Below are 57266 nucleotides of genomic sequence, written 5' to 3'. Positions count from 1 at the left end.
ACAAGCACAGACGCATCCGATCAAATCCGCACACCGCACAGCTAAGCACACATTGTGCACATCGCGTACAGCACGCAACTCGCCCGAACAGTGCGGCTGTGCAGCTTGGCCATCAGCCCCGCATGTGTTTGCGTACCACCTCAAAAACCCGCGATGTGTCCTGACTCTTCGGCCCATTGGCCACCAGTTCATCCAGCAACTCTGCGGTTTTAAACAACAGCGGCAAATGCAAACCCTGCTTCTTCGCAGCGTCCGCCACCATGCGCACATCTTTTGCATGCAGGTGCGCTTCAATTGAAACCGGATCCGTAAAGCCCTTCACCATGTGCGGTCCGGCCCAATCCAGTACCCGGCTTGCAGGCAGGCCAGCTTGCAACAATTCAAGCACAACGCTCAATTCCGCACCTTGTTCCAGCGCGTAATTCATGGCTTCGGCAATGCCCACCAATTGAATGCAAAGCGCCATTTGATTGGCGGCCTTGATGGCCTGCCCGGCACCTGAGGGCCCAACATGACGAATGGTTTTTCCCAAGTGCTTCAGCATGGGCTCGATCTGATTGAATGCTGCCAAATCACCGCCCGCCATCATGCTCAGGGTTGCGGCGCGTGCGCCTGCTGCACCACCGGAAACGGGGCAGTCGATGTAGTCGATTTGCCTTGCCTTGAGCTTGCCAGTAATGTCCGCCACAGCGGCGGCGTCAATGGTGCTGAAATCCACAATGATTGAACCAGGCTGTGCCTGTTGCGCAATGCCGCCCTCACGAAACAGCAACGATTGAACATCGGCCGTGTTGGTCACATTCAGGGCAATCAGGCGGGTGCGGGCGCACAAAGCTTCAATGCTGGGCTGTGCAATGAGGGGAATATCAGCCAATGCTTCGAAGGTGGAGGCGTTTCGTGCCCAGGCCAGCACGGTGTAGCCAGCATTGCAAAGGTGGCCCACCATGGCGGACCCCATATTACCAAGGCCGATAAAGCCAATTGTTTTGGGTGTTGAGGGTGTTGAGTTCATCCCCGGATTATAGTCAGCTTCAGTGGGTCTGCATGCTCGGGTTTTCAGCAATGTGCAGGTCGCTTAAGCGGCAGTATTGCAACTCGCCTGTGTGCAGTTGAACCAGTACCGGGTGGCTTGTTGAAATCCAGCGGCCGAACTCGGCAATGTTGTAGGCAATCACTTTGGCTGGCGCTGAATTCAGCAACACCTCGGCGCCGACCTTGAACAATTTCGCGGTTTGGCGAAGCGTGCGCTTGCGCATCAGGGTTTGTCCATCGGGATAACGCGGACCCAATGAACCGGCGGCGTTGGAATAGGCGATTGTGAGGGGCATGTTTGCCTCCAGGCTGGTGTGTACAGTTTATTTATACGACACCAACCTGAAAAGCAGTTTACCGAACATGGGGGGATAACCCGTTCAGTTTTTAGTGTGAGGGTAACAAAAGCTGGTTTTGAATCAGCATGAACAGTTCGCTGTTGGGGTCTGCAATGCTGTCGCAAATGCTGAAATGGTCGGCATTTACTTGCAAGGGTGGGTTCAGTCCCCAGTGCGATGCCAAATAAGCACTTTGCTCTTTGAATGCATCGGATTCCTTCGTGCCAAAGGCCAGGTGCACTGGAATGGTGGGCTTGGGCATCAGTGCCGGGCTTACCATGCGCGTGCGTTTCTGGTTCAGCTTCAGGTCTTTCTGAATGAAAGGTGTGTGCACCAGTGGGCTAAGGTCGTATATGCCTGAAATGGCAATGACAGACTTCACCACATCTTGTGGCAGGTCAGAGGCCCACAGTGGCCAAAACGCCAGCGCGCTCATGACACCCAAATGGCCACCTGCAGAATGCCCGCACACCACAATTTGATTGGCATCGAAACCGAAACGGTCTGCCTGACGGTAAAGCCATTCAATACCACGCAGGGTTTGTCGGACGCTGTCTTCGATGGTGACGCGTGGAATAAGACCGTAATTGAGCAGGGCTACCGAGTAGCCACGTGCCACATAGGGTTTGGCCAGAAAAGTGAAATCGTATTTGTCCAGCGAACGCCAGTAGCCGCCGTGAATAAAGATCAACAGAGGCTTGCCGGGCTTGCCCGGAATAACGTCCACAGTTTCTGCTTCCGATTCGCCGAAATACTGATTCCAGAACCCATCCAGGTCAAAACGCGCGTAACGGGACTGTTCAGCCCAGCGAGCAAAGGTTTTGGGGTGGTCGGGCAGGTAAGAGCGAACGTTGTACTGGCTCTCGAGCCAGGCCACGTCGGGCTGGTTCTCGCCACTTTGGGCTTTTGTGTCGGCCATATGGCAGTGCAAAAATGATTATTTGGTTGTTGGACAGAATAAATTCGTGACACAACATACCGTAAAGGGACCAAAAAGTCCAATTTTCATGCCAATTTCGCAGTTGATTAAACACAATGGCAATAATTTTGTGCTTACAATGAAAAGTTCAGCGTTTCAGTCGAAAGCTTGCCCAACACGCAAGCGCAGCAAAGGCCACCACGGCGGCTGCCATCGGCAGTGCCGTGTCGTCGTGTACCACTGAAACAGCCCAGCTGGCCAACCCCCCCAAGCCGAATTGTGCGCAACCATACAGTGCTGATGCTGCCCCAGCGTTTTTCGGGTGCCTGCCCAACAACTGCGCAGTGGTGTTGGGCGCAACAAAACCCAGTGAACCCACACACACCAGAAAGCCTGCCACCATCAAGCCCAGGTTCCAGCTGGCTGTTCCTGCATTCCAGGCGCTGATCAGCACCATCAAGGCACCCAGAAAACCCAGTGCGGAACCGGCCTTGATCAAGGGAGTGGTGCCCGTGCGTTTCACCAGGCGCGTGGAGGCATAGCCAAACCCAATCAGGGTCAGGATGTTCGAGCCAAACAGCACGGCGTAGGTTTTCTCACTCAAGCCAAAAAACTCGATGTACACAAAGGGTGTGCCGGTGATGTAGGCAAACATAGCCGCAAAGTGCGCACCACCCGCCACAATCAACAAACGTGCGTCCGGGTATTTCCAGACTGTCCAATAACCCCGGAATGCTTCACTCAACGAGGATTGGGTTCGGACTTTGCTCAAGGTTTCAGGCAACAAGGCATACGCCGCCAAAGTGCAGGCTGCGCCAAACAGGGCAAGCGCAAGAAATTCATAGCGCCAGGAACCCAGTTCAAGAATGTAGGCCCCCAACAGTGGCGCGATCATCGGTGCCAGCGAGGTGACCATGGCAATCATGGCCATGACCCGGGCTGAATCGGTTTCACCAAACAAATCACGAATGACAGCCCGTGAAATGACCGCTGCCGCACCGCCACCAAAGGCCTGAATCAGGCGAAACACAAGCAATTGCTCGATGGTTTGGGCCAGCATGCAGGCCACGCTGGCCAGCACAAACACTGTGGTACCCGCAAAAATCATTCGTCTACGGCCAAACCTGTCCGACAGGGGGCCATAAAACAGCATGCCCATGGCAAACCCGGCCAGAAACACAGTCACTGTTTGTTGAACACGCCCGGCAGGTGCCTGCAATTCTTCGCCAATGGCGGCAAGGCTTGGCAAATAGAGGTCGATCGCCAAGGGGGCGAAGGCGGCCAGTGCAGCCAGCAGAAAAAACATGGGGCGATTAATCACAAAGGGGTTTCCGGTGCGAAGTGATTGGGCATTGTACGCGTTGTGCGGTGCTTCATTGAGCAAACTAATTTGACAGGGCGTACGTACCTAATTAAGGTCATGAGAGTGCGATAAGTAGTAGTGCACAAGCAGTTCGAATTCAGTTGCTTTCTTGGGGTGCAGCATGGAATTTACGTCGCTTGATCTTGCCCGAATCCAGTTCGCGGCCAACATTACCTTCCATATTTTATTTCCCACAATCACCATCGGCCTTGGCTGGGTGATGTTTTATCTGCGCTTGCAGCATGTGCGCACGGGCAAAACCGAGTGGGAGCAGGCCCATTATTTCTGGACCAAGATATTTGCGCTGACTTTCGCCATGGGCGTGGTGTCGGGCATCACCATGAGTTTTCAGTTTGGCACCAACTGGCCGGGGTTCATGGAAAAAACGGGAAACATTTCCGGGCCGCTGTTGGGTTATGAGGTGCTCACTGCCTTTTTTCTGGAAGCCACTTTTCTGGGTGTGATGCTGTTTGGCAAGCAACGGGTGTCGCCCAAAGTGCACTTGCTGGCCACGTTTTTGGTGGCCTTTGGCACCACTTTGTCGGCTTTCTGGATTTTGGTGCTCAACAGCTGGATGCAAACCCCCCAAGGTTTCGAGATTATCGACGGCCAAATGCACGCCACCAATTGGCTGGAAATTATCTGGAATCCCTCCTTCCCCTACCGTTTCACCCACATGTTGTTGGCCAGCGGCTTGACCGTGTTCTTCGTCATTGCGGGCGGTAGCGCACTTCAAATTTTGCGCAAACGGGAAAAGCCTTTCACGCGCCACATGTTGAAACTGGGTGTTTATGGCGCAGCGGTGCTTATACCGATCCAGATTTTTGTGGGTGATTTGCATGGTTTGAACACCTTGAAGCACCAACCCGCCAAAGTGGCGGCGATGGAAGGTGTCTGGGAAACCGAGAGGGGCGCGCCATTGTTGCTGTTTGCCATTCCCGACAGCGAAGCGCGCACCAATCACTTTGAAATTGGCATTCCGAAAATGGCCAGTTTCATTTTGACGCACGACTTCAACGGCGAGATCAAGGGGCTGAATGATTTCCTGAATACACACCCACCAGTCGGGCCAGTGTTTTATTCCTTCCGGGTCATGGTGGGCATGGGCGTCTTGATGTTGTTGGTGTCCTGGGCCTCGGTGTGGGCATTTCGGAAGACCGGTCCTGTGCTTGAGAACAAAACCCATCGACTTATTCTGACCGCTTTGATGTTCATGATGTTCTCGGGCTGGGTGGCCACTGTGGCGGGTTGGTGGGTGACCGAAATTGGTCGCCAACCTTATGTGGTGTACGGCGTGCTGGGCACTGCTGATGTGGTGGCCCAACACCCACCTCAGTTGCTGGCGTTCACGGTGCTGCTGTACATGGCCATGTACATTGGTTTGATCATTTCCTATGTGTGGGTGCTGCGGTATATGTTGCTGGGTGGGATTGGGTCATCCAAGAAGGTCAACTGGGGTGGCGCGTCAACGGCCACAACACCGGCTGACAAACTTCGCCGTGAACAATAAAAGGGGAACAGTGCGATGACATTCAACGAGTTTTTACCGCTGTTGTTCATGGGCGTGATGGGTTTGTCTCTTCTGATTTATGTAGTGCTAGACGGCTACGACCTGGGGGTTGGCCTGTTGCTGCCCCATGCCACAGACGATGAAAAAGACACCATGATCAATTCAATTGGTCCGTTTTGGGATGCGAATGAAACCTGGTTGGTCCTGGGTGTGGGTGTGTTGCTGGTGGCTTTTCCCAAGGCGCATGGTGTGGTGCTGACAGCCCTGTATTTGCCCGTCACATTCATGCTGCTGGGCCTGGTACTGCGAGGCGTGGCCTTTGATTTCCGCGTGAAAGTGGATATTGCCTACAAGCCCTTGTGGAATCGTATTTTCTTCATTGGTTCACTGGTTACATCGGTTTCGCAAGGCTGGATGCTGGGCAGTTACATCACCGGTTTCTCGAACCACTGGTCGCAATTGGTGTTCAATTTGGGCGTGGCCATTACCTTGCCTTTTGCATACACGCTGCTGGCCAGCGGGTGGTTGATCATGAAAACCGAAGGTGACTTGATTGAAAAATCTCGCCGCTGGGGGCGAATCAGTTTCTGGCCCATGCTGATTTCCATCGCCTTTATTTCCGCCATGACGCCTTTGGTGGTGCCTGAAATTTTTGACAAGTGGTTCAGCTTTCCCAACATTGTGGCGCTGGCACCCATTCCAATCGCATCGGTGTTGTGCCTGTGGGGCATTCACCATGTGCTCAGCAGTCAGCGCTTGATGGACGCTGGCTACGGCTGGATGGTGTTTGCACTCACCGCAGGCGTGATGACCTTGGCCTTCATGGGCCTGGCCTATAGTCAGTACCCCTATGTGGTGTTGAATCAATTGACCGTGTGGGAAGCGGCTTCCTCGCCTGAAGCATTGAAGATTATTCTGGTGGGTGTGGTGATCACTTTGCCAACCATCCTCGGGTACACTGCGTTTTCATACAAGGTGTTCTGGGGCAAGGCCAAAGAACTGTCTTATCAGTAACAACGCACCGAAGGAATTTGTTGAAATGAGCATCAGGCAACTGAGCAATGAGGTCGCAGTGTGCGGCCAAATCAGTCCCGAAGATTTGGAAGCAATTGCTGAACTGGGCTTTAAAACCATAGTGAACAACCGGCCCGACCATGAAGTGGGTGCGCAACTGGCCCATTCAGTGATTGAAGCCAAAGCAAAAAGCCTGGGCTTGGCGATTCATTATTTGCCCATGGAAGTGGGGCAACCACCCTCAGAGGTACTGCTTGAGGACTTCAAACGCATTCTGGATGAAGCGGAAAAACCGGTGCTGGCCTATTGCCGAAGTGGTAATCGTTCGGGCCAAATTTACATGGGCGCTTGCGCCCTGAAATAATTTGGATGCTGGCCTAGTGGTCTTTGCGCGTGTCAGCTTGATTCGTGGGCATGGCCATGGCCAGCTCGCGGATCATGCGCACGGTGTCGATGTCTGCCGCGCGGTAAGCCTGTTTGCGAAATTCATCCACGTCGTGTGACGATATTTCAGGGCCACCCGGCGTGGCCGGTGCATCGCTGACCTGGTACTGAAACCGCAACCACAGTTCGCCAGATTCCGGTTCCTCAATTGAAATGGTCAGCTTGCTGTCGCCGCAAAACTGATTCGCTACAATGCGGGTTTCGGTGCGGTCTTCTTCGATCAACTCGATGGTGTCTTCAATTTGAAAAGGGCCGTAGTTCAGTACGCGTGCAAGCGTGGTGACATTGCCTTCTTGGCTGGTTTGCATCACCTGTGCGTCTTCAAGGCCAAGCACGAAGCGGGTGGGTTTCCAGGCCCGTGCCACCAAGCCGAACCAGAGTTGTTGCCGTGTTAACCAGTCAATGCCAGGCAAGCTCGGGTCGTTGATCTGCACCAAATGTTCAAATTTCATGAAGGGGGTCCTGTGATACACAGACAAGGTACTACAAAACGCTACTCTGATTCCACAAGCTTTCACGGGGTGGTTTATTTGGTGGAAGTGCCCTCCACGGAGGAAGGTGATATTCAGGCCCAAACCCGGGACTTGTTGATGAGCCTTGAGAGAACCATGGTTGGTGCTGGCACGGACAAAAGCCATTTGTTGCTTGTACAGGTTTACTTGACCAATATGGCCCGCGATTACGATGGGTTCAACCAAGTGTGGGACGCCTGGCTGCCCGAGGGCACAGCACCTTCACGCGCATGCGTTGAAGTCAAAGGGCTGGCCAAGCCAGGCTGGAAGGTTGAACTGGTGGTGACCGCTGCAGTGAACCCGGCCTCACTGGCTTAACAAACGCAGGCGCTGCTGAAGTATGCGCAGGTTTGTTTTAAGGTGCTCAAGCGAATCGGTGGTGGGTAGCTGGTTTTGTGCCAGCTGGTTTTCCAGTTGCTGAATAAAGTCGGCAAATGAAAGTTCACCCACCAGTTTGCAATGTCCCTTCAAGGTGTGCAAAGCACGTTTGGCATCAGGCAAATTATTGGCTTGAAGCTGTTTTTCTGTGTCGTCGGCCAGTTGTGGAATTTCAGCCGCAATCATGTCGATGGTTGTTTTGAGCAGTTCTTTGTCGTGGTCAAAGTTTTGCATCGGAATGGGCGACACATGGAATTTCAGGCGTTCAAGCACTGCCTCGATGTCACTGCGTTTGAATGGTTTTGAAATGTACTCGCGCATGCCAGCCGACTGATAAGAGGCTTGAACATCCACCTGCGACTCCGCAGTGAGTCCGACGATCGGCATGGTGGAGTGCTTCGGGTTTGCAAGAATTTTTTGACATGCTTCGATTCCACCCATGTTCGGCATGTGAAAGTCCATCAATATCAGGTCGAAGCGCTCCTCATTAACCGCTTTTATAGCCTCAAGACCATCGGGAACAATCCGGAACGAAATACCCAGTTGTGTCAGAACATGGGCGACAAAGGTCTGGTTCACCACATTGTCTTCAGCCACCAGCACCCGAATGCTTTTTGTTGCAACACCGAATGGGTGATTAAACGAACTGCAATCTTCGTTACTCATGCGGAGATTCTCTGGTTTTGTTCTATCATTTGCTGTCTCCTTGGCGCTGTGGGCCGCAGCCCTATATTGCCAGAGCGCCCAGCAAATATTAAAGCCTATTGTGGAATGAGCAATGGATAAAAAGTTGCACACACCTGCCATTGCAGTTTCAACGCAGCACGTGGGCGTTTTTGATTCGGGCGTGGGTGGTTTGTCTGTTTTGAAAGCCCTGCTGAATTACTTGCCATTTGAGCGCTTTGAGTATGTTGCAGACGAACGCTACCTACCCTATGGTGACAAGCCTCAACATGAAATCACAGATCGTGTTTTAACCCTGTCCAACTGGTTGAGAAACCAGGAGTGCAAAGCCATGGTCATGGCCTGTAACACTGCCACGGCTGCAGGTGCCAACCAGGCGCGGGCAATCCATGCAAATTGGCCAATAGTGGGCATTGAGCCAGCAGTCAAACCGGCCAGCATGCTGACCAAAACCGGGGTGGTGGGAATATTGGCAACCACAAATACCGTGGCCAGTGAACGGTTCAAGGCCTTGGTTGAAAGGTTTGATCCCATGGCCAAAGTGATTGCCCACCCGTGCCCGGGGCTCGTCGAATTGATCGAACAGTCGCTCATACCCGAATCCGCTATTGAGAATTTGCTAAAGCCAGTGGTGGCTGAGTTGCTGCACAAACAAGCCGACGTGATTGTGCTGGGTTGCACCCATTACCCCTTTGTTTCCCATCTCATTTCGAAACTGGCTGGCCCTGGTGTTGCCGTGATAGAGACTGGCTTGCCCGTGGCCAAACAATTGAAAACCCGCCTTGAGGGTGAAAACCTATTGAATCCGGGCACAGAGAATTTGCCTTTGCTTGAACGGGTGAGTTTTTTCACCACGGGCCAGCCTGAAGCGTTCAAAACAAAGTTGGTGAATTTGTTGGGCGTCGATTGGCGTGATGCCAAGGTTCAGCAATTGAAGGTTTAGCTGCTGGCCCGGTTTTCCACGGTGTTGGCCAGCAGTTGTGCCACATGCACAAACTGCGCCGATGCAATTTCCTCGGCACGCGCTGTAAGGGCAATGCCCGCGGCTGTTGCGATGTGTTCAGGCACCACGTTGGCCCAGGTGTTGCGCAACATTTTGCGGCGTTGCGAAAAAGCAGTGCTGACCACCCGACTAAAAATATCACCTGGAATTTCGGCTCGTTGCTGGGCTGGTTTGGGCACCATGCGAACAATCGCGGACATCACTCGGGGCGGTGGGTCGAAGCACTCGGGCGGCACGTCAAACAGATGGTCCATGTCGTAGTAGGCCTGCAACATCACTGACAACCTGCCATAGTCGCTGGTTTTCGGGGCGGCCACCATGCGGTCAATCACTTCCTTTTGCAACATGAAATGCTGATCAATAACCTGGTCAGCTACCTCAAGCAAAGCAAACAAAATGGGCGATGAAATGTTGTAGGGCAGATTGCCCACAACTCGAAAAGGTGCAGGGAGTTGCCCGAAATCAAATTTCAACACGTCCACTTCGTGAACGGTCAGCTTGTCTTTCCAGGCGCCCATGCGAAGTTTCTCTGCCAAATCCCTGTCAATTTCAATCACCTGCAGATGATTGACTGCTTTGAGTAACCAGAATGTCAGTGCACCCAAGCCCGGGCCAATTTCGACCAGTGTGTCGTCGGCACGTGGTCGCATTTCGCCAATCAGGTTGGACAGCACACTTTGATCGGTTAAGAAGTGTTGGCCAAATCTTTTTTTTGCTTGGTGTTTCATTGCGCTTTCCTGCGGCAAAGGTCCATGTGGTGCGCGCATTCTATCGCTTCATTCAGGCTGCCGGCGTCCATGTTGCGGGTGCCAGCCAAATCAAGTGCGGTGCCGTGGTCAACCGAGGTTCGCACAATCGGCAAACCCAGTGAAATATTCACGCCCTGACCGAAACTTGCATGTTTCAACACGGGCAAACCTTGGTCGTGGAACATGGCCAAAACCGCGTCGCTGTTTTGCAGGTATTTTGGTTGAAACAAGGTGTCCGCAGGAAAGGGACCCTGTACATCGTGTCCCTTGGCTTGCAAGGCTTGGATGGTTGGCGTGATGGTCTCAATTTCTTCATGTCCCAGGTCGCCTGATTCGCCAGCATGCGGATTCAGCCCGGTCACCAGAATTCTGGGTTTTGGCACATTCCAGTACAGGCTCAAATCGTGCAGCATGATTTCAAGGGTGCGGGTAAGGCTGTCCCGGGTAATTGCAGCGGGTACTTTGGCCAGTGGAATGTGGGTAGTGGCCAGTGCCACCTTCATTTGTCCACCCATCAACATCATCACCACCTCTGTTTGGTCGCAGCGCTCGGCAAGGTATTCGGTGTGGCCCATAAAACCGGGCCAATGTGGGCTGATTGCGGATTTCTGAATGGGGGCGGTCACCATGGCTGCCGCATTTCCGTTCTGGCAGGCATCGCACGCCAGGTTGAGCAGGCCCAGCACATAAGGCGCATTGGCTGAACTGGGTTGACCCGTGGTGCAGGGTGCTGACAGGGGGTGGTCGAGTAAATAATAGCCCGGCGCCCCGGTATCGCTGTTGGCAATATCCCGTAGCGAGTCAATGCGCTGCCATTTGGGTTCAATTCCCGCGTTGCTGGCTCTAGTAGTAAGCAAGTTTGCGTCGCCAAGGATAACCAGTGCCCGGTTTAGTCGCTTGGCCTGGTTTGTCTCGGCCAGCAAGGCACACAACTCTGGCCCGATTCCCGCGGGTTCACCGCTGGTAACAAGGATCGGGAGGTTTGTGGCTTTGCTCATGCCCTAAGAATTAAAGGCGAATTTCGATGAAGGTGGAGTCGCGCAACTGTCGAAGCCATTCCTGATAGCTTTCCTCTGATTTGCTGGCACGAATGGCCTGGCGTGCGGCCTGCCGTTGACGCTCTTCAGACGCGGCCTGTTGGCGACGCTCGACCACCTGAATAATGTGAAAACCGAAACGGCTTTGAAACACAGGGCTTACACCACCAATGCTGAGCTGGTTCATCTCGCGTTCAAATTCAGGCACCGTGTCGCCAGGGTAAAGCCATCCCAAGTCGCCGCCTTTGGCGGCGGATCCATCCTGAGAATAGCGTTTGGCCAAGTTGTCAAACGTGGCTGCGCCGCCTTGCAGTTGCTCCAGTGCGAAATTCAGTCTGCGTTTGGCCTCGGCCTCGGTGATGTCAGGACCTGGTCGAATCAGGATGTGTCGGGCCCGGGTTTGAGTCACTGGGGTGTTGTCCAGGGCGGCGCCACTTTCACGCCGCTCAAGCACCTTCAACACATGAAAACCATTGGGACTACGAATGGTTTGCACTGCGTTAGGCTGTCCTTTGGACAGGAAATCGGTGAACAAGGTGGGCACTGCGTCAAAGCCCGTCCAACCCATTTGCCCTGTGCCATCAATGGCCAACTCCGGGTTGGTTTGTACAATGTCTTGTACGGTTTTTCCGTCTTTCAGCGCTTTTTCAAGGGTTTCTACCTTGGCCCTGGCCTGGTTCAGCGTTGCGCCACTGGCGTCGCTGGGTGCTTTGACCATGAGCTGTACCCAGTTCACTTCGGGTTGGTTGGCGGCAGCGCCACCTTTGGTACGGGCAGCCAGGTAATTCTGAATCTCGGCGTCGGACACCTGAATTCGGGCTTCCACTTCACGCTCGCGCAGGCGGCCCAAGGTGATTTCGCTGCGCACCTCTTCCCTGAAGCGGGCAGGCGACACACCTTCTTCTTGGAGGCGAGCAAGGAAATCTTCGAGGGATAAACCGTTCTGATCTGCCACGCGGGCCATTGCCGCCTCAATTTGGGCCTCTTCAATCCGAATGCCCACTTCTTCCGCTTTTTGAAGTTGAGCCCGATCCATCACCATGCGGTCGAGTACCTGTTTTCGCAATTCGATGCGGTCTGGCAAGGGTGCCCCACGGCGGCTCATTTGGCGCTCAATCAGGGCAACCTGCCGGTTCAACTCGCTGCGGGTGATGATGTCGGTGTTAACGACCGCCACAATGCTGTCAATGGCTGCTGCGTTCGAACCATTGCTGGCTCCAAGCTCTGAACTCAATTTGCCGGCAGGCAGGTTTGATGTTGGTGCTTGAATGCCCTGCGCCTGTACATGGCCCACGGCCATCAGAGCGGAAATTGAGAATAACCAGTGTTGAATTTGCTTCATATGCATAACTTTTTGGGTGCTTAATCGGTTGCTCATTGGGCAATTTGTGAGGATGCGAAAGGTGTGTACCCAGGTACCTTTCGGGACAACAGATCCGCTGGGTTGGAGCCCAAGCGACCCAGTCCATTGAGTTCCAGTTGAACAAAGAGCGAGGTGGTTTCAAGCAAGGGAGCTGTGGCAAAACGCTGCGCGATTACGCGCACTGCCCAGCAACCTTCTCCGTATTCTAGGCCGGCGACACCTTCAATCAGGCGATTGTCCAACATGGAGTAGTTTAAACGACCCACGCCACTCCAGCGGTCGGAGATGGGCCATTGGCCAGAAATGTCGAACTGGTCAATTTGGGCGCGCGTGTAGCGGTAACCAAAATTCAATTGTTTGCCCAGCGAGGGCGCATAGCTGACGGTGATGTTGCCGCGTTCATGACGCCCGCTTTCTGCATTCAGCTGTGTGGTGGCATCGAGGAACACGGACTGACTGATGCGGCCCCGCGCATTGGCAAAGAAGTCAGAATCGCTGGTGGTCGGCGCCTCAAAGCCTTGCAAAATAACCCGAGGTGTACTCAGGTTCAAGCGTTGGCCACCAGTGACGCTGAACAGCTCCTCACTAGTGCCCTCATCATAAAAGCGACTGGTCACGGCCAGGGTTAACTGGTTTGCATCGCCGACGCGGTCAAGCCCAGAGTACCGGTTCTCTGCAAAAATCCGGGTCAGGCTTTGGTCGATCACCGAGGTGTCGAAAATAGGTTGGTCGGATTGGTCTTTGAACGGGGTGTACAGGTAGAAAATTCTGGGTTCAAGTGTTTGGTTTACATTTCGACCGAAAAAGCTTGTTTTGCGGTCGAAGTACACCGTACTGTCCAGCGACACTGTAGGAATCACGCTGCCGGGGGCTGCGGGTGATCCTGGCGTTTGGCCCTGCAGATCATAGGTGTTCGCCTGCACGGACAGGGCTGGAGTAAACGAAAACTCGGATCGCTGAATTGGCATGAAAACCCGGGCGCGCGTTACGCCGCGAGAACCTTCAACCCGGGCGGGCGCTGAGGAAGGCCGCGCGAAGTCGGTGTATTGCCCACTAACGGATACAAACGCATTGGCCTCGCCAATGCGGGTTGGGCTAAGCTCAAGCGTGGCTTCTGGCAAGCGATCGTAGGGTTCAGCGATCACGTCGTTGAACAATTGCAATGTTTGGTGAGCCACGGTGCGCACATTGGCGCTCCAGTTTTTCTGGCGATAGGACAGATAACCTTCTTGAACCAAAACACGCTGCGAGGCCACAGCCTGTGTGCGGGAGAAGTCGACAAAATAATTGTCATCCGACACCTGATTGAAGTTGACCCCCGCATAGAAAGGCCCCTTCTCGTACCTGTGTAGCAGGGACAAAGCTGTTCGGTCTGTGCCGGTTTTTTCGTCGTCAGGCAGGTAGTCGTATTTTAGTTCGCCTTCGTTGTTTTGCGTCAGGTAGCGTGTTTGGGTGCCCAACTGATAACCTCGGCCCGAAATGATTTTCGGGTACAGGGTCATGTCTTTGTCTGGCGCAATATTCAGGTAATACGGCACAGTCACTTCCAGCCCGCTGTTGGACACAGTGCCAAACGAGGGCGGCAGGAAGCCGCTTTTGCGCCTGTCGGTGGTGGGGAACGAGAAGTAAGGGGCACCCAGTATGGGCACATCCTGAAACACTACTTTCGCACCGCGGGCCCGGCCCACCTCAGCCGCCTGGTCAATTTCAAGGGAGTCGGCGGTGATGTACCAATCACCCTGATCAGCCGCGCCTGGGTTTGGCACCTCGCATACCGTGTAATTCGGGTTTTCAAGCGTGAGTGTTGAAATGCCGTCGTACTGCATTTTGTCGGCCCGGCCTTTGCCGTTGATTTCCTTCAACTCAAAGGTGGGGCTTGTCATTTCGCTTTCGCCGGTGCCCAGTTTTACTGAGCCCTCCGGGGCTTTCAGCACCATGCCTTCTTGCTCAATCACCAGGTTGCCCTTGGCCGTGGCGCGGTCGGTAATCGGCGAATAATTGATTGAGTCGCTGAACAGTTTCAGTTTGTTGCGCCGAACTTCGACATTGCCTTCCAGAAAGGTTTCCTCGGCACTGTTGCCGTAAAGGCGGTCGGCGGATATGTAGGTGGCCTCGTCCTCAGGTATGGGGTTGCGCACTCCCAGCAGGCCACCATCAATTTTCAGGCGGGTGGGGGACTCGGCCTTGGGTGGAGTAGCACCGGTGGTTTGGGCGAACGCAGGCGCACCAAGACAGAACAAAGCAAAGGCTATGGCTGTAGGGCGGGTGGGCACAGAGTGCACTTGCAGTAATTTTTTGCTTTTCTTCAAGCTGGGTATGTACTCAAATAGGTGACGGATCGATCAAGCGCCATAGGATCCTACTATTATAGGCAACTAACTACAAATTAAAGAGATTGGACGGTTTGATGAGTGCCTTGCGTCAAGAAATGTTGAAAAAATGGCTGACTGGCCTGAATGGTTTTGAGTTTGACCTGCAAACCTTGCAGGCGGCGTCCAGCGACGCCAGTTTTCGCCGCTACTTTCGGGTAAGCGAGGCGAATAACGCGCGAACCCTGATTGTGATGGATGCACCTCCCGAGAAAGAAGATGTGCGCCCCTTCGTGCATGTGGCGGCTTTGCTGCGAGACGGCGGCTCGAGGGCACCCGAGGTATTGGCACAAAACCCGGAAGAAGGATTTTTGTTGCTGGAGGATTTTGGCAACACCACGATGTTGCAGGGTCTGAATGCCCAACCCGACCAGAAAGATGCCTTTTACATGCAGGCACTGCATGACCTGGTAAACCTGCAAGCCAATACCAGCACCTCAGGAATTCCTGCATACGGTGCCGACAAATTGTTGCAGGAAATGAATTTGTTCGATGAGTGGTATGTGGGCAAGCACTATGGTGCTGAACTGACCAATCAGGAACGCAACTGGCTGGACAGTATTAAAGGCATGCTGATTCAAAGTGCATTGGCCGAGCCGCAAGTGTTTGTGCACCGTGACTATCACAGCCGAAACTTGATGCTGACGAGCCAAGCGGGAACAGAACCCGAATTCGGTATTCTTGATTTTCAGGATGCCGTGAAAGGCCCGCTGAGTTACGACCTGGTCAGTATTTTGCGCGACGCCTACATTGAATGGCCCGAAGCGCAGACCCTGGACTGGACTGTGCGCTACTGGGAGGCCGCCCGCAAGGCCGGTTTGCCCATTTGCGAGGATCCCGGCGAATTTTATCGCCAGTTCGATTTCATGGGTTTGCAGCGCCATTTGAAAATTCTGGGTATTTTCGCGCGGCTGAATTACCGCGATGGCAAGGCCCAGTATTTGAACGACCTGCCCATGGTGTTGCGCTACGTGCGCCTAGTGGCGGGCCGCTACATTGCATTCAAGCCCCTGCTGCTGTTGCTGGATCGACTCGAAAACAAGGCGGCACAAGTGGGGTACACGTTTTAAATGAAGGCGATGATATTGGCGGCAGGGCGTGGCGAACGCATGCGCCCATTGACCGACCATTGCCCCAAACCCCTGCTGCCTGCTGGCGGCAAGCCCCTGTTGCAGTGGCACATTGAGGCTTTGGCCAAGGCGGGTATCACCGAGATTGTGATCAATTATGCGCATTTGGGCCAACAAATTGAAGATCACTTTGGCGATGGCTCGGCTTTTGGGGTACAGCTAAGTTATTCAGCCGAAGCCACGGCACTGGAAACTGCGGGCGGTATTCGCAAGGCTTTGCATACCTTGGGAGAGGAGCCATTTTTGGTGATTAACGGCGATGTCGCCTGCGATTGGCCTGTTGCCAGGGCTTTGCAAATTGCGGCTGAGTGGCAGCATGGGCAGCTTGCGTACTTGGTGATGGTGTCCAACCCGCCGCACAACCCGCAAGGTGATTTTGCATTGCTGGGTAGCGAAGTCATACAACCCGAGCCGGGCAATACCACATTCACTTTTTCCGGCATTGGTGTGTATCACCCAAGTTTGTTCCTCCCAGTCAAGGTGGGCGAGGTTGCAAAACTTGCGCCCCTGTTGCGCCAAGCCATGGCAGCAGGCAAAGTACAAGGTGAGTTGTTTAACGGTTTCTGGATGGACATTGGTACGCCGGAAAGGCTTGAAGAACTCAACCAACGATTGAATTCAGAAAGGAAGCACTAGCATGAGCAGGTACCCCACCCACAATCCCCTCATTTACGCCAAGCGCCGAGAGCAGTTGGCGCGCCGTTTGAAGAAAATGGGTGGTGGCGTAGCACTGGTGCAATCGGGCATGGAAGTGATGCGCAATCGCGATGCCGATTACGCCTTCCGCTCTGACAGTTATTTTTATTACCTCACCGGCTTTCCTGAACCCGAAGCCTGTTTGGCCTTGGTGGTGCCGCCCAGTGGCGATTCCCGCGCCGTGCTGTTTTGCAGGGACAAAAACGAAGAGCGAGAAATTTGGGAAGGGTTCCGCTTCGGCCCAAAGGCTGCGCAGTCGGCTTTCGGCATGCACGAGGCTTACAGCATTGAAGACCTTGAAGAGCATTTGATCGACACATTGGCCAATCAGCCTGCCGTGTTTTTGCGCCTCGGTGAAGACGAAAGCCTTGAAGCCGCGGTGGCAGATGTGTTGAAAACCCTACGAGGAAAAGCCCGCATGGGTATTTCTGCGCCGCATGCAGTGCTTGATCTAAGCCATTCACTGGATGAAATGCGTTTGATCAAAGACAAAACCGAAATCGACATCATGCGCCGCGCTGCCACCATTTCCGCGCAGGCGCACATTGCCGCCATGCAAGTTTGCCAGCCAGGCAAGTTTGAATTTGAAGTTGAAGCGGAGTTGCTGTATCAGTTCCGCAAAAATGGTTCGGAAGCACCTGCCTATGGCTCAATCGTGGCCTCTGGCGCAAACGCCTGTGTGCTGCATTACCGGTCCAATGACGCCAAAATGCGCGATGGTGATTTGTTGTTGATTGATGCGGGTTGCGAGCTGGACTGCTACGCATCCGATATCACCCGTACATTCCCGGTGAATGGGCAGTTCAGCAAGGCTCAGCAAGCTGTGTATGAGGTGGTGTTGAATGCGCAATACGCTGCCATCGACGCCACCAAGCCCGGTGCCCGTTTCAACGATCCGCACGATGCCGCCGTGAAAGTGTTGGCCCAGGGTTTGATTGATTTGAAGCTGCTGAAAATGGGTTTGAACGAAGCCCTTGAAAGCGGTGCTTACAAACGGTTTTACATGCACCGCACCAGTCACTGGCTGGGCATGGATGTGCACGATTGTGGCAGTTACCGCGACCCTGCGGCCAAGCCTGAAGATGGCGTGGCTCCGCACACCAGCCGCAAGCTGGAAGCTGGGATGGTGCTGACCATTGAGCCTGGCTTGTACATCCGCCCCGGCAAAGGGGTGCCCAAGCAATTTGAGAACATTGGCATTCGAATTGAAGACGATGCTTTGGTGACCCAAAAGGGCTGCGACATCTACACCGCCGATGCCCCCAAAACTGTTGCTGAAATTCATGCCACCATGAAAGCTCACAAAAAAACCAGCAGCAAGGCAGCTTGACACACTCATGACTTCGCACACCGATTTTGATGTCGCCATTGTTGGGGCCGGGCCAGTGGGCCTGGCTTTTGCCGGGTGGCTTGCCAACACCTGGGGCGAGCGCGCCAATCGAATTGCCATTTTCGATGCCAAACCCTTGGAGGCCTCAGCACGGGACCCGCGAATTCTGGCCTTGTCTGATGCCACACGTTTGCGCCTGGCCAGTTTGGGTTTCCCGGCCGATGCAACACCGATTCACCACATTCACGTGTCCGAGCAATCCCGATTCGGCCAGGTGCGCATGAAAGCCGATGAACTGGGCTTGCGTGCTTTGGGGTGGACGGTTCGCTATGGCGACCTCGTGAATTGTTTGTCCACATCGCTTGAAAGGCGTGGTGTGAAAATTTTTCGCCCAGCCAATGTGAAGTATGCGCATCGCAGTGCTGTTGATTCACTTGAAGTGCTTGAGCTTGAAGATGGCACCGAGTACACCGTGAACCTGCGCGTAGACGCCGAGGGTGGTTTGTATGGTGAGGCGGGCGAGCGCGACCAGGTGGTGGATTACGACCAGTGGGCCTTGGTGAGCGAGGTAACCTTGCAAGTAGAACCCGGTTTGCTGGAAGGTGGTAACACCCTCGCGTTTGAGCGTTTTACCTCAGAAGGGCCATTGGCCCTGTTGCCCATTTCCACCGACCAGCAAAAGTACTCCTTGGTGTGGTGCGCGCCACTGGCGCAGGTTCAAAAACGATTGGCTTGTAGCGATGCCGAGTTTGCCGCCGAGCTTCGACAGCAGTTTGGCCGGCGTGTTTCCATTCAAAACATTGGTCCCAGAAAAAGCTTTCCGCTGGGCATGAACTGGCGCGACAAGCTGGTGCAAGGGCGGCGTGTGGCCATTGGCAATGCGGCTCAAATTTTGCACCCTGTTGCCGGGCAGGGTCTGAATCTGGGTTTGCGCGATGCGGTGCAGCTTTGTCGCAGTGTTGACCCCCTGACTGTTGCACAAGAACATCGCTTGGCTGCCGCACTTGATGAATTTGAGAAGTCGAGGGTGGCTGATCGGCAGGTGGTGGTTAAAATGACAGACTGGATGGTGAAAGGGTTTTCCAATCACAATCCCTTGCTGGGCGCAGGCCGTCAAATGGCCTTGAACGTGATGGAATTCACGCCGCCTCTTCGCAAGCAGTTTGCTGAATTAATGCTGTTCGGCCTGGCTGTTTAATCTGGAGCGTTTTTACCCATGTGGTCTGCCGAAATGTTGCGTGCCCGCTTTGCCCTGGCCGATTTGCCGTGGCAGCCCGAGCCGCTGGAAGAACGTTTTTTCAAGGACCGCGACCCCGCCGATGCGGCTGTACTGATTCCTTTGGTTCGGCGGCAAGATGATCTTTATGTGTTGCTCACCTTGCGCACCGCGCATTTGAATGACCATGCCGGACAAATCAGTTTTCCGGGTGGTCGCTGCGAGGCTGAAGACGGCAATCCGATTGAAACGGCTTTGCGTGAAACAGTTGAGGAAACGGGACTGGCTCGAGAATACATCGAAGTGTTGGGTACCATGCCGGTGTACCAGACAGCCACCAATTTCATGGTGACGCCCGTGGTTGCCCTGGTTGAGCCGGGTTTTACGCTTGCACCGGATGAATTCGAGGTGGAAGAGGTGTTCGAAGTGCCTCTTTCATTTTTGATGAATGTGGAAAATCACCAGCAGCGCAGCTTGCACACCCCCATGGGCGAACGTACTTTTTATGCCATGCCTTACAACTCACCCGAAAATGGAAAAAATTATTTCATCTGGGGTGCCACAGCGGCCATGCTTCGCAACCTCTACCATTTCCTGAACGCGAGGGCTTAGTACCTTGTCCTACCTCGCCCTGCTCATTGCTGTGGTGTGCGAAACCTTCCTGCCCGATGGTTTGTTCGCCCGTGCGCGCGATTGGGTGGATCGTTTTAATCAGGAACTTGAAATCAACCTGGAAACCTTGGGTGCACCTGGCTATGCGCATTTGCAATGGTTGGTGCCCATGCTGATTTGGGTATTGGGCGTGTACTTTTTGTACCAGGTGCTTTGGACCATTTCTCCGGTTGCCGCTGGTTTTCTCAGCGTATTCTTGCTGCTGTACGGTTTGCGTTTTCGACACTTTGCCGAGGTGTTTACCAATGCCCAACTGTTTCTGAACCAGGGCGATTTTTTCCGCGCCCGTGAATTGCTGTTGACCTGGATGAAAGAATACGACGGCACCGAGCCTGTTATTCATCGGCCGGGTGAACTGGTTTTTCACGCCATTTACCACGGTACCGAGCGTGCCTTGCGGCAGTACTTCAGTCTGTTTTTCTGGTTTCTGGTGTTGCCAGGCCCTATGGGTTTGGTCGTGTACATGATGGCGCACTGGAGTGTGATTCGGGAACGTGACGTGTGGCAGGCTCAAGCCTTCGCGCATGAGCGCCCGACCATGCAAGAGGCTTGGGAAAGCGACAAACTGAAGGCGGCCATCAGTCCGCGCTTTGTTCTGTTTGCCATGGAATGGTTGCCTGCCCGCTTGTTGGCCTTGACCGTGGGTTTGGTGGCGCAGCTTGACGATGCTGCTTTGGCTTGGCGAACCACAAAGAATCACAGCCGATTCTCAAACAGGGCACCACTCACTGCGGTGTTTTTTACCGCAGTGGGTCTCGTGGGCGGTGCGGCTTTCGATCCTGCTTCCAAGGCTGCTTCGGAAGGGCAACTGCTGAGTGAAGAAAACCAGGTGCAGGCCTTGCAGCAGTTTCGTCAGCTTGTTTTCAAATGTGCCGTGGTGTGGTTAATGGCAACCCTGCTGTTTGCCATTCTTGGTTGGCTGCCCAGCAGTATGCTCTAGGGCGTCAGTAGTTCTGGCTGGCTTCTTCCAGCTCGGCTTTTAGCATTTGGTACAGATCATACCGCGCAGGGCTCAAAGTGCCGTCCTCCAGTCCGTTTTTCACGGCACAATCGGGTTCGCGTTTGTGCTGGCAATTGGCGAAGCGGCATTTGTTGCCTTCATCGCGAATGTCAGTGAATGCGTTCAACAAATCGGTTTCACTCAGATGGTGCAAGCCGAAAGCCTGAAAACCCGGCGAATCAATCAACTCCAAACCCTGTGCGCCAAAATGCATTTGGGTGTGCGTGGTGGTGTGCTTGCCTGCATTCAAAGCCATTGAAATTTCGTTGGTGGCTGCCAGTGCATCGGGTATCAACAGGTTAATCAGGGTTGACTTGCCCATGCCCGATTGCCCGAGGATCAGCGTGCGTTTTCCCTCCAGCAATGGGCGCAACAGTGTTTCAGTTTCGGCGGGTCGTTCGGTCACGCTGATGTAGTGTGTGGGCACTTCACCCAGGGTGATTTCAAACAACTCCTGTTCAACAGCCTCCAGCGTCTCGGAATCACCTTCAAGAATGTCCACCTTGTTGAACAGAATGGTGAGCGGCACGTCTGCGTGTTGGCAGGCGGTCAGCGTGCGGCCCAATAACTCGGGCGAGTAGGGTGGGCTAATGGCCAGCATCAACAGCACGCCGTCGAGGTTGGCAGCAAACATTTTGCTTTTTAAAGCGTCTGAACGGTACACCAGGTTTTTGCGGGGCTGAATGTCCTCTACCCAGGCTTGCATGTCGCCACTGGGCAAAATAATGATTTCATCACCCACAGCCACTTCCCGGCGTTTGCCTTTGCCATATACCTGCCAAATGGTGCCAGCATCGTCACGGGCCAGAAAATGGCGCCCATAGCTGGCGACTACCAGCGCATTCAGCAAATCCGGGTTGTTTGAATTTTTTCCGTGATTGCCGGTTTGTTTGCCCTTGTAGGTGGGGCGCACCTTGTTGAGCGATGAATTAGCCAATGTGTTTCAGCGCATCATCAAGTTTGGCCGCGCAGGCCCAGTCATTGTTGCTAATGCCGTTGGCACTGTGGGTGTTCCAGCGCACTTTGACCCGGTTGTAGCTGAAAGTAACTTCCGGGTGGTGGTCTTCGTCGTCGGCCAAATGGGTAATGGCATGCACAGCCAGTTTCACGCCTTCAAAGTTGGCAAAAGCATATTGCCGCCACAATGTCAGGGCTCGCTCGCCTTTGGCGTCAAATTCAACAGACCAGTTCTCAAAGTCATTGAGCTGGGCCTCAATGTCCTCGGCGCTCCAGGCCTGTCCCTCGCCCAAATGCTGGCAGCGCACATGCAGCCAGTCTTCCAGTGGACGAACGGTTTTGGGCGCGCTCATTGGGCACCCTGCAAACTGTTCAGCCGATTGATTCGAATGGAGGCAGGCGGGTGGCTGTCGTAAAACGCGGAGTGCAGTGGATCGGGTGTCAAGGTTGAGGCATTGTCTTGATACAGCTTCACCAAAGCACTCACCAAGTGCTGGGGGGCACTTTGCTGGGCTGCATATGCATCGGCCTCAAATTCATGTTTGCGGCTAAGCCATGACATCACCGGGCGAATTGGGAAGGTGAAGTAGGGCAGCACCATCATGAACAACACCAAGGCCATGGCTTGCGCGCCGTTGACCAAATCTGGATTCACGCCCAACTCGGAGTAAAACCATGGCGTGTTGGCCAGCAGGCCAAGCACATAGAACATGATCAGGCTGCCGATGCCGGAAAAGGCCAAGTGCTTCACAATGTGTTTTTTCTTGAAGTGGCCCAGTTCGTGCGCCAGCACAGCTTCAATTTGATCGTCGTTCAAGCGCGAAAGCAGTGTGTCGAAAAATACGATTCGCTTGGCCTTGCCCATGCCGCTGAAATACGCGTTGCCATGGCTGGAGCGTTTGCTGCCGTCCATCACAAACAAGCCGCTGGAATCGAAACCGCAGCGTTGCAGCAAATTCAGGATTCGCTGGCGGGTAGCGCCGTCTTCCAGTGGAGTGAATTTGTTGAAAATGGGCGCAATTACTGTGGGGAACAACCACATCAACAACAGGCTGAAACCAAACCACAAAGCCCAGGCGTAAATCCACCATTGCTGGCCAGCTTCACGCATCAGGTAAAGCACCGCGAATACCAGTGGACCACCAATCAAAGCGCCAACCAGCAGGCCTTTCAACCAGTCGCCCATGAAGAGGCCTTTATTCATGCGGTTAAAACCAAAGCGTTCTTCGAGCACAAATTGTTTGTAGTACGACAGGGGCAAGTCGAGCACGCTGCCAATCAGGCCCACCACGGCGATCAGCAACAGCCCAGCCAAAATGCCCTCGGCAGTGGTACTTGTGAAGCTTTGAATCCATTCCAGACCGCCCAGCAAGGTAAAGCCCATCAATATCGTGGCCTCAATCAGCACATTGACCATGCCCAGGCGGGTTTTTGCAATCGAGTAATCTGCCGCTTTTTGGTGGTCTTGCAGACTGATTTGCTCCCTGAACTCTGCGGGCACCTGCGCGCGGTTTATGGCAATGTGCCGAACCTGGCGGCTGGCCAGGTAAAGGCGTAGTGCCACACTCAAAACCACTGCCAGAACAAAGACTTCAGTAAAAACCATTTCTTGCTACCACCCTTGATTAATTTGCGCTTCAATGCCTGTGAGACAATACAGCCTTGTCAAGATTCAACTTAAACGCTCATCCAAATTATGTCACAAGCCACGCCAAGTTCCACCCCTGTTGAAACCAAGATTCCCCGCGACGACAATCGACTGGTGTGGGTCGACATGGAAATGACAGGGCTAGACCCGTTCAACGACAAAATCATTGAAGTGGCGGTGGTTGTAACCGACAGTGAACTGAATGTGCTGGAAGAGGGGCCAGTGTTGGCCATTCACCAAAGCGATGAAATTTTGGCCGGTATGGACGCCTGGAACACCAGTACCCATGGAAAGAGCGGGCTGACTGCGCGCGTGAAAGAGTCTGCCATTGATGAAGCCCAGGCCGAGGAATTGTTGATTGAGTTTTTGGCCAAATACATTGGCCCAGGCAAAAGCCCCATGTGTGGCAACAGCATTTGCCAGGACCGCCGCTTCATGGCCAAGTACATGCCCAAGCTGGAAGCCTATTTTCATTACCGCAATCTGGATGTGAGCACGCTGAAAGAACTGTGCAAACGCTGGAACCCTACTACAGCCCGAAAATTTGTGAAGAAAACCAAGCACACCGCCTTGGCCGATATTCACGAGTCAATTGATGAGCTTCGCTTCTACCGTGAGCATTTTATTGTGGCACCAGAGGCGAAGGTGAGCCCGGAGGCTCCTGCAACACCGGCAGCTTAAACTCCATCGAATTGCGCTGGCGCATCACATGGGCCAGCAGCAAAGCAAGGCAAATTCCGGCGAGCAACAGCCCGGCGGTACTGGCCATCCAGAAGCCCTCCGATTTCAGCGGGTTTTCTTGCCAAACCCCTAGCCACATGCCGCCGCCAATGCCCACACACCATAGGCTGATCAGGTAAATCAGCATGGGGCGGGCCGACACACGGTAGGCCCGAAGCGAAAACGAACACAAAGTTTGTACCGCATCAATAAAGTGGTAGGCAATCACCCAAGGCATGAGGCTTAAAGCCACTTCAATGGTCTTGGTGTCTTTGGTGTAAAACGAGATCAATTCCCGGTCGAATATATACAAACCCAGGCACACGCAGGCGGCCACCAGTATGGCGGTTTCAATGCCTCGCTTCACAATAACGCTTGCATACCGGTTAAACCCTGCGCCAATTTGCTGCGAGGCCAACACGGTTGTGGCATTGCCCAGGGACAAACACACCATGTAGGCCATGGCCGCCATGTTGGACACAATTTGATGCCCGCCCAACTGATACACATCAAAACGAGACACCAATAGTGCAATCACCGTGAATGAGCTGACCTCTATCAAATAGGAGCCACCAATTGGCAGGCCGAGTCGAAGAATTTGCCCAAGACGCTGCCAGTCAGGTTTCAGGCTTCGAATGGATTTGAATTCGCTGTAATGTTTGTCGAACATCCAAATACAGGCTGAAATGGCGAGCACCAGCCACATGGTTGCCGCTGTGGCCCAGCCAAAACCGGCTGCGCCCAAGGCAGGCAAACCCCAGCCGCCATTCATGAACCAAATGTTCAAGGGGATTTTCAGCAGCAGCATCAACACTTGTAGCGCCACCACAATTTGTGGCCGTGAAATGGACTGGTTTAGCGCATAAAACACTCGAAAAATCAAAGCCGCCGGCAAGCCCCATGCAATGCCAAGCAGGTAGCCGCGTGTGTCGCTGGCAATGTGTGCCGGGGTGTTGGTCAACTGAAAGATTGGGTCGGGGTTCAGTAACACGGCCATGCCAATGCAGCTCATGGTCAGCGCCAGCCAAACGCCTTGTACAGCGTCTTCTCCAACTTTGCGGTAGTCGCCTGCGCCAAAGTGAGCCGAGCAAATTGGCGTCAGGCCAATAATGACACCCATCAAGCCCACATAAAGGCTGATGTAGATTGAAGACCCGACGGCCATGGCTGCCAGCACATCGGGGCCTGCTTGCCCAGCCATCAATGTGTCGACCAGTCCGTTGCCCATCACCGCCAGTTGCCCCAGCAAAATGGGCAAGGCCTGATTCAACAAGGCACGGCGTGGCCTGTTCTGGGCGAATAAAACAACACTACTGGCCATGCCACACCTTTAACGACTGCTGCTGTCTGCCTGCTGTTCTTCTGGCTGGGTCCGCGCGTACAGGAAGAAGAATTCATGCCGGTCCGAGTTTCGGTTGCCGGTCCAGATCAATTCCCATCGCTCGGATGCCCTGGACTCAAAATCGACTTTGATCTTCAGGCTTTGCCTTGTGTCATCTTGCAGCAGCAGGTACTCGCATTCCGTGGCTTCCTTGAATTGACCTTTGCGAATGAAGTCGACATCCGCATGGTATTGAAGTGTGGCCCGCTGCGCATAGCCCAGGTTGTAGTCGGCAACGCATTCGCGCCCCGCAGCGGTTTGGTGGTCCCGGATGGTCAGGGTGATGTCATCGCCAAGCGCCTTGAAGCTTTTTGCATAGTCGATTCTGGGGATCCACAATGTCATCATGAGCAACCACAGCAAGACCACGCCGCCGGTGGTCAGCACCATGGGGCGCCACAGCGCACGGCTGCCAGACGCAGTGCGCCAAATGATGAGTCGAACCCAGGCAAAGCTGGCCAGAAAGGCCAGCACCAGTTCAAGGCCGATTACATCGGGCACATAGCCTGGGGATAACTTTTCGAAGTTGGCTGCAATTTTTGCCGGGAAACCAAACGTGGCCGCAGTCCAGCCCAGCCACACCAACACGGCTGCGAAAGTGAACCACAACACTGCGAACCAGTCGATCAGACTGATCAAGCCGCGTTTCATGGTTGAAAGCCCGATTGCTGCGAGTACCGACAGTGGTGCCAGCAAGGGGAAATAATTGGCTTCATCCGCCGGGTTTGTAATCAGCAACACCACGACACCCGCAGCAGCACCAGCCAGGGGAATGCGAATGGAGGGTTCGCTCAGGGCCTTTCGGTACCGCCAAATGGTCCAGCAGGCCATGGGTAAAATTGGCCACAAAAACCAGGTGAGGGTTTTCAGGGTGACCACCAGTTTGGCCAGGTCAAATGACTGAGTGGGGTCGAGTATCAGGAAACGGCGCACATTCCACTCATTCCAGGCGTTCCACCACAATTCACCATTTTTCTGGCTCATCAGCCAAAAAAACCAGATGGCAAAGGGCACTGCGAACACGGCTACAGCCCTGGTCATGCGGCGCAGCAAGCCAAATCGCAGAAAGCTGTGGGTTGTGGAACTGAGCAGTAGCAGGAGTAAAAATGGCACACAGTGTGCCCAGCCGCGTGCAAAAAATGCGATAGCAATGCCCGCGCCCAGCATCCAGCCCGCGCCAATTGGCCGATCAAGTGAGCGTACGGCACCCAGCAACATGATTGAAATACCTGCCAGCTCGGCAATTTCAGGCACCTGCATGTGCGAACGGACCAACAGGCCCAAGGTGCCCAAAAAGCAAAGCACTGAGGCATCGGCAACTGCGCGGGCATAGTCAACCCGGGTGGGCGCGGTGCCCAATGGGTCTTCGGGTTGCAGTTCAACCCGCTTTGCCAGCCGGTAGGTGGTGTTCCAAATGGCCCAGCCAGCCAGAATCATCCAGAACACATTGCCCAGTCGCATGGCGTCGTCGAGCCAGTTGTAGGGCAGGTTGACAGCAAGTGCCAGTTTTCCGAAGGCCCCTGCAAGCCAGGCAGACAACAAACCCCCTTCAACATACAGGCGGTCGCCGATCAGTGACATCGCCCATTCTGAAAAAGGCAGCTGAGAGAAGGTAAAGCTTTGCCCGAAGCCAGCGGCATCGTCAGGTTTCCAGGGCGTGCGCGCAAAAAGCCCGGGCAGTATGTAGAGCAATATCAAGCCCCACAGGAGCCTGCGCGACAAACGTGTGTTGTTGGCTGCGGTGATGACCATATTCTTATTGTGTCCGGAAAAACAAAAGGCAGCCAGTTTGCCTGAGCTGCCTTTGTATGATCACTTGCGCGAAAAATTACTTCTTGAAGCGATCGAAACGACGACGGAATTTCTCAACGCGACCAGCGGTGTCCACGATTGTGTTCTGTGCGCCAGTGTAGAAGGGGTGAGATTCAGAGCTCACGTCCAGCTTGATCAAAGGGTATTCTTTGCCTTCGTGTTCTCCAGTCTCGCGGCTAGGCGCGGTGGAACGGCAAATGAATTTGAAGCCGTTGGACATGTCCACGAATAACACTTCGCGATAATTGGGGTGAATGCCTTCTTTCATGAGTTTCTCCGTTGCAGCCAACCTGGCGGTTAATTGGTCTCATTGGTGTGAGTGCCAATCGACAAAGCCAAATCACTTGCTGGTTAATTAGGTAACCGCAAATTATAGGGTGACCCAGTCACTTGGTCAAGAAAAAACCGCTGGCGTGGTGGTCACCAGGCCAGCGGTTCGTTTGCAAGCAGCAGTGTGCTTGGCAGTGGCAATTACATGCCCATGCCGCCCATACCACCCATGCCGCCCATGCCACCCATGTCAGGCGCAGAAGGCTTGTCGTCTGCTGCGTCAGCCACCATGCAATCAGTGGTCAACATCAGCGATGCGATGGATGCAGCGTTTTGCAACGCAGTACGGGTTACCTTGGTTGGATCCAAAACACCCATGTCGACCATGTCGCCATACTCGCCGGTGGCTGCGTTGTAGCCGTAGTTGCCTTCGCCGCCCATCACGTTGTTGGCCACCACAGATGATTCCTCACCTGCGTTGGTCACGATCATGCGCAGTGGCTCTTCCATGGCGCGCAGAACAATTTTGATGCCTGCGTCCTGGTCGGGGTTTGCACCCTTCAAGCCTTCAATCTTCGCACGAGCGCGCAGCAATGCCACGCCGCCGCCTGGCACAATGCCTTCTTCCACAGCTGCGCGTGTTGCGTGCAGTGCGTCTTCAACACGTGCTTTCTTTTCTTTCATTTCAACTTCGGTGGCTGCACCAACCTTGATCACGGCAACACCGCCGGCCAGCTTGGCCACGCGTTCTTGCAGTTTTTCACGGTCATAGTCGGAAGAAGACTCTTCGATCTGGCCGCGAATCTGCTTCACGCGTGCTTCAATGTTTGCGCCCTCGCCAGCACCGTCGATGATGATGGTATTTTCTTTGCCCACTTCAATGCGCTTGGCTTGGCCCAAGTGTTCCAGGGTGACACCTTCCAGGCTCATGCCGGTTTCTTCAGCAATTACAACGCCGCCAGTCAAAATGGCGATGTCTTCCAGCATGGCTTTGCGGCGATCGCCAAAGCCCGGTGCTTTCACTGCACAAGTTTTCAAAATACCGCGAATGTTGTTCACCACCAAAGTTGCCAAGGCTTCGCCTTCGATGTCTTCAGCAATAATCAACAATGGGCGACCAGCTTTGGCCACTTGTTCCAGTGTTGGCAACAGGTCACGGATATTGCTGATCTTTTTGTCGTGCAACAACACGAAAGGATTGTCCAATGCAACAACCTGCTTTTCCTGGTTGTTGATGAAGTAAGGGCTCAGGTAGCCGCGGTCAAACTGCATGCCTTCTACAACATCCAGCTCGTTGTCCAGGCTCTTGCCGTCTTCAACGGTGATTACACCTTCCTTGCCAACTTTTTCCATGGCTTCAGCAATGATGTTGCCGATGGATTCGTCGCTGTTGGCAGAAATGGAGCCAACCTGTGCAATCGCCTTGGTAGTGGCGCAAGGCTTGGACAAAGCACGCAGCTCGGTGATGGCGGCAGTTACAGCCTTGTCGATACCGCGCTTCAGATCCATTGGGTTCATACCGGCGGTTACGAACTTCATGCCTTCTTTGACGATGGCTTGTGCCAGAACTGTAGCGGTGGTTGTGCCGTCACCGGCGTTGTCAGAAGTGCGTGATGCAACTTCTTTCACCATTTGCGCGCCCATGTTTTCGAACTTGTCTTTCAGTTCGATTTCTTTGGCCACTGAAACACCGTCTTTGGTGATGGTGGGAGAACCAAATGAACGCTCTAGCACCACATTGCGACCGCGTGGGCCCAAGGTTACTTTCACTGCGTTGGCCAATACGTTCACGCCACGCACCATGCGGCTGCGTGCGTCGTCGCCGAAAAATACTTCTTTAGCTGCCATGATTAATCTTCCTCTTGAATTCCGTGTAATTAAGCTTCAATGACGCCCATGATGTCTTCTTCGCGCATCACCAGCACTTCCTTGCCGTCTACCTTGATGGCTTGGCCGGCGTACTTGCCGAACAAAACGCGTTGGCCAACTTTCACATCCATGGCGATCAGCTTGCCACTGTCATCGCGCTTGCCTGGGCCAACTGCAATCACTTCACCTTGATCGGGCTTCTCGGCGGCTGCTTCTGGAATCACGATGCCAGAGGCTGTAGTGCGCTCGCTCTCGAGACGCTTCACGATCACGCGATCATGCAACGGACGAATGTTCATGGATACCACTCCTAAATTTGTCTTTTAAAAAGAATTGCTTAGAGAAACTGACGGATGTGTTGTTAGCACTCAACGTCATCGAGTGCTAATAATAGGGGTGGGGTGAAGGTATTTCAAGGGGCAGGGTGAAAAAAAGTTGCTTGCAAGCAGGGTGTCAGTCACTTTTGTTTACACTAAGGGTCGATTCAATCCCTTCCCTACAGAATGAACAAAGCAAAGTCGGTTTTCATTGTCCTGTTTCTCGTCCTGATCAATCTCAGTTTGCTTCATGTGGCGACCATGAGTTGGCACAGTCCCTTGGGACCCGGATGGGTTGGCGTGTTCTTGTTGGCCCTGCCGAACTTTTATCTGTTTGTCTGGATGTTCATGGGACGCCGGGCTAGAACCTCGCGCAATCTTCATTTTCTGATGGCAAGCAACCTGATGGGTATTGCCCTGGTGCTCACCGACCCCGCGATGGAATCAGATCCGTGGCCGCTTGTCTTGGGTAATCTGATTTTCTTCGGCAGCATCGCCTATATTTTTTGGTATTCCAATTTGGGTGATCGTCGCAATCCAGAGTTGGCCGAGGGCGAAAAATTGCCAGTGTTTCAGCTGAAAACGGTAGAAGGCGAAACTTTTTCCAGCGAGCAATTCAAGGGCTCGGCCTGGTTGCTCATTTTTTACAGGGGAAATTGGTGCCCTTTGTGCATGACCCAGATTCGCGAAGTGGCTGGCCGTTATATTGATCTGGACCGTCTTGGGGTTAAGGTGGCATTGATCAGTCCACAGCCCGAGGCAAAAACCCAGGAATTGGCCAAACGATTCAAGGTGCCCATGACTTTTCTTGTGGACACCGATTTCAAAGCCAGCAAAAAATTAAAGCTGTTGCATGAAAACGGTGTGCCTTTTGGACTGAAATGGCTGGGGCATGGTGAAGACACCGCGCTACCCACGGTATTGATGGTGAACAAACACGGGCGGATCGTGTATTCAGACCAAACTTCGAATTATCGGGTTCGGCCTGAACCCGAGCAGTTTCTTGAAGTGGCGCGACAGAAACTGGGTGGCGCTGAGCTTTAAATCAACGCGACAGCGTCAGGGGGCAGCAGCGGCCTGAACTGCAGCCGCTTTTCGGATGCTGCTGATCAATTCTTTGCTGATCCGGCTTTCCATGCGGCGGTGCACAGGTTCCAGCGCCTTGCGCCACAATTCGACTTCTGCTGCAGTCAATATCGCGACCTTCGTGTTTTTCGATTCCTTGACCTTGTTCAGGGCTTGTGTGTTCAGTTTTTCTGCCTCGTCATCGTTCTTGCGGGTTGCGTCGACAATGCTTCTTTCGAGCGTGGCACGAATGTCAGCCGGAAGGCTGTTCCAAAACTTTCGGTTCACAATCACCGCATAGCCCAGGTAGCCATGATTGGTCACTGCAACGTATTTCTGAACTTCATGCATTTTTTTGGAGTACAAATTGGAGGGCGGGTTTTCAGTGCCATCGACCAGGCCGGTCTCCAGTGCGGTGTGTACATCTGAAAATGCCAGCGGGATGGGGGTAGCACCCAGTGCTTCCATTTGAGCTTCAAGCACGCGTGATGGCTGAATGCGCATGCGCTTGCCCTTCAGGTCAGCTGGCAGGCGTAGGGGGGTGTTGGCACTCATTACCTTGAAACCGTTGTCCCAGTAGGCGAGCCCCAAAATGCCACGGTCTTCAAGCTGGGCCAGAAGCTGTCGACCAATCTCGCCCTGTGTTACAGCTTTCAGCACTTCCCGGTTTGGGAAAATGTAAGGAAGGTCGAACACTTCGAAATCGCGCATGCCCAACTGCCCGAATTTGGCCAGTGAAGGTGCCAGCATTTGCACAGCTCCCAATTGAAGTGCTTCAAGTTCTTCGCGGTCTTTGTACAAGGATGAATTGGGGTAAACCTCCACCTTCACCCGTCCCCGGGTTCGCTCCTCCACCAGCCTTTTGAATTCCAGTGCGGCTATTCCTTTGGGGGTATTCTCGTCGACCACATGGCTGAACTTGATCAGGATTGGCGGCGCAGCGCTGGCCGGTGCCAAGGCAACCCCGTGAAGTCCGAGCAAAAGTCCGAGAGCTGACAAATATTTCATAGTGTGGCTTGCGTTTAGGTGTTCTTTGAAAATTCCAGAGTAGGACAGTCCTCACCATTGTGGGTTTCCACATACTCTGAAATCTTTTTGCCATTTCGTGGCACTATCCAGCCATGCAACTGTTCGCCCCTTACGAGCCCAACTTAAAGAAGATCAAGCGTCGCCAAGCCATGAGGTTCGGCATGCCTGTGCTTGTCTTTTCCTTGCTGATGGCTTTGTTGGTGGCCGCAGTTTACTACGCCCAGCAAGATGAGCGTGATCAAAACCAGGCAAAACTGATCGCAGACGCACTTTGGGCCCGACAGAACATCCAGTTTCAGGTGGGCGGTTTGATCAACTCGCTGCAGGCACTGACCAACGACTCGCTGATATATCCCTCGGCCCGCCTTGCTGCCAGCCTGAATCAACTGAGCCGCAGTTCTGGTGAACTGGTGGCCGTGTTCCGCGGGCCTGAACTGGAGCCAATTGTAAAACTTGAAGGCAATTTTGATGAGTTTGATCTGGAGGCGGTGCGTCAACTGGTCTTGCCGGCGGTTTCCCAACGCTACGAATCCCGGCTGGATGGCTTGGTGGGCCCCTTTTTGTTTCAGGGACGCCACTATGTGGCCAATGTCAGCGTGGGCCAGCGCGGTGAGGCGGTTACAGCAGGCCTGATCGACCTCGACCTGATGCTGGAAAAAGAATTGCCTTGGTGGTTTGCGCAAGACAACCAGGTAGAGCTGCTGGATGCCAGCGGTGCCATTTTGTCGCGTTTGGTCAAAGCCAGTCCCGGTGCTGGCGTTTACATGCACACCACTTCGCTGGAACTTGGTGGGCTGCAATTTCAACTCAGGGTCAACAGCATTCAGGAAGGCCCCCGATTGTTCAATTACGGCATTACCGGTGCACTCGCATTCTTGCTGCTTCTGTTGTTGTTGAGCTTCATCATGTTGTGGCGAGATTCTCGCCGCCGCCTCGAAATTGAGGCCCGCCTTGAGGAAGAGAAACTGTTTCGTCAGTCCATGCAAGACTCGATGGCGGTGGGTTTGCGTGTGTGGGACTTGCAAGGTTTTATCCGGTATGTCAACCCGGCATTTTGCAATATGGTGGGTTACAAGCCTGAAGAGCTGATTGGCATTCCGCAGCCGCTGCCTTATTGGCCCAGCAAGAGTGCCGAGGAGTACAAAAGGCTAGTGGCCAATGTGATTTCTGGCAATGCGCCACCTGAAGGGTTTGAAACCATTTATCAGCACAAAAACGGCAAGCTGATCGATGTGTTGATTGTCGAGGCACCTCTGAAAGATGTACGTGGCGTTCACACGGGCTGGATGAGTTCAGTGATCGATATTACCGACCGCAAGCGTTCTGAATCGCTGATCGCCGAGCAGCGTGAAAAACTGCAAGCCGCATCACGATTTGCCTTGGTGGGGGAGGTGGCCTCCAACATTGCCCATGAATTGAATCAGCCTCTGGCCACCATGGTGTCGTATGCACAGGCTGGCATGAACCTGAGCCAACGGGGGGCCAGTCTTGAAATGTATGGCCAGTTGTTTGAAAAATTGCGTGATCAGGCGCAACGTGCTGGACGAGTGGTGGGGTCGGTTCAGAACCTGGTGCGCAAACGCAAACCCACGAGAGAGAATGTTCGCGTTGCCGAGCTGATCGATTCCATTCAATTCATGGTGAATTCCACAGCCATGTTGCACCAGGTGCGTTTGCACTTCGACATTGCTGCGCCCGATTTTGTCTTGTATATCGACCGAATCATGGTGGAGCAAGCCCTTGTCAATCTGGTTAAAAATGCATCGGAAGCTTTTACTGCCTCGCAACGAATTCGCAATGTATGGATACGTGCGCGCCAGCTTGAAAATTCTTTTGAGTTTTCAGTGCGCGACGATGGTCCGGGTTTGAGTTTGAACAACACCGAGAAAATGTTTGAGGCCCTGGTCTCGACAAAGCCCGACGGCTTGGGTTTGGGTTTAAGCCTGTGCCGCTCGGTGGCGGAATCGCACGGAGGCCGCCTGAAAGCCGAGGCTGTGCCCACTGGTGGTACCTGTTTTACAATGGACTTGCCGATGGCAGTCAAAGAATCCATGGAAGGAGAGCAGTCAGTTGGAGCCAACTAAGAAAGTGCAGGTTTTGCTGCTCGATGACGATGACGATTTGCGCGAAGGCATGAAATGGATGTTTGAAACCGTAGACCTGCCGATGCAAGGGTTTGCGAATTTCGAGAGTTTCAAGTCCAGGCTTGATGACTACGTCAACAGTGATGCCGAGCTTTGTTTGCTACTTGATTTACGCATGCCCGATATGTCGGGGCTCGAAGTGTTTGAATGGCTCAAACGCAGCGGTTATAGCCTCGACCGATTGCCCGTTATTTTCTTGACCGGGCACGGCGATATTTCTACTGCTGTAGAAGCTGTAAAAAACGGCGCATTCGATTTTTACGAAAAACCAACCACCGATCAACGCTTGATTGAACGTGTCAAGCAGGCACTTCAAAAATCAGGCGAGTTTCTGGTCAACCTCGAGGTGCTGAAGCAATGGTCAGAGCGAATTGACCGTTTGTCTCCCAGAGAGCGAGAAGTCATGTTTCTGGTGGCCAAAGGCAAGCTGAACAAGGTGATCGCCTCCGAGTTGGACATTTCCATGCGCACGGTTGAAGTGCACCGTGCCAATGTGTTTGACAAACTCAAGGTACGCTCAGCCGCTGAACTGGCAACTTTGCTCAGCCGCCTGAGCGATCGCCTTGGTTTTGATCAGTTGGCCGGGCTGGAATAAATTTCCACCATATTCGGCAGGCTGACTGCATCGCCAAACAGAGGGTTTGAGGTGTCTGGGTGCAACTCCAGCACAAAGGCCCTGCGGGCGAGGCGGTTTTCCCGAAAGTAGTTCTGAACCGAGTCCAGTCTTTGGCTGGCCATGGCGAGATCAAGTTCAGCGCTTCCTCCGGTTTGGGTGCTGGACCGAATCAGGATTGGGCCAGATCGCCCCGTTTTGGTGGCCTCATTCAGGGCTCTCAGCTTGGGCAGGCAGTTGTCCGGAATTTCGCGCTGCCCCGGCATGAAGTGGATCAGCAACTCCAGCCGCCTGTCTTCCCGGCGAAGTGTCAAGGCGGCCGCAGTGCTCTGAGATTCTGACAGTGCATTGACCACACCGTTGAACAAATCAAGCGTGGGTTGATGGCCGCAGTGTATTTCCGGGTTGCTTAGTCTTTGCACGACATTGTCAATCGCTCGCGCAGGCTTGATCATGCAAAGCGCAGCCACTGCGACCAGCCCAATGACTTTCCCTGAACAGCACTGACTCATTTACCGCCTGCTCATTTTTTGTCTTCAATGCCGGTGCCTTCTTCTGGCTTGGCTTCTGCTGGCGGCGCAGGTGTAGGTGCCGCTTCAGTCTGGGTAAAGCTGACCTTAATCTGGTTGGCCAGCAAGTGATAAATGGATGCAGGCAAAATACGTTTGCTAACCTGGGTTGAGATGGCCGACACAAAAATAAGTGGCATGACCAAATCATGGTTGTCGACCATTTCCAGCACAATGACGAATGCCGTAATTGGACAGTGGGTTACAGCAGACAAAACACCCACCATGGCCAGCAGCATCAAAGGTGCGGTTTCGCTGTTGGTGAGCCCCGCAAAGAAGTGACCAAAACCAGCGCCGATGGACAAGGTTGGAGAGAATACGCCGCCAGGTATGCCGCTGGCAAAAGACACCACGGTGGCCACCATTTTGGTCAGCCAGAACATGGGCGACAGTTCTTCGCTGTCTTGCAGTGCGGCTTTGGTTTCTTCGTAACCCGCACCAAATACTTCGGCGCCAAATACCAGGGCCATTAGCGAGAGCACTACACCACAACCGGCTGCGAACCGGTAGGGGAAACGGCTGCGCAAACTACCCAGAAAACTGGTGCTAGACACGAGAATAAGCATGCTGCGTCCATAAAGGCCGCCCACAATGCCCGTGAGGATGGCCAGTGTGAAAATAACCAGCCATTCCTGCCCCCAATCAATGGTGGCATTGGAATAACCAAAATATGAATAATTGCCCTGCAGGATCAGTGCGACCAAACCGGCCAGCACAATCGCCATCAGTAGTGCTGAGGTGTGGCGCATGGTTTTTCGCCGCCCCAGTTCCTCAAACGCGAACATAAGACCGCCCAAGGGTGTGTTAAAAGCAGCAGCAACCCCGGCAGCCCCGCCCGCAATAATCAGTGAGCGGGTGTCAAACAACTTCGCAATGTTGGGGAAACGCCCGGCGTAGGCCATCAGCGCCGCACCAATTTGAACCGTTGGGCCTTCACGCCCTGCGGCGGCACCTGCTGCAATCACAAATGGGGTGATCAGAAGTTTGCCCAAAAAGGCGCGCGGCCCCAACAGTCGTTCCATCAGTCTGGGCTTGGGGTGTTTGGTTACCTTGATGGCTTGCGGAATGCCACTGCCACCAGCGCCCCAGAAAACGGTGTTGACCAGCCACAAGGCGATTGGAAATACGATGGGTGGCAGCAGTAGCGCAATCCACATGTGCTCGGCAAACAGTTCCTTGTTCCACTCGCCAGCAAAGTCAGACATCCAGGCAAAACCAACAGCGAGAAAGCCAACCAGCAGGGAAAAAGCGTAAATGACGGAGACAATCATGCCCCGGTCTGCCATAAAACGCGAGAGTCGAGCGCTATGCGCCAGCCACTTGTTTTTAGAATTCGGCCACACTGTGGAAGGTTTCCTGCTTGGTTGGTCAACAAGCTTCAAATTGTCGCATAAAAACAAAAAACCCTCAGGCTTTCGGCTGAGGGTTTTTCTCGGGGTTTCCCCCGTGGTGCTTTTACGCTGCTTCTTTAGCCAGCGCGGCGGCGGCTGAAGCCACCACGGTCCCCCATATTGCGTGCCGCGTTTTCTTTGCGGGCACCAGACGCGTGTTCACGCTTTGGGCCTGAGGGTGCAGCACCCTCAGCGCGGAAGGCTGGTCGAGCACGCTCTTCAGAGCGCGGGAAGCTTGGGCGTTCTGCGTCGCGGTTCCATTTTTTGGGCGCATCGGAATTGCCAGAAAAACCGGACGGCTTGCGGTCACCGAATGAAGGCTTGTCGCCAAACGATTTACGCTCGCCAAAGGGCTTGCGGTCGCCGAATGAGGGCTTGTCGCCAAACGATTTACGCTCGCCAAAGGGCTTGCGGTCGCCGAATGAAGGCTTGTCGCCATAAGGTTTGCGGTCACCGAAAGGTTTGCGGTCGCCGAAGCTGCGCTCTTCTCCCTGAGTGAATGGCTTGCGATCGCCAAAGCTGCGCTCTTCGCGTGCTTCAAAAGGCTTGCGGTCGCCATAGGACTTGCGCTCGCCGAAGGCAGGCTTGTCGCCATACGATTTACGTTCGCCAAATGCAGGCTTGTCACCGTACGATTTGCGCTCACCGCCGCCAAAGCTGCGACCTTCTGAACGGCCACCGCCGTTGCCAGCATAACCACCGCCACCTGAACGACCACGGCCACCACTTGGCTTGCCACCGCGTGGCGCCTGCGTGAAGTTACCGCGAGGCTCAAGGCCTTCAACCTGTTCTTCAGGAATACGGGAATTGATGAAACGCTCGATGCCGCGAACACTGATGATGTCGCAGGCTTCGGCCAAAGTTACAGCCACGCCAGTGCGGCCAGCTCGGCCGGTACGGCCAATGCGGTGCACATAGTCTTCCGACTTCATGGGCATGCCGTAGTTAATGACGTGTGAAATTGCGGGCACATCCAGGCCACGGGCAGCAACGTCGGTTGCAACCAATACCTTGATGTCGCCTTTGCGAACACTGGCCAAACGACGGTTACGCACCACTTGTGGCATGCCACCGTGCAGGGCGCAGGCGCGTACGCCTTCGTCAGCCAAATCGCGGGCCAGGTTTTCAGCGTCAATTTGTGTGCTTGTAAATACAACAGCTTGAACCATGTCCGGGTGCTCCAGCCAGTGGTTCAAAAGCTTGCGCTTGTGGCCACGGTTGTCAGCCCACATCAGTTTCTGGGCGATGTCGGTGTTGGCTTCATTTTGAGCCGCCATTTCAATGCGCTTGGGGTTGTTCATGATGTTTTCAGCCAAGCCGATGATGCGCTTGGCAAATGTGGCAGAGAACATCAGGGTTTGAATGCGGTTGCCGCACAACTGGTCGATGGCTTCCAGGTCTTCAGAGAAGCCCAGGTCAAGCATGCGATCCGCTTCGTCAACAATCAGGGTGGTTACCGTGCTCAGGTTCAGTTTGCCTTGTTGGGCCAGGTCGAGCAAACGGCCTGGTGTGCCCACAACAATGCGTGCACCGCGCAGGCTGGCCATTTGCTTGCCGTAAGGCATGCCGCCAACAACGGTTGCTACACGAACGCCCTTGGTGAATTTCACCAGGTTGATCGCGTCTTGGCTAACCTGTTGGGCCAGTTCGCGGGTTGGGCACAGCACCAGGCACTCAGGGCCAGCCAGCATTTCCATGGGGCTTTGTTCGCCGCTCATCATGCGGTGCATGACGGGCAACAGGAAGCCGAAAGTTTTGCCGCTACCGGTTTGGCTGGACACCATAAGGTCGCCGCCTTCTTTGCCGAGTGGTACCACTTCAGCTTGAACGGGTGTAGGGGCAGTAATGTTTAAAGCATTGAGGGCTTGCAGCAAAGGCGCGGCAAGACCCATGTCATCAAATGACAAAGACATGATAAAAGTTCCAATTCGATGTGGACTTAAAAATTCATCGACGAACAGAAATGAAACGACGCGGCTGGGAACTAGGTTGTTCCGGATGGTCGCAAGAGAACTGGCGGCGATGGGCAAAGCACAGCTTCAAGAGCTAGTGCCAACAAAGGCAACCCAACGCGGTCCAATGGTGAGAATCGTAAAACGACCCGTTGATTTGCAATCTGGAGCGAAGTCTACTGGGTTTGGGTGCAATGCACAAGAAAAGATTGTGGCTAAAACCACAATTAGAAGAAAAACACCAACATCCCCGCAATTGCCTATCAATTTTTCCAGAATGCAGACGTTATCACCTGTAGAGGTGGTCAATCAGGACTGGATTATGAGAAAGCTAAAGATATTGATGGTGGCCGGTGCTGCAACCATGTTGAGTTCATGCGATCTGTCGCAGATCCCCGGCCTGACAGGCAAGTTGTCCATAGAGGACAGCAAGGCGGTGGGCGCGGCATGCAGGCATTCAGGCCGCGCGCTGGAAGATTGTTTTACCTTGAATCCCAATACTCATCAGTCTGGGGTGTTTGAGGGTTGGCGTGACATGAACGACTACATGTTGGCCAATGAAATTGAGGTGGTGAAACCCGAGATTCGCAATTCTGCGTTCAAGCAGGAAAGAACGTCGCTGGATGCGCCTGGCCTTCAGGCAGCGCCTGTTGAACCCGATTCTGCACCGACAGGCGCCGCAGAGGAAGCAGTTCCGCTGGCCCAAGGGCGGCAGCGCTGGCAGCCCAAAGGTATTGACGAACCAACTGCACCAGACCCAGCTGTGACCCCACCGCAGGCAGTGGGGAAGGCCGATGCCACCGTGGCTGCGCCGACTGTGGTTCCGCAAGAAACGCCGCCCCAAGAAACTCCGGCGGCTGAGGCGCCAGCAAGACCTTGGGAGCGCAAAAAGGACCCGAAGAAACACACCTGAGAACAGAGGGCGGCCTACACAAGGTGGCATGAATGATATCCTGAAAGTTCACAATTGCACTTCAGGATTTCACGCGTGTCTGTTCGCAAGTTAGGTGGTGTTTTCTTCTTGTTCGGTTTGGCTTTGCCACAAGCTGCATGGTCCGCCACTGTGGATCCCCAGGTGCGGGCATTCCCTTCCGCCGTCACTCAGGCCTTCGTCAAAAAAGGCATTGCAGCAGACGATTTCACAGCTTACGCACTTCCAATTTCGCCTTTTGTTCATCGCAAGCCGCAAGCCTACGCCCACGGTTCCAGCCAACTGGTCAACCCGGCTTCAGTGGCCAAGGTGTTTACAACTGCGTTGGCTTTGCAAAAGCTGGAGTCGACCTATCGATTCAAAACAGGATTTCACGCCGACGCTGAACCGGTAGACGGTGTTTTGAACAGCCCTTTGTACATCAAAGGCAGCGGCGATCCTGCGTTTTTGAGTGCAGACCTGTGGGCTTCACTTCGGCAACTTCGAACCAAAGGGGTTGATGTAATCAACGGCCCGGTTGTTCTGGATGACTCTGCGTTTACCGAGCAAATGCCCAGCCTTGGCCTTGCGGAGGAAGATGCTTTCGATGATGCGCCCCACCGGGCCTACCATGCTCAACCCGATGCCTTGTTGCTGAATTTTGGTGCCATGTCGATTGATTTGAAAATCAACGAAAACACGGTAATTGTGGTGCCTGAGGAAGCCCCAAAAGACTGGGCATTTGTGTCGGAAATCAATTTGACCGCTGGCGGTTGTGGTGCCTGGAAGAACGGCATGTCGGTGGATTTTGCGAAAGCGGGGCGAAATGTGGTGGTGACCGTGAAAGGCAACTACCCACGCCGTTGTGGACAATCCCGTTTGCCGATTCGTATTCCTGCACAAGATTGGCTTTGGGAATCGTGGGTTAAGGAGATTTGGTTGCAGTTGGGTGGCAAGTTTGCCGGGCCACAAGGTGGGCAAGTCATCAAAGGCGTCACTCCGGCCAACACAATTGCCTTGTACACGCATTATGGCAAGCCACTTGGTGACTTGATCAAGCAAATCAACAAATGGTCAAGCAATGTGATGGCTCGCCATCTTGAACTTGCAGTGGCCGGCACGCCTGAGGCTTTCAATGCCCAATTGAAGGACTGGTTGAAGTTGCAGGGCATTTCATCGAATGACTGGTTTTTCGAGAACGGTTCCGGCTTGTCTCGCAGTACCCGGATTGATGCGAAAGGCCTTGCCGAGTTTCTTCGGAACATGGCAAACCGGTCCGATTTTCCTGATTTTCTGGCCAGCTTCCCGCGTGCGGGTGCAGACGGCACGCTTCACAGACGCGTGAACAACGTGGGTGGATTTGCTTACCTGAAAACGGGAAGCCTCAACGGCGTGCGTTCATTGGGTGGCTACTTGCGGGACAGCGAAGGCCAGTTGTGGGCGGTTGGTGTACTAGTTAAAAGCCCCAGGGCCTACGACAGCTGGGGACCCATGGAAAGCTTGCTGGAGTTTTTGTACAGAGCGGAATAATTCAAGCCAAAAATGATGCGCTTGCCTGCAAGCCTTTCCCAATCAGGGTTTTCCTTTGTTAGACTGACCCATTACTTTCATTCACCAGCACGAGGCCAACAAATGGACAACAGCAAAGACAAACTCTTTAGTGACATGAAAATCGTATTGAGCGATGCAGAAGATCTGTTGAAAGCCGCAGCTTCTTCGTCTGGCGAGCGTGCAGTTGAGCTTCGCGAAAAAGCGCTGGTTAGCCTTCGTCGCGCCAGGGAAGTGATGCAAGACGCCCAGTCAGCCGTACTTGAAAAAGGCAAGGCAGCAGCACGTGCCACAGACGACTATGTGCACGATCACCCCTGGAAGGCTGTGGGTATTGCGGCTGCGGTGGGTTTTGTATTGGGTTTGATTATTAATCGTCGTTAAAGGCTGGCCGTGCTAAATCCAAATGCGAGGGCAGCACTGAAACGGGTGGTAGCCAGCTTGTTGGGCATGACCCAAACCCGCCTGGAATTGGCGGGTGTTGAGCTGGCGCAAGCCCGTCAAACCACCGTACGTACGGTGGTGTGGTCTTTGCTGACTGCATTGGCTGCGGCTTTTGCTTCCTTGTTTATTTGTGTGCTGATCATTGCCTTGGCTTGGGACACTCACCGTTTTTTGGCCATTGCCGGGTGTGCGGCGTTTTATATGGTGCTGGGCGTTTATTTTTATGTGCAACTGAAGGACACCTTGGCTGCGCAACCTCCCTTGTTTGAAGCAACACTGGCTGAATTGGGGCGCGACAAACAGGCTGTACTGGATAGCCTGAGCAGTGCCGATCACCCCAGGGAGCAGTCATGAGTAAAAAGTTTGATGCCCTGGAAGCACGCAAAGAATTGCTGATGATGAAAGCCCAGTTAGAACGCATGGAATTTGGCGGACAGGTTGATACGCTGAAAAAAGAATTTGCCTGGGTTAATGTGTTCCGGCAGTTTGGCGGCTGGCTGGGTCAGCGCAATATGCGTGCCTTGGGGCCAGTGGCCAGTTTGGGCGGTCAGTTTTGGCAAGAAGGCTTGAAAAAATACCCCTTGCTCGGCATGTTGGCCTCGACAGCATTGCTTCGTTTTCGCAAACCTGTTTCCAAAGTGGCTTTGCGTGCTGGTTTGGGCGCCGTGGCCTTGGCAGCAGGCATGTTCTGGTTCCAAACAAGAAGCCCATGGGCCTCCCGTTCAGAAACTGAACTTCCTATAGACCCAAGCGACTCATAAGTTCTCGCACACGCTCATCCAGCTTAGGGTCGGGCTGAATGCTGCGGCCCCATTCGCGGTTGGTTTCACCTGGCCACTTGTTGGTGGCATCCAAACCCATCTTGCCACCCAAGCCGCTCACCGGGCTTGCAAAGTCCAGGTAATCAATCGGCGTGTTTTGAATCAGCACGGTATCTCGCACCGGGTCCATTCGCGTGGTAATTGCCCAAATCACTTCTTTCCAGTCGCGTGCGTTCACGTCGTCGTCCACCACCACAATAAACTTGGTGTACATGAATTGGCGCAGGAAGCTCCAGGTGCCCATCATCACGCGTTTGGCATGCCCGGCGTAAGCCTTTTTCATGGACACAACGGCCATGCGGTAGCTACAGCCCTCTGGGGGCAAGTAGAAATCGACTATTTCCGGAAACTGCTTTTGCAGTATCGGCACAAACACCTCGTTCAAAGCCACGCCCAGCACGGCTGGTTCATCGGGTGGTTTGCCAGTGTAGGTGCTGTGGTAAATCGCATCGTTGCGCAGGGTGATGCGGTCTACCGTGAACACCGGAAACCAGTCTTGCTCGTTGTAATAACCGGTGTGGTCCCCATAAGGGCCCTCCAGGGCGCAGTCCCAGCCCTTTAGGTATTCAGGCACGGGTGGGGGGGCACGCAGTACGGTGACACCTTCCCGTATTTCCGGCACCTCACCATCGGTTCTGCCTTTGCGGGCGGCCACGGCAATTGGGTGTTCATAGGGGTAGATGTGACCTTCCAGCACCATTTCCGCCTCGGCGGGCACCTGTAACTCGTTGCCTTTGCAGGCCACAAGTTCGGTGCGGCTGCCCCGCAGCAAACCCGCAAACTGGTATTCCGACAAGGTGTCGGGCACGGGGGTTACAGCACCCAGAATGGTGGCTGGGTCTGCGCCCAAAGCCACTGAAATTGGAAAGGGTTGGCCTGGATATTTCAAGGCGTGGTCACGGAAATCGAGTGCGCCGCCACGGTGGGCCAGCCAACGCATGATCAGCCGGTTTTTGCCAATTTGTTGTTGACGGTAAATGCCCAGGTTTTGGCGTTTGCGATTTGGGCCTTTGGTGACCACCAGGCCCCAGGTTAGCAGGGGGGCTGCATCATCGGGCCAGCAAGTCCAAACTGGAATTTGATTCAGGTCAACGTCGGGACCTTCTACGACGTTTTCATGGCACGGTGCTTTGCTGACCACTTTCGGCGCCATGGACAGCACCTGTTTCACCAAAGGCAACTTGTCCAGTGCGTCTCGCATTCCCTTGGGTGGTTCGGGTTCTTTCAGGTAAGCCAGGGTGCGACCAATTTCACGCAAGGCTTCGGTGCTGTCCGCCCCCATGCCCATGGCCACTCGTTTTGGTGTGCCGAACAGGTTGCCCAAAACGCGGTGCTTGTAACCTTGTGGCGCGTCGAACAACAGGGCTGGGCCCTCGGCGCGCAGCACCTTGTCGCAAAGATGCGTCATTTCAAGAACAGGGCTGACCGATTCGGGTACTCGCTGTAGTTCACCTTCTTTGTAGAGTAAATCAATGAAGTCTCGAAGGTTCTTGTATCGCATTGTGAAAAAAACTGCCTGTTTGTGGTCCGAAAGGAACAGTTAACAAGAAATTACAACCCACACCTAGAGGGCTTTTTCAAGCCCCCCAAAAGCGCATAACGCCTAGTTGTGGGGGTAAGTTCTTGTTTTGAGTAGAAAGACTCTACCAGATTTTGCATTGACCACCGTCCGGGTTGACCCTAGAATCCGCTCAGCTTTGTGACAGGTATCACCTAAGTCACACAAACGCAGTTGGAGGGTAAAACTTAAGGGAACTTAAGTGAGCCTTACTTCATCTTAAGAGTGCCTCGGCCATGCAGTACTTGTAGTAATTGGTCGAAGCAGAACGTTCTGCCTCACGGACAAAATGGAGGCAGATGCACCGCTGAGTCAAACAATGCAGGGTTAAGCCTGCGTTTGCGTAGCAGAGGAGGTTGCATGAAGCAGTACGAAACCGTTCTGAGCGTAAATGGCCAGCAGGTCAAATCTCAGAACATGATCCAGTCATTCAAAAAAGCCGTCACCGGTCTTGGAGTGGCATCGTCGGTTCTGGTGGCAGGCGCAGTGGCAATTTTGTTGTCCAATGCCGAGCTTCGCAGCCAGGTGTTTTTCTCTGCCCCAGTGCAGGCTGTATTCGCAGCTGAAATTGATTTGCTGAGTACGGGTCTGGCTGCCGGTGGTGCCGAGGTTGCCAACAATACAGGCAAGCAGACTCAAGTATCGGGTTCCAAAAACCTGATGCCGGTGAAGTTCAATTCAATCGACTCCAGCAAGCCATTGACCGCGGGTCAACGCCAAATCGCATCGTATTTGTCCAAGCGCTACAGCGTGTCGCCCGAAGCGGTTGAATCCATTGTTCGTCTGGCCTACAAAGTTGGCAAGGAAGAGAAGGTAGAGCCTACGCTGATTTTGGCAATCGTCGGAATTGAATCCTCCTACAATCCCTTTGCGGCCAGCCCAGTGGGAGCCCGTGGTTTGATGCAGGTCATGCCAAAGATTCACAAGGACAAGTTTGAGGCTTTGTCCCCTGGCGACTGGTCGCCTTTGAATCCCGAGATGAATATGCGCGTGGGTGCGAAAATCATTCGCGAATACACACGTCGCACTGGCTCTGTTCACGCCGGTCTGCGCTGGTATGTGGGTGCGGCCATTCATGGCAACGACGGTGGGTACCCCGGTAAAGTGTTGGCGTTGAAATCACGAATCGACTCCGCTTACCAGCAGGGCCATTTGGTGGCATCACGTGAGAAAGCCGAGAAGGTTTCTGCTGTGACTGTTGCTGGCTCAGAAGGCTAACCGCAATTGAATTGATGTATCCGTTCGATGGCAAGCTCAAGGTTTTCCATCGAATTGGCATACGACAAACGCAGCATTTCATCCCCCCGGTATTGAGAGAAATCTTTTCCGGGTACTGCACATACCCAATTTTTTTCCAGCAAATCCCTGCAATAGTTTTCGCTGTTGTAGGGCGCCTTGGCGTAGATATAGAAAGCCGAATTCGGTGTCGAGTGCAATTCGATCCCAGCGTTTGGCAGCTCCCTCACCAAGAAGTCTCTTCGGGCTTTGAATATCTGTCGACGTTGTTCACAAATGGCCAGTGTTTCCGGTGTGAAGCAGGCCAGCGCGGCCCACTGGGCTGGCGTGTTGGGGCAAATGCTCAGGTTTTGTGCAAACCGCTCAATGGCTGGAAGCAATGCATCGGGCACGACCATCCAGCCCAGACGCAACCCGGTCATGCCGAAGTACTTCGAGAAACTGTTGATCACCACAAGCGGTGTGTCAGGTCCAGGTGCGCCGCTTAGCTGAAGAATGCTTTGCGCGGCCTGGTCATAACACAGGGATTGATAAATCTCGTCAACAATCAAGAATCCGCCTTTCTCCCTGACTCCATTTGCAATTTCTCGCATGGCATCAAACCTAAGCTGTGTGCCAGTCGGATTGTTGGGAGAGGCCAGCAGCACGCCCGCGGTGTTTTGGGTCCACTGATTGGCCAAGTCCTCCCAGCTGGGTTGAAAGTTCTGTTCTTCCTGAGTTTGTACAAATTCAGGCAATCCGCCCGCCATTTGCACGAAAGTCTTGTTGCAGGGGTACCCCGGATCGGCCAGAAGAACTGACTGGTCGCGGTTGATCAAGGCAAGGCAGGCATACATCAGCGCAGCAGATGCACCGGATGTGATCACGATTTGCCGCGCAGGCACATCCACTTGAAATGCTGTTTGGTAGTAATTGCTGACGGCTTCGCGCAATTCCGTTAAACCCAAGGCTGCCGTATAACGGCTTTTTTGCGCTGAAACGGCTTGCAAGAGGGCGTCTTGAACGGGTTGGGGCATTGGGAAGTCAGGTTCGCCGATCGACAGGTGGATCACAGGCTTGCCTTCGGCTTCGAGCGCATCGGCCTGCTTGACCAGTTCCATGACATGAAAGGGTTGAACAATATTGCTGAGACTGGACTGCTTCAATTCTTCACCATTGTTAGGGAGAGGCGCGAACAAGTTGCGCGATTTGTGGAAACCCCTAGGGACAGCATCTCTGGCTGCGCCTATAATTTTCGGTTCTGTTGTTCACTTCACCTCAAAGAGACGATTATATGGCTCAACCTATGGATCAGCGCTTCCGGCAAGCAGCCCTGGAATATCACGAGTTCCCCAAACCCGGGAAATTGCAGATTTCAGCGACCAAAAGCCTGGTTAACCAGCGCGACCTTGCCTTGGCCTATTCTCCCGGTGTTGCCGCGGCCTGTGAAGAAATCGAAGCAGACCCATCTACTGCGGTACGTTACACCGCCAAGGCAAACCTGGTGGGTGTTGTCACCAATGGCACAGCGGTACTCGGTTTGGGCAATATCGGCCCACTGGCCGCCAAACCCGTGATGGAAGGCAAGGCAGTGCTGTTCAAAAAGTTTGCCGGCATTGATGTGTTCGACATTGAAATCAACGAGAACGACCCCGACAAGCTGATTGAGATTATTGCATCGCTTGAGCCGACATTTGGCGGCATCAATCTGGAAGACATCAAGGCACCTGACTGCTTCAAGGTTGAGCGTGCCTTGCGTGGGCGCATGAACATTCCTGTATTTCACGATGATCAGCACGGCACAGCCATTGTCGTGGGTGCGGCCATCCTGAATGGTCTTGAAGTGATCGGGAAGAAACTGGATGAAGTGAAATTTGTGGTGTCTGGTGCGGGTGCCGCCGCATTGGCTTGCCTCGAGCTGCTGGTCGAGCTGGGCTTACCCCGCAAAAATGTGTGGGTCACCGACATTGATGGGGTGGTTTACAAAGGCCGTCCTACGAATATGGACCCGGACAAAGACCTGTTTGCGCAAGACACACCCGCCCGTACTTTGGCTGATGTCATCAAAGACGCGGATGTATTTTTGGGCTTGTCAGCAGGCGGTGTGTTAAAGCAAGACATGGTACGTGCCATGGCCGCAAAGCCTCTGATTTTGGCTCTGGCCAACCCCACACCGGAAATTTTGCCAGAGCAGGTGAAGGAGGTGCGTGACGATGCAATTATGTGCACCGGCCGTACCGACTATCCAAACCAGGTGAACAACGTGCTGTGCTTCCCCTTTATTTTCAGGGGTGCGCTGGATGTGGGGGCCACTACCATCACCAAAGAAATGGAAATTGCGGCTGTACGCGCTGTGGCGGAACTGGCACGCAAAGAGCAATCCGATGTGGTGGCGTCAGCCTACCGCACCCAAAACCTCAGTTTTGGCCCTGAGTACCTGATTCCCAAACCTTTCGATCCCCGCCTCATCGTACACATCGCGCCTGCCGTGGCGAAGGCAGCCATGGAAAGCGGTGTGGCTACTCGCCCAATCGCAGACCTGGAAGCTTACAAAGACCAGTTGCAGCAGTTTGTGTACCACTCAGGCACATTCATGAAGCCGATTTTCGCGGTGGCCAAACGTTGTGTGGCTGAAACACCGGAAACCTCCCGCATTGTGTTTGCTGAAGGTGAAGACGAGCGAGTAATGCGTGCGGTACAGGTGGTGGTCGACGAAGCCATTGCAAAGCCAATCATGATTGGTCGCCCAGCTGTGATCGAGCGCCGCCTGGAGCGTTTTGGCTTGCGTATTAAACCTGGTGTTGATTTTGAACTGATCAACCCCGAATACGACGAGCGCTACAAAGATTACTGGCGCATGTACCATGATTTGACCAAGCGCAAGGGTGTTACCGAGGCCTACGCCAAAATTGAAATGCGTCGCCGCAATACCTTGATTGGATCGATGATGATTCACAAAGGCAACGCAGATGGCATGATTTGCGGAACCTTTGGTACCCATTCACTGCACTTGCACTATGTGGATCAAGTGCTGGGCCGTCGCGCCGGTTGCAACACTTACGGTGCCATGAATGGATTGATGTTGACCAACCGCCAGGTGTTTTTGGTCGACACCCATGTGAACTACGACCCCACTGCCGAGCAAATTGCAGAAATCACCTTGATGGCTGCTGAGGAAATGCTGCGCCTGGGCGTACAGCCCAAGGCAGCCTTGTTGTCGCATTCCAACTTTGGTTCGAGCAACCAGCCCTCAGCTGTGAAAATGCGCGAAGCGCTTCAAATTCTTCGCAACATTGCACCGTGGCTGGAAGTAGACGGTGAAATGCACGGTGATTGCGCCATTGATGAACAGGTTCGTAACACCATCTTCTCGGGTTCAACCTTAACGGGCGAGGCCAATTTGCTGGTGTGCCCAAATATTGACGCCGCCAATATTTCGTACAACCTGTTGAAATCAGCGGCTGGCAACGGCATTGCGGTGGGTCCAATTTTGTTGGGGTCGGACAAACCTGTACACATCCTGACCGCGTCTGCCACGGTGCGTCGCATTGTGAACATGACAGCCTTGGCTGTACTGGACGCCAATTCGGAACGCGTCAGCTCGATCTGAGTTTGCATTTTAAAACAACAAATGGGCATGCAAGGCATGCCTGTTTTTGTTTTAACTCAATCAAAATGTGTCGCACAATGGTTTCATGAGCGAACACGACACATTTCACACTGACGATCACGATGACATCACCGGACTGGTGCTGTCGGGTGGTGGTGCCCGCGCTGCTTACCAGGTTGGCGTGCTCCATCAACTTGCCAAGTGGTTTGAACAGGAGAACAAGCGAGAGTTTGATTTTCCATTCAAGATTTTGTGTGGTACCTCTGCTGGCGCAATCAACGCCGCTGCCCTGGCCTGCGCAGGGCGCAATTTTTATCAGTCTACGGACCGCATGCTGAAAGTTTGGGAAAACTTCAGCTCAGACCAAGTGTTCCGCTCGGATTCTCTGGGCATTATTCGCACCGGCGCGCGCTGGCTGTCTGCGCTTTCAATTGGCTGGATGCTGCGCAAGCGCCCGAAGTGTTTGCTCGACAATTCTCCCCTGTCGCATTTGATGCATCAGTTGCTGCATTTTCGCAGGCTGGACGAAGCGCTGGAGAACGGCACCATTCATGCGTTGGCAGTGACTGCCTCCAGCTACAGTTCTGGTCGCAGCGTGACATTTTTTCAGACTCAAAAGGCGATTGAAAGTTGGGCCAGAACCCAGCGCGTCGCATTGCCCGACCGAATTACAGTCGAGCATTTGCTGGCCTCCGCAGCAATTCCATTTGTGTTCCCTGCGGTGAAGCTGAATATTGAAGGGCAGATGGAGCATTTTGGCGATGGTTCAATTCGGCAACTGGCCCCGATCAGCCCGGCAATTCATCTGGGTGCCAACCGCGTGATGGTGATTGGTTCCAGTCAATCAGACCACGATCATACCCAGCGCGTTGAAGTTCAAAATGCCTACCCCAGTTTGGCTCAAATTGCGGGCCATGCCATGGCCTCCATTTTTCTGGACAGTTTGTCCATCGACATTGAACGCTTAAGCAGGGTGAACAAAACCCTGGGTTTGTTGCCACCCGAGATGGCGACCAAAACCACATTGAAACCGATTGAGTTGTTGGTGATTTCGCCGTCTGAGCGAATTGATGAAATTGCTGCGCGCCACACTCAAGACTTGCCCCGCCCGGTGCGCACCTTGCTGTCGGCCTTGGGCGCGACCGAAGCCAGCGGTTCTTCATTGGCCAGCTATCTGTTGTTTGAAGCAAACTACACGCGTGAATTGATACGCATGGGTATTGCCGACACCATCGCCAAGCGCGAGGCCGTGTACGAGTTCTTCCACCTGGGTCAGTCAGGCCGCTAAGTTCTAGGCTAAGCCGCGTTACAATTGGCGCTTCGAGGCAGTTCAGGCGTTTCTTGCGATGCATTCACCTTTGGTTTCTGCTGCTTGGCATGCAAGCATGACCCATGCAGAGGTCGCAGATGGTCTGTGTGTTGCGCACGGCGAACCTGCCCAGGTGCTCAGTACCTTCAATTCAAGTGAAGTGAAGGCGATGATTGCACACGCGCATGATTTGTCCAAACAGGGCTTGTATGTCGTGGGCGGTTTAAGTTATGAAGCTGCACCGGTTTTCGATTCTGCCTTGCCTGTGCGTGCTTCCAATCATTTCCCTTTGCTTGAGTTTCATGCATTTGAACCGAAGCAGGTGAGTGTGCTGCGCCAATCGCAATTGCAACGCTTGCCGATTGAATCGAAATTCATGCCTTGGCTGGATCAGCAAACCGGGCAACATTATCAAGAAACTTACCAGCAGGTTCAGCAGGCCATTGAGGCTGGCGAGTTTTATCAAATCAACCTGACCACTCGGCTTAAAGCAGCCAATCCACGGCTGGATGCCTGGGCCTTATTCCAGCATCTCTACGCAAGCCAGCCTGCACCACAAAGTTTGTTTTTGCGCGGTAGCGTGTTCAATGCAATCAGCTTGTCGCCCGAATTGTTTTTTCGTTGGGATGGCAATGAGTTACAAACAGCACCGATGAAAGGCACCCGCCGACCTGTTGCCGGCAGTGTGGATGTACTCAGTGACAGCGAAAAAGATCGAGCTGAGAATGTCATGATTGTTGATTTGTTGCGCAATGACATGGCGAAGGTGTGCCAGGCCAAGTCGGTGCAGGTGCGCTCCTTGTTTGATGTCATGCATTTGCCCACAGTGGACCAAATGACCTCCAGTATTTCGGGGCGAACTTTGCCGGGTATTGCCTTGGCAGATCTCTTTGCAGCCCTTTTCCCATGTGGCAGTGTGACCGGAGCACCGAAATCACAGGCCATGTTGCGAATCGCCCAATGGGAGCAAGCCCCTCGGAAATTCTATTGTGGTGCTCTTGGTGTATTGAGCCCTGGTGGACAAGTGCAGTTCAATGTTCCTATTCGCACTGTCATTGAACAGGCCGATGAACTGGAGTACGGCGTTGGTAGTGGTATTACTTGGTACTCCACGGTCAATGATGAAAAAAAAGAGTGGTGGCAAAAAACTGCTTTTTTACGTGAAGCCACTTGCGACTTCAAGGTGCTTGAAACTTTGCGTCTGGAGCATGGGCAGTGGCTTCATCTGGACGATCATTTGAAGCGGATGGACAGGTCGGCCAGGCAGTTTTCTTATCTGTTTGACGAGCAAGATGTACGCCTTCACTTAAGCACCGTTGCAAACAAAAACCCGAATGGAACTTTCCGCGCGCGCTGTTTGCTGGATGCGTGCGGTGAATTGCAAGTTGAGCTGCATGAAATGAAGTTGGATGAAAGCCCGGTGCTACTGCGTTTGGCAGATTCAGCCATGCGGGGCAAGCCTGAATTTGTACTTCACAAAACCACCTATCGACCGGAGTATGAAAGTTTCCAGCGCCAGGCCAACGGTGCTTTTGATGTTTTGCTTTTTAACGCGCAAGGTTTGTTGCTTGAAACCTGCCGTTGCAATGTGGTGTTAAAAATTGATGGCGAGTGGTTAACACCACAAATTTGTGAGCGTGCCAGTACTTATTTGCTACCCGGGGTGTTGCGTGCCCGCCTTTTAAGGGAAAATACGATTCGGCAAACTACACTGAATGTGCAAGACTTGCAGCGCGCCGAAGAAGTGTGGTTGATCAACAGTTTGCGAGGCTGGGTGCCCGTGGCGAAAGTGGTTGATGCACACGACATGGTGCTTTTTTCTGCCAACTAAAAACAAACAATAAACAAGAAGGGATGTGACATGAACCCGACCACGATTGAACTGATTGGCGCCATTCTTTTCGCCATTGCCGTCATTCACACTTTCTCCACCAAATACTTTGAGCGCCTTGCGCACACCCAGCCCAACCACGCAGGGCTTTGGCATTTGCTGGGTGAAGTCGAGGCTGTATTTGGTTTTTGGGCCATGGTACTGGTGGTCTTCATGTTTTTCATCATTGGACAAACCGGTGCCATTGAGTATGTAGACACGCGCAATTACACTGAACCCTTGTTTGTGTTTGCCATCATGGTGATTGCCGCGAGCAAACCAATCCTGGTACTGGCTGGCCGCATTGTGCGGGTGGTGGCCTCGGTCATTCCCATCGACAGGCAGGTGGCTTACTTTTTTACCACCTTGTCCATTGTGCCTTTGTTGGGCTCGTTCATCACCGAGCCAGCTGCCATGACGCTGGCTGCCTTTCTGCTGCGCGACCGCTTTTACACGCAGGGCATCAGTAACAAATTGATGTACGGCACACTCGGTGTGTTGTTTGTGAATATTTCCATTGGTGGTACCTTGACCCCGTTTGCAGCACCACCTGTGTTGATGGTGGCGGCCAAGTGGGGTTTTGACATGCAGTACATGCTGACCATGTTTGGCTGGAAGGCGGCGATTGCCGTGTTTGTGAATGCCACAGTGCTTACCTTTCTGTTTGCCAAAGAATTGACTGCCATGAAAAAGCCTGCTGAAAATGGGCCCAAGGAAGACATGCCAGTCTGGGTCATTGCAACTCACCTGCTGTTCTTGGTGGGTGTGGTGGTGTTTGCCCACCATGCGGCCATGTTCATGGGTTTGTTTCTTTTCTTTCTTGGATACACATCCGCTTACAGCCGTTATCAAGACCGCCTGATTTTGAAAGAGGGGCTGATGGTTGCATTTTTCCTGGCAGGTTTGGTGGTATTGGGCGGCATGCAGGCTTGGTGGTTGCAAGACACTTTGAAAGGCATGAGTCCGACGGCACTCTACTATGGTGCCACTGCCCTAACTGCAATTACTGACAATGCCGCGCTGACTTACCTTGGCTCGCTTGTGGAGGGTGTAGATGACCAATTCAAGTATGCTTTGGTGGCAGGGGCTGTGACTGGCGGTGGTTTGACTGTAATTGCAAATGCGCCAAACCCGGCCGGTTTTGCCATTTTGCAAAAGTATTTCAACGACGGCGCCATCAATCCTGTCAAGCTGTTGTTGGCAGCACTCGGGCCCACGCTGGTGGCCGTGGTGGCTTTTCAGTTTTTGTAATCTGCTTTCAAGGCGATAGGTTTGAGCGAACAAAACATCGATTATCACGATCAAGAACCAGCTGTTGAGCTGCCTCATGATCTCGATGATGCACAGCGGGCATTGGCCGAAGTGCAGGCCTTGTTGCGCAAACAAAAAGTCATCGAGAGCGTTGTTCACAACCAGCAAACCACAGTCAATCCCGAGCGTCAAAGCCTGGTTGAAGAGTTGGTACATCGCCAGCACCTGACCGAACTTGGCAACAAGCTTTACCTGCTGCACCCGGCCGATGTGGCCTATGTGCTTGAAAGCCTGCCGCAAGAAGACCGTATGTTGGTGTGGGGTTTGGTTCGTTCTGACCGCGACGGTGACATTCTTCTCGAGTTGAGTGATGCAGTTCGGGAAACGTTGATCAAGTCCATGGACAGCGAAGAATTGTTTGCTGCCACAGAATCGCTGGACGCTGATGAAATTGCCGAATTGGCCCCAGACCTGCCGCGCGATGTGGTGGAGAAGCTGGCCAGCAGTTTGAGCCTTGAAGAGCGCGAGCAGCTGCGCGCTGCCATGAGCTACCCGGAGGATACCGTGGGTGCGCGCATGGACTTCGACATGGTGACCATTCGCGACGATGTGACGCTTGAAGTGGTGCTGCGTTACCTGCGCAGATTTGATGAATTGCCTGATCAAACAGACCAGGTGTTTGTGGTGGATCGTGTGGATCATTTCAAGGGCAGTTTGCCCCTGGACCGCCTGCTGGTGAATGAACCAGAGACACTGGTGAGCGAGGTGATGAGCCGCGAGGTGTTGATGTTGTCGGCACTGGATGATGCCTACGAGGCTGCGCAAGCGTTCGAGCGTTATGACCTGGTGTCTGCCCCGGTTCTCGATCCGTCTGGCAAGCTGATTGGTCGCCTTACCGTGAATGAAGTGGTGGATGTAATTCGCGAAGAAAGCGAGGCGGACCTACTTTCCAGCGCGGGTTTGCGTGAAGAAGAAGACTTGTTTGCTTCGGTGTGGGAGTCAGCTAAAAACCGTTGGTTGTGGCTGGGTTTGAACCTGTGCACTGCATTTTTTGCGAGTCGGGTGATTGACACCTTTGAGGGCACGATTGCCAAAGTGGTTGCCTTGGCCACACTCATGCCAATTGTTGCCGGCATTGCTGGCAACTCTGGTAATCAAACCATGACCCTGATGATCCGCTCCCTGGCCCTGGGGCAGGTGACTGCGGCGAACTTCAAGGTGTTGCTGAAAAAAGAACTGGCCATTGCTGGTTTGAATGGGTTGGTGTGGGGTAGTGTGGCAGGCCTTGCGGCTTGGGGGCTTTATTTTGGATCGCCCAATGCAGTCATGCTGGGCTTGTTGATGACCCTGGCGGTGATGCTCAACCTGTTGGTGGGCTCGCTTATTGGGGTCATGGTTCCGCTGGGGCTTGAGAAAATGGGTCGGGATCCCGCCATGGGCTCCTCAGTGCTGCTCACTTTTACCACTGACAGCATGGGCTTCTTCATTTTCCTGGGGCTGGCCTCCCTGTTCTTTTAAGGCGGCGGCAGCACATGCCCACCGTCTCCATCGTCATGCCGGTGTACAACGAAGTGCCGGCGCAAGGCGACAATTCTTTGTTGGTTCGGGTTCAGGCACTTGTTCAGTTGCTCAGGCAAGGTGACGAGTTGTTGCTGGTCGACGGCGGTTCGACTGACCACAGTTGGCCTGTATTGCAAACTTTGGCCAAACATTCCCAAGTGAACGCGCTTCAATGTGGCAAGGGGCGGGCACAACAAATGAATGCCGGTGCCGAGAAAGCCCGAGGGGATGTATTTCTTTTTTTGCATGCAGACACGGTGTTGACCCCGCTGGCTTGGCAGGCTTTTTTATCCAGCTTGAAGGCGTGCCTTTGGGGCCGGTTCAATGTGCAGATTGAGGGTAAAAGTGCATGGCTTCCTGTGGTGGCCTGGTTCATGAATCATCGCTCAAGGCTGACTAAAATTGGTACAGGTGACCAGGCTTTGTTTGTCAGCTGCTCCCTGTTCAAGCGGGTAGGCGGGTTTCCAAACCAGCCCTTGATGGAAGACATCGAGCTGTGCAGACGTTTAAAGCAGGCTGCGCCAAGAGAATTTGTGGCTGTTGCTTCCCCAGTGACTACATCGGGGCGTCGATGGGATGTCAACGGCGCTTGGGCAACCATTGTATTGATGTGGCGCTTTCGTTTTTTGTATTGGCGGGGAGTGTCTGCCGACGAGTTGGCGAGGCTTTATGCAGACACCCGACACAAACTGCCTGTGACTGTCGCGGTGTTTGCCAAGTATCCAGAGGCCGGGCGGGTAAAAACAAGGTTGATGCCCGTGCTGGGGGCCGAGCAATGTGCTGCGTTTGCACGTTATTTGCTGTTAAGTACTTTGGACAAATTACAGGGTGTGAATGTTGTGCTTTGGACCGATGGTGGTAGTACCGAGCAATGGACCAGGTTGCTGGACGGTCGGGCCATTCAGCGCCACATTCAACCAGAGGGGCACTTGGGCGTGCGAATGCAAACCGCGGTTGAAGCCCACCTGATTGACAGTGAACTGGTGGTGCTTCTTGGGCCTGATGCGGTTGGGTTTTCTGTTGCTGATTTGCATGAATTACAAGTGGCCGCAAGACAGGGCGGATTGGCCTTTGTGCCTGCACACGATGGCGGTTATGTGGCCGTGGCCTGCAATCGCCTTGTGCCAGAGATATTTTCCAGTGCAATACAATGGGGTACAGCCGCGGTGGCCGAGCAAACCCGGGATGCTTTGCAACAGCGTGGCTTGCAGGCTGTGTGGTTGCCGCCGCAATTGGACATTGATGAGCCTGATGATCTTGAGCTGGCGATTCGGTCGGGTTGTGTGCCTGCTGATTGGCCCTTGCGTTATGCAATGGCTGACTGAACAAATGAGAACCAAGGGGTTTTGTATGCGCACTTTTGTGTTGAAGGCTGGCGCTTTTAAAGTGGCTTTGCTGTTTGCCATTACTGGTATTTCAAGCGGCGTTCTGGCTCAAGGGGCTCAAGTATTGGCACCCTGGCCTTCAGATCCCGCAGCCGGACTTCCTGTGCCGTGGAAGGCGCAGTATCACCCGGATATTGCAGCACACACGCAATTCAAGCTGTTGAGGCAAGGCAATCAAACTGTGTTGCAGGCCGAGGCTGAGATGGCTTACGGTACGCTGGTGCATCCGTTCGCAAAGCCTTTGGCGCTGACTACTTTGACCTGGGATTGGCAGGTGTTGACTCAGCCCACCAAAGCCAATTTGCAAACCAAGGCGGGTGACGATGCAGGGGCGAAGCTTTGTGCATTCATTCAGATTGATGAAGGCAAGCTTGGCCTCGGTACACGCTTGGCCTTGGCAGCTGCGCGTACGCTTTCTGGTGAACGCCTGCCAGCAGCAACCTTGTGCTATGTGTGGGGAACGCCCGGCGAAAAGGTGGGCCAAGTATTTGACAACCCTTACACCGACCGTGTGAGAAATATTGTGGTTCGTGATTCAGCTAGCGGCACGGAATTGATTTCGGAGAACAGGGATTTGCAGGCCGATGCGCGCAAAGCCTTTGGCAAGGAATTGCCAGAGGGCCCTGTGATGTTCACTGGCATCGCGCTGGGGGCTGATTCAGACAACACCAAATCGAAGGCCAAGGCCTTGTTTGGTCGTGTGCAAGCTCAGCCCTGATTCAAATTCATGGTCTTCACAATTCGCTCGCAGTACCTGGCGATCTGGTCAATCTCCAAGTTAACCGGGCTGCCTGCGTTCAAATGTTTCAAAGTGGTCATTTGAACGGTGTGCGGAATCAGGTTGATGTGAATATCGCATTCGCCGCTTGCATGATCGTCCACCTGGTTCACGGTCAGGCTGACGCCATTCACGGTAACCGAGCCTTTGTAGGCAAAGAAAGGAGCCAAAGTTTTCGGCGCACGAATTTGCAAGTGCCAGCTTTCACCCACGGGTGAAAAATCCACCACGCTGCCCAAGCCATCCACATGGCCGCTCACCAAATGCCCACCCACGCGATCTGACAAACGCATGGCCTTCTCCAGATTCACTTCACCTGACGTGCTTAGGCCCACGGTTTTTGACAAACTTTCCTGTGACACATCGACGTGAAAGGTTTGCGCCTCCATGGCCACCACGGTCATGCAAGCGCCTTGAATGGCAATGCTGTCGCCCAGTTTCACATCTGAAAAATCAAGTGAGGGCGCATGCACGGCCAATCGAACCCCAGCGTAAGCAGAGTTTTGAAGCG

Annotated in this window: 53 protein-coding genes (1 of these 53 only partly in view); 28 read left to right on the top strand and 25 right to left on the bottom strand. The window is 53.7% G+C overall.

Translation table 11 applies throughout. The features are described 5' to 3' along the window. Positions 1-112: 112 nt before the first annotated feature. The 4 genes from FCS97_RS12575 to FCS97_RS12560 all read right to left on the bottom strand — a co-directional run bounded on the left by FCS97_RS12575 (position 113) and on the right by FCS97_RS12560 (position 3610). Positions 113-1012, bottom strand: a complete 900-nt coding sequence (locus FCS97_RS12575; protein ID WP_138518780.1) for an NAD(P)-dependent oxidoreductase — start codon at positions 1010-1012, stop codon at positions 113-115. Positions 1013-1031: 19 nt separating this feature from the next. Then, complete coding sequence (locus FCS97_RS12570; RefSeq protein ID WP_138518779.1) at positions 1032-1328, bottom strand: hypothetical protein; 297 nt, start codon at positions 1326-1328, stop codon at positions 1032-1034. A 91-nt stretch (positions 1329-1419) separates the two neighbouring features. Then, the gene (locus tag FCS97_RS12565) at positions 1420-2289 is read right to left on the bottom strand and encodes an alpha/beta hydrolase (RefSeq protein ID WP_138518778.1); all 870 of its coding nucleotides are present in this window, start codon (positions 2287-2289) and stop codon (positions 1420-1422) included. A gap of 148 nt (positions 2290-2437) precedes the next feature. Next, positions 2438-3610, bottom strand: a complete 1173-nt coding sequence (locus FCS97_RS12560; RefSeq protein WP_138518777.1) for a multidrug effflux MFS transporter — start codon at positions 3608-3610, stop codon at positions 2438-2440. A gap of 163 nt (positions 3611-3773) precedes the next feature. Here FCS97_RS12560 and FCS97_RS12555 point away from each other — a divergent pair, with 163 nt between their 5' ends. The 3 genes from FCS97_RS12555 to FCS97_RS12545 are packed head-to-tail and all read left to right on the top strand — an operon-like array spanning position 3774 to position 6540. Continuing rightward, positions 3774-5162: a cytochrome ubiquinol oxidase subunit I gene (locus FCS97_RS12555; protein ID WP_138518776.1), complete on the top strand. Its 1389-nt coding sequence runs from the start codon at positions 3774-3776 to the stop codon at positions 5160-5162. A 15-nt stretch (positions 5163-5177) separates the two neighbouring features. Next, positions 5178-6176 (top strand): cytochrome d ubiquinol oxidase subunit II, encoded by a 999-nt coding sequence (locus FCS97_RS12550; RefSeq protein ID WP_138518775.1) that lies wholly within the window; start codon positions 5178-5180, stop codon positions 6174-6176. A gap of 25 nt (positions 6177-6201) precedes the next feature. Next, on the top strand, positions 6202-6540 hold the full coding sequence (locus FCS97_RS12545) for a protein tyrosine phosphatase family protein (protein ID WP_138518774.1): 339 nt from the start codon (positions 6202-6204) through the stop codon (positions 6538-6540). A 13-nt stretch (positions 6541-6553) separates the two neighbouring features. On the opposite strand, the gene FCS97_RS12540 is transcribed toward FCS97_RS12545, so the two are convergent. Continuing rightward, positions 6554-7072 (bottom strand): SRPBCC family protein, encoded by a 519-nt coding sequence (locus FCS97_RS12540; RefSeq protein ID WP_138518773.1) that lies wholly within the window; start codon positions 7070-7072, stop codon positions 6554-6556. Positions 7073-7084: 12 nt separating this feature from the next. On the opposite strand from FCS97_RS12540, the gene FCS97_RS12535 reads away from it, so the two are divergent. Further along, positions 7085-7450 carry a RidA family protein gene (locus FCS97_RS12535; RefSeq protein ID WP_246066330.1) on the top strand — a complete coding sequence of 122 codons (366 nt, stop codon included), beginning with the start codon at positions 7085-7087 and terminating at the stop codon, positions 7448-7450. Here the strand turns inward: FCS97_RS12535 and FCS97_RS12530 are convergent. Continuing rightward, positions 7439-8176, bottom strand: a complete 738-nt coding sequence (locus FCS97_RS12530) for a response regulator (RefSeq protein ID WP_171035307.1) — start codon at positions 8174-8176, stop codon at positions 7439-7441. The two genes, FCS97_RS12535 and FCS97_RS12530, sit on opposite strands and share 12 nt — an antisense overlap. Positions 8177-8288: 112 nt before the next feature. Between FCS97_RS12530 and murI the strand changes: the two genes are divergently transcribed. Next, positions 8289-9137 carry a glutamate racemase gene (gene murI, locus FCS97_RS12525; RefSeq protein ID WP_138518770.1) on the top strand — a complete coding sequence of 283 codons (849 nt, stop codon included), beginning with the start codon at positions 8289-8291 and terminating at the stop codon, positions 9135-9137. Here the strand turns inward: murI and rsmA are convergent. From rsmA to FCS97_RS12505, 4 genes are read right to left on the bottom strand one after another with little or no spacing between them, the layout of a single operon-like run. Next, the gene (rsmA, locus tag FCS97_RS12520) at positions 9134-9925 is read right to left on the bottom strand and encodes a 16S rRNA (adenine(1518)-N(6)/adenine(1519)-N(6))-dimethyltransferase RsmA (protein WP_138518769.1); all 792 of its coding nucleotides are present in this window, start codon (positions 9923-9925) and stop codon (positions 9134-9136) included. The two genes, murI and rsmA, sit on opposite strands and share 4 nt — an antisense overlap. Next, positions 9922-10944, bottom strand: a complete 1023-nt coding sequence (pdxA, locus tag FCS97_RS12515; RefSeq protein WP_138518768.1) for a 4-hydroxythreonine-4-phosphate dehydrogenase PdxA — start codon at positions 10942-10944, stop codon at positions 9922-9924. Before pdxA ends, rsmA begins: the two co-directional genes overlap by 4 nt. A 10-nt stretch (positions 10945-10954) precedes the next feature. Beyond that, positions 10955-12325, bottom strand: a complete 1371-nt coding sequence (locus FCS97_RS12510; protein WP_171035306.1) for a peptidylprolyl isomerase — start codon at positions 12323-12325, stop codon at positions 10955-10957. A 32-nt stretch (positions 12326-12357) separates the two neighbouring features. After that, entirely contained in the window at positions 12358-14655 is a 2298-nt protein-coding gene (locus FCS97_RS12505; protein ID WP_138518766.1) for an LPS-assembly protein LptD, read from the bottom strand. 98 nt (positions 14656-14753) lie between these two features. On the opposite strand from FCS97_RS12505, the gene FCS97_RS12500 reads away from it, so the two are divergent. The 6 genes from FCS97_RS12500 to FCS97_RS12475 are packed head-to-tail and all read left to right on the top strand — an operon-like array spanning position 14754 to position 20699. Then, entirely contained in the window at positions 14754-15785 is a 1032-nt protein-coding gene (locus FCS97_RS12500; protein WP_138518765.1) for an aminoglycoside phosphotransferase family protein, read from the top strand. Further along, on the top strand, positions 15786-16481 hold the full coding sequence (gene murU / locus FCS97_RS12495; protein ID WP_138518764.1) for an N-acetylmuramate alpha-1-phosphate uridylyltransferase MurU: 696 nt from the start codon (positions 15786-15788) through the stop codon (positions 16479-16481). It begins immediately after the preceding gene. A 1-nt stretch (position 16482) separates the two neighbouring features. Continuing rightward, the gene (locus tag FCS97_RS12490) at positions 16483-17871 is read left to right on the top strand and encodes an aminopeptidase P N-terminal domain-containing protein (protein ID WP_138518763.1); all 1389 of its coding nucleotides are present in this window, start codon (positions 16483-16485) and stop codon (positions 17869-17871) included. 7 nt (positions 17872-17878) lie between these two features. After that, on the top strand, positions 17879-19069 hold the full coding sequence (locus FCS97_RS12485; protein WP_138518762.1) for an FAD-dependent monooxygenase: 1191 nt from the start codon (positions 17879-17881) through the stop codon (positions 19067-19069). Between the two features lie 18 nt (positions 19070-19087). Beyond that, positions 19088-19699, top strand: coding sequence for an NUDIX hydrolase (locus tag FCS97_RS12480; RefSeq protein WP_138518761.1), 612 nt, complete (start codon positions 19088-19090; stop codon positions 19697-19699). A 4-nt stretch (positions 19700-19703) separates the two neighbouring features. Then, positions 19704-20699: a CobD/CbiB family protein gene (locus tag FCS97_RS12475; protein ID WP_138518760.1), complete on the top strand. Its 996-nt coding sequence runs from the start codon at positions 19704-19706 to the stop codon at positions 20697-20699. Between the two features lie 4 nt (positions 20700-20703). Here the strand turns inward: FCS97_RS12475 and rsgA are convergent, their stop codons facing one another. From rsgA to FCS97_RS12460, 3 genes are read right to left on the bottom strand one after another with little or no spacing between them, the layout of a single operon-like run. Beyond that, positions 20704-21696 carry a ribosome small subunit-dependent GTPase A gene (gene rsgA, locus FCS97_RS12470; protein WP_138518759.1) on the bottom strand — a complete coding sequence of 331 codons (993 nt, stop codon included), beginning with the start codon at positions 21694-21696 and terminating at the stop codon, positions 20704-20706. Then, complete coding sequence (locus FCS97_RS12465; RefSeq protein WP_138518758.1) at positions 21689-22069, bottom strand: 4a-hydroxytetrahydrobiopterin dehydratase; 381 nt, start codon at positions 22067-22069, stop codon at positions 21689-21691. Before FCS97_RS12465 ends, rsgA begins: the two co-directional genes overlap by 8 nt. Further along, positions 22066-23322 carry a M48 family metallopeptidase gene (locus FCS97_RS12460; RefSeq protein ID WP_138518757.1) on the bottom strand — a complete coding sequence of 419 codons (1257 nt, stop codon included), beginning with the start codon at positions 23320-23322 and terminating at the stop codon, positions 22066-22068. Before FCS97_RS12460 ends, FCS97_RS12465 begins: the two co-directional genes overlap by 4 nt. 90 nt (positions 23323-23412) lie before the next feature. Between FCS97_RS12460 and orn the strand changes: the two genes are divergently transcribed. Continuing rightward, a complete protein-coding gene (gene orn / locus FCS97_RS12455) occupies positions 23413-24045 on the top strand; it encodes an oligoribonuclease (protein ID WP_138518756.1) in 633 nt (210 codons plus the stop codon). Here the strand turns inward: orn and FCS97_RS12450 are convergent. The 5 genes from FCS97_RS12450 to FCS97_RS12430 form a co-directional block, all read right to left on the bottom strand. Then, positions 23987-25405, bottom strand: a complete 1419-nt coding sequence (locus tag FCS97_RS12450; protein ID WP_138518755.1) for an MATE family efflux transporter — start codon at positions 25403-25405, stop codon at positions 23987-23989. The genes orn and FCS97_RS12450 overlap by 59 nt on opposite strands. Before the next feature lie 9 nt (positions 25406-25414). Continuing rightward, positions 25415-27217 (bottom strand): ArnT family glycosyltransferase, encoded by a 1803-nt coding sequence (locus FCS97_RS12445; protein WP_138518754.1) that lies wholly within the window; start codon positions 27215-27217, stop codon positions 25415-25417. A 76-nt stretch (positions 27218-27293) separates the two neighbouring features. Continuing rightward, positions 27294-27545 (bottom strand): type B 50S ribosomal protein L31, encoded by a 252-nt coding sequence (locus tag FCS97_RS12440; RefSeq protein ID WP_138518753.1) that lies wholly within the window; start codon positions 27543-27545, stop codon positions 27294-27296. Positions 27546-27748: 203 nt separating this feature from the next. After that, complete coding sequence (gene groL / locus FCS97_RS12435) at positions 27749-29395, bottom strand: chaperonin GroEL (RefSeq protein WP_138518752.1); 1647 nt, start codon at positions 29393-29395, stop codon at positions 27749-27751. Between the two features lie 29 nt (positions 29396-29424). Continuing rightward, entirely contained in the window at positions 29425-29715 is a 291-nt protein-coding gene (locus tag FCS97_RS12430) for a co-chaperone GroES (RefSeq protein ID WP_138518751.1), read from the bottom strand. A 279-nt stretch (positions 29716-29994) separates the two neighbouring features. Between FCS97_RS12430 and FCS97_RS12425 the strand changes: the two genes are divergently transcribed. Then, entirely contained in the window at positions 29995-30777 is a 783-nt protein-coding gene (locus FCS97_RS12425) for a peroxiredoxin family protein (RefSeq protein WP_171035305.1), read from the top strand. 15 nt (positions 30778-30792) lie between these two features. Here FCS97_RS12425 and FCS97_RS12420 read toward each other — a convergent pair whose 3' ends face one another. Next, positions 30793-31806, bottom strand: a complete 1014-nt coding sequence (locus tag FCS97_RS12420) for a TRAP transporter substrate-binding protein (protein WP_138518749.1) — start codon at positions 31804-31806, stop codon at positions 30793-30795. 113 nt (positions 31807-31919) lie between these two features. Here FCS97_RS12420 and FCS97_RS12415 point away from each other — a divergent pair, with 113 nt between their 5' ends. Both FCS97_RS12415 and FCS97_RS12410 read left to right on the top strand, forming a co-directional pair. Further along, positions 31920-33911, top strand: coding sequence for a two-component system sensor histidine kinase NtrB (locus tag FCS97_RS12415; RefSeq protein ID WP_138518748.1), 1992 nt, complete (start codon positions 31920-31922; stop codon positions 33909-33911). Continuing rightward, positions 33898-34566 (top strand): response regulator transcription factor, encoded by a 669-nt coding sequence (locus FCS97_RS12410; RefSeq protein WP_246066327.1) that lies wholly within the window; start codon positions 33898-33900, stop codon positions 34564-34566. The genes FCS97_RS12415 and FCS97_RS12410 overlap by 14 nt, the downstream gene beginning before the upstream one ends. Here FCS97_RS12410 and FCS97_RS12405 read toward each other — a convergent pair. The 3 genes from FCS97_RS12405 to FCS97_RS12395 form a co-directional block, all read right to left on the bottom strand. After that, a complete protein-coding gene (locus FCS97_RS12405) occupies positions 34545-35096 on the bottom strand; it encodes a hypothetical protein (protein WP_138518747.1) in 552 nt (183 codons plus the stop codon). The genes FCS97_RS12410 and FCS97_RS12405 overlap by 22 nt on opposite strands. A gap of 11 nt (positions 35097-35107) precedes the next feature. Continuing rightward, positions 35108-36424 (bottom strand): chloride channel protein, encoded by a 1317-nt coding sequence (locus FCS97_RS12400; RefSeq protein ID WP_171035304.1) that lies wholly within the window; start codon positions 36422-36424, stop codon positions 35108-35110. A 197-nt stretch (positions 36425-36621) separates the two neighbouring features. Next, positions 36622-38457 carry a DEAD/DEAH box helicase gene (locus FCS97_RS12395; protein ID WP_138518745.1) on the bottom strand — a complete coding sequence of 612 codons (1836 nt, stop codon included), beginning with the start codon at positions 38455-38457 and terminating at the stop codon, positions 36622-36624. 361 nt (positions 38458-38818) lie between these two features. Here FCS97_RS12395 and FCS97_RS12390 point away from each other — a divergent pair, with 361 nt between their 5' ends. The 5 genes from FCS97_RS12390 (at position 38819) to FCS97_RS12370 (ending at position 42159) form a co-directional block, all read left to right on the top strand. Continuing rightward, the gene (locus tag FCS97_RS12390) at positions 38819-39409 is read left to right on the top strand and encodes a hypothetical protein (RefSeq protein WP_138518744.1); all 591 of its coding nucleotides are present in this window, start codon (positions 38819-38821) and stop codon (positions 39407-39409) included. Between the two features lie 75 nt (positions 39410-39484). After that, positions 39485-40936 (top strand): D-alanyl-D-alanine carboxypeptidase/D-alanyl-D-alanine endopeptidase, encoded by a 1452-nt coding sequence (gene dacB, locus FCS97_RS12385; RefSeq protein ID WP_171035303.1) that lies wholly within the window; start codon positions 39485-39487, stop codon positions 40934-40936. Between the two features lie 102 nt (positions 40937-41038). Then, positions 41039-41338 carry an ElaB/YgaM/YqjD family protein gene (locus FCS97_RS12380; protein WP_138518742.1) on the top strand — a complete coding sequence of 100 codons (300 nt, stop codon included), beginning with the start codon at positions 41039-41041 and terminating at the stop codon, positions 41336-41338. A 9-nt stretch (positions 41339-41347) separates the two neighbouring features. Further along, on the top strand, positions 41348-41752 hold the full coding sequence (locus FCS97_RS12375; protein ID WP_138518741.1) for a phage holin family protein: 405 nt from the start codon (positions 41348-41350) through the stop codon (positions 41750-41752). Continuing rightward, positions 41749-42159, top strand: coding sequence for a hypothetical protein (locus FCS97_RS12370; protein ID WP_138518740.1), 411 nt, complete (start codon positions 41749-41751; stop codon positions 42157-42159). The genes FCS97_RS12375 and FCS97_RS12370 overlap by 4 nt, the downstream gene beginning before the upstream one ends. Here FCS97_RS12370 and FCS97_RS12365 read toward each other — a convergent pair. After that, entirely contained in the window at positions 42137-43720 is a 1584-nt protein-coding gene (locus FCS97_RS12365; RefSeq protein ID WP_138518739.1) for a UbiD family decarboxylase, read from the bottom strand. The two genes, FCS97_RS12370 and FCS97_RS12365, sit on opposite strands and share 23 nt — an antisense overlap. 417 nt (positions 43721-44137) lie before the next feature. On the opposite strand from FCS97_RS12365, the gene FCS97_RS12360 reads away from it, so the two are divergent. Continuing rightward, positions 44138-44995 (top strand): lytic transglycosylase domain-containing protein, encoded by an 858-nt coding sequence (locus FCS97_RS12360; RefSeq protein ID WP_138518738.1) that lies wholly within the window; start codon positions 44138-44140, stop codon positions 44993-44995. Here FCS97_RS12360 and FCS97_RS12355 read toward each other — a convergent pair. Next, complete coding sequence (locus FCS97_RS12355; protein WP_138518737.1) at positions 44992-46158, bottom strand: aminotransferase class I/II-fold pyridoxal phosphate-dependent enzyme; 1167 nt, start codon at positions 46156-46158, stop codon at positions 44992-44994. The genes FCS97_RS12360 and FCS97_RS12355 overlap by 4 nt on opposite strands. 128 nt (positions 46159-46286) lie before the next feature. Between FCS97_RS12355 and FCS97_RS12350 the strand changes: the two genes are divergently transcribed. From FCS97_RS12350 to FCS97_RS12320, 7 genes are all read left to right on the top strand, one after another. Beyond that, positions 46287-48602: an NADP-dependent malic enzyme gene (locus FCS97_RS12350; RefSeq protein ID WP_281283839.1), complete on the top strand. Its 2316-nt coding sequence runs from the start codon at positions 46287-46289 to the stop codon at positions 48600-48602. 85 nt (positions 48603-48687) lie between these two features. Then, a complete protein-coding gene (locus tag FCS97_RS12345; RefSeq protein ID WP_171035302.1) occupies positions 48688-49890 on the top strand; it encodes a patatin-like phospholipase family protein in 1203 nt (400 codons plus the stop codon). A 58-nt stretch (positions 49891-49948) separates the two neighbouring features. Beyond that, positions 49949-51742, top strand: coding sequence for a bifunctional chorismate-binding protein/class IV aminotransferase (locus FCS97_RS12340; protein WP_138518735.1), 1794 nt, complete (start codon positions 49949-49951; stop codon positions 51740-51742). A 30-nt stretch (positions 51743-51772) separates the two neighbouring features. Next, positions 51773-53032 (top strand): putative Na+/H+ antiporter, encoded by a 1260-nt coding sequence (locus FCS97_RS12335; RefSeq protein ID WP_138518734.1) that lies wholly within the window; start codon positions 51773-51775, stop codon positions 53030-53032. Between the two features lie 21 nt (positions 53033-53053). Next, entirely contained in the window at positions 53054-54550 is a 1497-nt protein-coding gene (gene mgtE, locus FCS97_RS12330; RefSeq protein ID WP_138518733.1) for a magnesium transporter, read from the top strand. 14 nt (positions 54551-54564) lie between these two features. After that, on the top strand, positions 54565-55917 hold the full coding sequence (locus FCS97_RS12325) for a TIGR04283 family arsenosugar biosynthesis glycosyltransferase (protein WP_138518732.1): 1353 nt from the start codon (positions 54565-54567) through the stop codon (positions 55915-55917). 25 nt (positions 55918-55942) lie between these two features. Further along, a complete protein-coding gene (locus tag FCS97_RS12320; RefSeq protein WP_171035301.1) occupies positions 55943-56695 on the top strand; it encodes a DUF3047 domain-containing protein in 753 nt (250 codons plus the stop codon). On the opposite strand, the gene FCS97_RS12315 is transcribed toward FCS97_RS12320, so the two are convergent. After that, positions 56686-57266, bottom strand: partial view of a riboflavin synthase gene (locus tag FCS97_RS12315; protein ID WP_138518730.1) — the 3' portion only. 49 nt of this gene lie beyond the right edge of the window; 581 of the gene's 630 nt are visible here — the last part of the coding sequence; the start codon falls outside the window, past its right edge; it ends in the stop codon at positions 56686-56688. The two genes, FCS97_RS12320 and FCS97_RS12315, sit on opposite strands and share 10 nt — an antisense overlap.

The organism is Limnobacter alexandrii (assembly GCF_005871185.1).
In the GTDB taxonomy this organism is placed as follows: domain Bacteria; phylum Pseudomonadota; class Gammaproteobacteria; order Burkholderiales; family Burkholderiaceae_B; genus Limnobacter; species Limnobacter alexandrii.
This window is presented reverse-complemented; position numbering and strand designations above follow the sequence as displayed.

Excerpts from the sequence above, each read along its gene's own strand:
- FCS97_RS12460 (WP_138518757.1), bottom strand. The coding sequence starts at position 23,322 with ATGGTTTTTACTGAAGTCTTTGTTCTGGCAGTGGTTTTGAGTGTGGCA.
- FCS97_RS12555 (WP_138518776.1), top strand. The coding sequence starts at position 3,774 with ATGGAATTTACGTCGCTTGATCTTGCCCGAATCCAGTTCGCGGCCAAC.
- FCS97_RS12420 (WP_138518749.1), bottom strand. The coding sequence starts at position 31,806 with ATGAAATATTTGTCAGCTCTCGGACTTTTGCTCGGACTTCACGGGGTT.
- FCS97_RS12545 (WP_138518774.1), top strand. The coding sequence starts at position 6,202 with ATGAGCATCAGGCAACTGAGCAATGAGGTCGCAGTGTGCGGCCAAATC.
- FCS97_RS12405 (WP_138518747.1), bottom strand. The coding sequence starts at position 35,096 with ATGAGTCAGTGCTGTTCAGGGAAAGTCATTGGGCTGGTCGCAGTGGCT.
- groL (WP_138518752.1), bottom strand. The coding sequence starts at position 29,395 with ATGGCAGCTAAAGAAGTATTTTTCGGCGACGACGCACGCAGCCGCATG.
- FCS97_RS12480 (WP_138518761.1), top strand. The coding sequence starts at position 19,088 with ATGTGGTCTGCCGAAATGTTGCGTGCCCGCTTTGCCCTGGCCGATTTG.
- FCS97_RS12490 (WP_138518763.1), top strand. The coding sequence starts at position 16,483 with ATGAGCAGGTACCCCACCCACAATCCCCTCATTTACGCCAAGCGCCGA.
- FCS97_RS12370 (WP_138518740.1), top strand. The coding sequence starts at position 41,749 with ATGAGTAAAAAGTTTGATGCCCTGGAAGCACGCAAAGAATTGCTGATG.
- FCS97_RS12440 (WP_138518753.1), bottom strand. The coding sequence starts at position 27,545 with ATGAAAGAAGGCATTCACCCCAATTATCGCGAAGTGTTATTCGTGGAC.
- FCS97_RS12400 (WP_171035304.1), bottom strand. The coding sequence starts at position 36,424 with ATGATTGTCTCCGTCATTTACGCTTTTTCCCTGCTGGTTGGCTTTCTC.
- FCS97_RS12565 (WP_138518778.1), bottom strand. The coding sequence starts at position 2,289 with ATGGCCGACACAAAAGCCCAAAGTGGCGAGAACCAGCCCGACGTGGCC.
- FCS97_RS12335 (WP_138518734.1), top strand. The coding sequence starts at position 51,773 with ATGAACCCGACCACGATTGAACTGATTGGCGCCATTCTTTTCGCCATT.
- FCS97_RS12430 (WP_138518751.1), bottom strand. The coding sequence starts at position 29,715 with ATGAACATTCGTCCGTTGCATGATCGCGTGATCGTGAAGCGTCTCGAG.
- pdxA (WP_138518768.1), bottom strand. The coding sequence starts at position 10,944 with ATGAGCAAAGCCACAAACCTCCCGATCCTTGTTACCAGCGGTGAACCC.
- FCS97_RS12415 (WP_138518748.1), top strand. The coding sequence starts at position 31,920 with ATGCAACTGTTCGCCCCTTACGAGCCCAACTTAAAGAAGATCAAGCGT.
- rsmA (WP_138518769.1), bottom strand. The coding sequence starts at position 9,925 with ATGAAACACCAAGCAAAAAAAAGATTTGGCCAACACTTCTTAACCGAT.
- FCS97_RS12390 (WP_138518744.1), top strand. The coding sequence starts at position 38,819 with ATGAGAAAGCTAAAGATATTGATGGTGGCCGGTGCTGCAACCATGTTG.
- FCS97_RS12365 (WP_138518739.1), bottom strand. The coding sequence starts at position 43,720 with ATGCGATACAAGAACCTTCGAGACTTCATTGATTTACTCTACAAAGAA.
- murI (WP_138518770.1), top strand. The coding sequence starts at position 8,289 with ATGGATAAAAAGTTGCACACACCTGCCATTGCAGTTTCAACGCAGCAC.
- FCS97_RS12550 (WP_138518775.1), top strand. The coding sequence starts at position 5,178 with ATGACATTCAACGAGTTTTTACCGCTGTTGTTCATGGGCGTGATGGGT.
- orn (WP_138518756.1), top strand. The coding sequence starts at position 23,413 with ATGTCACAAGCCACGCCAAGTTCCACCCCTGTTGAAACCAAGATTCCC.
- FCS97_RS12500 (WP_138518765.1), top strand. The coding sequence starts at position 14,754 with ATGAGTGCCTTGCGTCAAGAAATGTTGAAAAAATGGCTGACTGGCCTG.
- FCS97_RS12530 (WP_171035307.1), bottom strand. The coding sequence starts at position 8,176 with ATGAGTAACGAAGATTGCAGTTCGTTTAATCACCCATTCGGTGTTGCA.
- murU (WP_138518764.1), top strand. The coding sequence starts at position 15,786 with ATGAAGGCGATGATATTGGCGGCAGGGCGTGGCGAACGCATGCGCCCA.
- FCS97_RS12340 (WP_138518735.1), top strand. The coding sequence starts at position 49,949 with ATGCATTCACCTTTGGTTTCTGCTGCTTGGCATGCAAGCATGACCCAT.
- FCS97_RS12540 (WP_138518773.1), bottom strand. The coding sequence starts at position 7,072 with ATGAAATTTGAACATTTGGTGCAGATCAACGACCCGAGCTTGCCTGGC.
- FCS97_RS12320 (WP_171035301.1), top strand. The coding sequence starts at position 55,943 with ATGCGCACTTTTGTGTTGAAGGCTGGCGCTTTTAAAGTGGCTTTGCTG.
- FCS97_RS12465 (WP_138518758.1), bottom strand. The coding sequence starts at position 22,069 with ATGAGCGCGCCCAAAACCGTTCGTCCACTGGAAGACTGGCTGCATGTG.
- FCS97_RS12360 (WP_138518738.1), top strand. The coding sequence starts at position 44,138 with ATGAAGCAGTACGAAACCGTTCTGAGCGTAAATGGCCAGCAGGTCAAA.
- FCS97_RS12570 (WP_138518779.1), bottom strand. The coding sequence starts at position 1,328 with ATGCCCCTCACAATCGCCTATTCCAACGCCGCCGGTTCATTGGGTCCG.
- FCS97_RS12425 (WP_171035305.1), top strand. The coding sequence starts at position 29,995 with ATGAGTTGGCACAGTCCCTTGGGACCCGGATGGGTTGGCGTGTTCTTG.
- FCS97_RS12575 (WP_138518780.1), bottom strand. The coding sequence starts at position 1,012 with ATGAACTCAACACCCTCAACACCCAAAACAATTGGCTTTATCGGCCTT.
- FCS97_RS12350 (WP_281283839.1), top strand. The coding sequence starts at position 46,287 with ATGGCTCAACCTATGGATCAGCGCTTCCGGCAAGCAGCCCTGGAATAT.
- FCS97_RS12510 (WP_171035306.1), bottom strand. The coding sequence starts at position 12,325 with ATGAAGCAAATTCAACACTGGTTATTCTCAATTTCCGCTCTGATGGCC.
- FCS97_RS12380 (WP_138518742.1), top strand. The coding sequence starts at position 41,039 with ATGGACAACAGCAAAGACAAACTCTTTAGTGACATGAAAATCGTATTG.
- FCS97_RS12395 (WP_138518745.1), bottom strand. The coding sequence starts at position 38,457 with ATGTCTTTGTCATTTGATGACATGGGTCTTGCCGCGCCTTTGCTGCAA.
- FCS97_RS12345 (WP_171035302.1), top strand. The coding sequence starts at position 48,688 with ATGAGCGAACACGACACATTTCACACTGACGATCACGATGACATCACC.
- FCS97_RS12450 (WP_138518755.1), bottom strand. The coding sequence starts at position 25,405 with ATGGCCAGTAGTGTTGTTTTATTCGCCCAGAACAGGCCACGCCGTGCC.
- FCS97_RS12325 (WP_138518732.1), top strand. The coding sequence starts at position 54,565 with ATGCCCACCGTCTCCATCGTCATGCCGGTGTACAACGAAGTGCCGGCG.
- FCS97_RS12445 (WP_138518754.1), bottom strand. The coding sequence starts at position 27,217 with ATGGTCATCACCGCAGCCAACAACACACGTTTGTCGCGCAGGCTCCTG.
- FCS97_RS12485 (WP_138518762.1), top strand. The coding sequence starts at position 17,879 with ATGACTTCGCACACCGATTTTGATGTCGCCATTGTTGGGGCCGGGCCA.